Origin of the sequence: Pararhizobium sp. LjRoot235, from assembly GCF_964254145.1 — a bacterium.
GTDB lineage: Bacteria > Pseudomonadota > Alphaproteobacteria > Rhizobiales > Rhizobiaceae > Pararhizobium.
Map to the genome: position 1 here is coordinate 4,120,971 of NZ_CAXUSP020000001.1, position 55,261 is coordinate 4,176,231.

Sequence of the window (55,261 nt, forward strand, 5' to 3'; positions counted from 1 at the left end):
GAAGGTAGAGACCAATGCGGCGCCGGCGATATAGGCGTGCCTGGTGATCAACCGCACAAGCGGCAAGGCGGCGATCGGAGACGTGATCACCAGTTCCTGTCCACGCTCGAGCCGCAAGCCCACCTTGACGGCGACTTCGGCGAGCTTGTCGAGTTTGATGGGATCGACGGCTTGATGGGCGGGAGAATGGAAGGTCATCGCAAATCCTGCTGACTTGTTAGTCTGAACCACCTGTTTAATGCGCTTCGGACCAAAACAGAAGGCTTTTGCGATCGCCGCCGATCACATCATCAATCAGGCCGCCACCCGCTTGCCGGGCGCCAAAAGATAGGCGTCATGCCGGCGCAGGAATGCCAGCAGGCGTTCCTGATAATCCGCCGTGGCCGCCTCGATGACGCTTGGCCGGGCGGCAAGCGTCTGGCGCCAGGCGTTGACGCGCGGCAGCCCAGCGAAAATGCCGCTTTCGAAGAGGCTTTCGAACAGTTCGAAATAGCGCAACACCGGCGCGAAGACGGCGTCGACCACGCGGAAGTGCTCACCCGCGAAATAGGGTCCGTCACCCAATTCCTGTTCGAGTGTAGCGAATTTTGCCGCGAGCACCTGGCGCTTTACCTCGAACTGTTCGGCGTCCTTCGTCGTCTCATAAACCCAGAGATCCGCAAGGATGGATGAGCCGAATTCCATCCAACCGCGATGGCGCGCACGGGTCAGCGGATCGGCCGGATGCAGCGGCGCACCCGCTTGGGTTTCCTCCAGATATTCGCAGATCACGGTGCTTTCGAACAGGATCGCGTCATCCCGGCCGGCCTGCGGGACTGCCAGCAGCGGCACCTTGCCGAGCGGCGAGATGCGCAGGAACCAATCCGGCTTGGCTGCGAGATCGATATATCGCCGCTCGAAGGCCACGCCCTTTTCCGACAACACGATCGAGGCGCGCTGCACGTAGGGGCAGAGATAATGGCTGATGAGGGTGAGCTTCTCGGATTGCATGGCTTAACTCCGACTATTTAGATGCAATTGCATATATTATCATTTGCCAACGCCGTCAAGATAGATGTAGATGCATGTATGTCCGATAAAATACAAGCGCCCGCTCCCAGCACCAATGCCACGCAGGCCTGGATCAACCTGATGCGGGCGCAGCAAAGGGTGCTCGCCCTGATCGAGGGTGACTTCAAGGCCGCCGGCTTGCCGGGGCTTGGCTGGTACGATGTGCTCTGGGAGCTTTCCCGCGCCGACGCCGGACGGCTGCGGCCATTCGAGATCGAGGAGCGCACGCTTCTCGCGCAATACAATCTCTCGCGCCTGATCGACCGGCTGGAGCGGGAAGGCCTTGTCGAACGCCAGACCTTCGACGACGACGGCCGCGGCCGATGGGTACTGATCACCGAAAAAGGCCGTGCCTTGCGTTCGGCGATGTGGGACGTCTACGCCAAGGCGATCGCAAAGCATGTCGGCGCAAGGCTGCCGAACGCCGACGCCGGGCAACTCGCGGACTTGCTGTCGCGATTGCTCTAAAGCTTCAGGCAATCAGTGGCGCCGCGACCGCATTCAAGGCCTTGCGCGCATCCTCGGGGGCAAGCCGCACCTGCAGGCCGCGCTGGCCGCCGTTGATGTAGACGAGCGCCTCGCCGAACGCTTCTGCCTCGATCGCCGTCGGGACCTGCTTCTTCTGTCCGAACGGGCTGATGCCGCCGACATGATAGCCGGTCAGCCGCTCCGCCTCGGCCGGTTTCATCATGGTCGCCGACTTGCCACGAAAGGCGGCCGCCAGCTTCTTCATGCTGACTTCGCGATCGGACGGCACGACAACGCAGACCGGCTTGCCGTCCACCTCTGCCATCAGCGTCTTCAAGACACGGCGCGGTTCCTCGTTCAGCGCTTCTGCCGCCGCCATGCCGATCCGGTCGGCGGAAGGATCATAGTCATAGGTATGAACCGTAAAGCCGGTTCCGGCCTTTGTCAGCGCAAGCGTCGCACGGGTGCTTTTCGACATGGTTTCCGTCAATTTCACGAAAAGGATGTTGCGGTTCAGCCTTTATGGGCGCGATCGAGATGATCGAATACTCCGAGGCGGCGCCTCTCGCTCCCTCGATCCGGCCGAAAATGAGCTTCGGCATCGAACTCTGCAAGCGCCCTGGCGGAAAGCTCGTCGAAAAGCTTATTGAGGCTGACCCCGCGGGCCGAAGCAAGCGCCTTCAATCGCTCATGCTGATCGTCTGGAAGACGGATCGTCAGTGTGTTCATTTCAGTACCTCCTTTCCGCCATCAACCTCGTCCAGCAGAAAAGATACGCTCATAAACGTCCGGCTTGAAGCCGGCCGTGAACGTTCCATCATGATCCAGTAGCGCCGCTTGATCATCGAAGGCTGGGCGAGCATCAGGGCAATCGCCCTGTCTTCGTTCAATCCAGCCTTGTCGGCATCAGGCAGGGCGCGAAAGGTGGTGCCGGCGCGGTTGAGCACGGTTTCCCAGCCGAGCGCCGCGCACCAGCGCTGGAGCGCTTCACGCGAAATACCGGATGCCTTGTAGTCGTGGAAATCATGGGCGACGCCTTGGCCTTCCAGCCAGATGCGCGCTTTCTTCATCGTGTCGCAGTTCTTGATGCCGTACACCGTCACGCTCCTGCGTCATGCCATCCCTTTGCTTGCCGGCGAGCGGGATAGCATGACGCAGGATATCGGGAAAGTCGCGGTTGACGGCCTCAGTCCAGAAGCGGCCAGCGGTCGATAGGTTCGTATTCGCCCCTGCCGATAAAACTGCGGATGAGAACGAACTCGCGCGCAATCCAGCTGACCGGCGCGGCGAGCCTGTGCTCGGGAACAGACGCCGCATCGCAGAAAAGCGTCATGTGCGGCGTGAAGCGAGGATTGTAGGTGAAGGTCAATCCGACAGCCCACATCTCCTTGGCCAGTTGGACATGCAGATCCATGATCTCCTCACTGCGCACGGCATTGCCGAGCACGATCGCGTTGGCGCTGGCGACATGCCTGACCCGGTCGAACGTCACTTCGAATGGCGCGGCCTTGACCGTGGCCATTGCCGCCGACACGGCAACGACAAGATCCTCCGGGAAATCGGCGTATTTCCCAACTGCATTCAGTGAGACATGCATGAACTCGTGCGGATGCAGCTTCGGTGATCCCCCACAGCGCTGTGACACATCCCGGCCGATTTCGACGGCCTGCAACGCCACGTCGCGCTCGGGCACGATTGCCAGAAACAGATTGCACTTCCCGGCATCATCGATCTTTCGCGCTACGCCTCCATTTGCAAACGCAAACGACTTCTGATCACGACGCACGGCTTCATTCCCGGCTTTTCCAAGCATGGCAGTCCTCATCTCTTTTTGAATGACGCGATTATAGCCGAGTCCCGCGGGAGATCAAGAACAAAACAAGAACATTGTGAATCCGTTCTCATCGAGGCATAATCAAGGAATGTTCGCTTTTGGGAAAATCGCTGAGTTCTCCAGAGTAGCCAAGCGAGGCGCTTCCTGATCCGATCCCGCGTACATTGCGCAAGAAACGGGTGGCATCAAGGACGAGACTGGAAGAGGATCGGGCATGGTTTATATCTACAAAAAACCTCGCCTCGCCGCTGGTGCGCTGAAGCTGGTTGCGAAGAAGCAGGCGAGAGAGCGCCGCAGCGTGACACTCACGGGCCGCTCGCATACCGCTCGGCGGGAAGGACCTGAAAGGAGTTCGGCATGGCCCGGATAGCGCCCAAATATCACGTCTTCGACACCGCTGGCGGTTACTGCGGCATCGCCTGGAACAGCGTCGGCGTCGTGCGTTTTCAGTTGCCGACGCGCAGCGCCGAGGCAGCGCAGCGAAATCTCCTGCGCCGTATGCCTGACGCCGAGCGCGCCGCCCCGCTGGCGGCGGTAAGCGAAGCCATCACCGCGGCGAAACGCTATTTCAACGGCGAAAAGATCGATTTTTCAGATGTCCGGCTCGATCTTGACGGGCAGAACGAATTCTTCAAGCAGATCTATGCCGCGCTGCGCCGCGTCGGCTGGGGTCATACGACAACCTACGGCACCTTGGCGAAGGAACTGGGCGCCGGCCCTGAAGCCGCGCGCGATGTCGGGCAAGCCATGGCACAGAATCCAGTGCCGTTGATCATCCCGTGCCATCGGGTGCTCGCTGCAGGCGGCAAGGTGGGCGGTTTTTCGGCGCCCGGCGGCGCGACTGCCAAGGTCCAGATGTTGGAACTGGAAGGGGTCCATCTCAGGCCGCCGGAGTCGGCACAGCAATCGCTCGGGCTGTAGCCCTCGCGCTCTGACCATTCGCCGCCACCATCGCCGACGCACATAAAGTCGGTTTCGCGGTGGATCGGAGGGAACCCAGCAGTTTAAAATACGTTTACCTTATCCACCACTGTCACAAAGGAGAAAGGAAGGACAATGAGTGTACGTGATTTGATCCCCTGGAACCGTGGCACCCAGGCTCCGAGTGTCTTTCGCGGCAGCGACATGGATCCGTTTCTGTCGCTGCACCGCAACGTCAACCGTCTGATCGACGAGGTCTTTCGCGGCTTCGACACGCCCTCGGCATTCGGCCAGATGATGACGCGCAATGGCACATGGCCGACTGTTGAAGTCTCGGAGAACGACAAGGAAATGCGGGTCATCGCTGAAGTGCCCGGCCTCGAAGAGAAGGATATCGAGGTCACGTTGGACGACGGCGTCCTGGTAATTCGCGGCGAAAGGAAATCGGAAACCGAGGACAAGGATCGTCAGTTCAGCGAGCGCTACTACGGACGCTTTGAACGACGGCTCGCCCTCGGCCACGAGGTCGAAGAGGACAAGGTCGACGCAAAGTTCAACAACGGTGTTCTTTCGATAACGCTACCGAAGACCGCAAAGGCGCAGGCAAGTGCCAAGCGGATTGCGATCCACCATTAAACACCGATTGTGACGAGCCTACCGGGCGCGTGACGCGCCCGGTACTGAACCAGGATCACTCCGGTTCGCCGGCCTCGAAAATGACCTCAAATCATTCCCACTCGATCGTGCCGGGCGGCTTGCTCGTGACGTCGTAGACGACACGGTTGATGCCGCGGACTTCGTTGATAATGCGGGTAGCGGCGCGGCCGAGGAATTCCATGTCGTAGTGGTAGAAATCCGCGGTCATGCCGTCGACGGAGGTGACGGCGCGCAGGGCGCAGACGAATTCGTAGGTGCGGCCATCGCCCATGACACCGACGGTCTGGACGGGCAGGAGCACGGCAAACGCCTGCCAGATGGCGTCGTAGAGGCCGGCCTTGCGGATTTCATCGAGATAGATGGCATCGGCCTCGCGCAGGATTTCGAGTTTTTCGCGGGTGATACCGCCCGGGCAGCGGATCGCAAGACCCGGACCCGGGAACGGATGGCGGCCGATGAAGCTATCTGGCAGGCCGAGCTCCTTGCCGAGCACGCGGACTTCGTCCTTGAACAGTTCGCGCAGCGGCTCGACCAGTTGCATGTTCATGCGCGCCGGCAGGCCGCCGACATTGTGGTGCGACTTGATGGTGACCGAAGGACCGCCGGTGAAGGAGACGCTCTCGATGACATCCGGATAGAGCGTGCCCTGCGCGAGGAACTCGGCGCCGCCGAGCTTCTTGGCTTCCGCTTCGAAGACATCGATGAACAGCCGGCCGATGGTCTTGCGCTTGGTCTCCGGATCGCTCTCGCCTTCCAGCGCATTGATGAACAGGTCCGATGCGTCGACGTGAACCAGATGCAGGTTGTAGTGCTCCTTGAACATGGCGACGACGTCGGCCGCCTCGTTCTTGCGCATCAGGCCGTGGTCGACGAGAATGCAGGTCAGCTGGTCGCCGACCGCCTCGTGGATCAGGAGAGCCGCGACGGAGCTATCGACGCCGCCGGAAAGGCCGCAGATGACGCGCTTGTCGCCCACCTGCTTGCGGATTTCGGCAATGGCTTTGTCGCGATAGGCGGCCATCGACCAGTCGCCCTTCAGGTCGGCGATCTTGTGGACGAAATTGGCAAGCAGCTTGGCGCCATCCGGCGTATGCACGACTTCAGGATGAAACTGCACGGCGTAGAATTTTTTCGCCTCGTTGGCGATGAAGGCAAACGGCGCGTTCGGCGAGGTGGCGACGACTTCAAAGCCGGCCGGGATCGCCGTCACGCGGTCCCCGTGGCTCATCCAGACCTGGTGGCGGGAGCCTAAGGTCCAGATGCCGTCATAGAGCGCGCATTCCTTGTCGATCTCGATGAAGGCGCGGCCGAATTCGCGGTGATGGCCGGCCTCGACCTTGCCGCCGAGCTGCTCGCACATGGTCTGCTGGCCGTAGCAGATGCCGAGAACCGGCAGGCCACTGTCGAACACCACCTGCGGCGCGCGCGGCGAGCCGATATCGAGCGTCGAGGCCGGGCTGCCCGACAGGATGATCGCTTTCGGGTTCAGCCGCTTGAAGCCCTCGTCAGCGGACTGGAAGGGCACGATCTCGCAATAGACGCCGGTTTCGCGAACGCGCCGCGCGATCAGCTGCGTGACCTGGCTGCCGAAATCGATGATGAGAACGGTATCGGGATGGACTGTCGCTGTCATGACGCGCTTCCGCTGGCTTGGGATCATCTGATGGGGAACTATGGCGAGCCTTTAAATAAAGGCGGCGCCGAGCGCAACGATTACATTGCACCCCGACAATTTTGCGCCGTCAGACGGCGATTTCGCCCGTTTCGACGGCATTTTCCACCGCATCGACAACGGCGGCGAGCTTCTCGTCGATGACGTGCAGATATTCGGTCCAGTCGCCGACATGTTTCAGCTCGGCCTTGCCGTCGGAAATGCCGCGTAAGCCGATCAGGGGAACACCAAAGGATTGGCAGGCGCGCAGGATGGCGAAAGTCTCCATCTCGACCATGTCGGCCGCGATCGTCTCATAGGCCGCGCCGGAAACGATATCGGCGCCGGTCGAGAGGCTGGCCTGTTTCACACCGGGAATACGCAGCGGCAGATCGACGGTGACCGGAAGGTCGAGGAAAGGTGTGGCGCCCTTTTCAAAACCGAGCGGCGAGGCGTCCATGTCGCGATAGGCAACCGAAGTCGCTTGATAGACTTCGGCCTGCTCCAATCGCGCGGAACCGGCGGAGCCGAGCGAGATGACGAGAGCGGGAAGGCTGTTGCGGGCGCGCAACTCCGACAGCGTTCGGGTCAGCGTCACGGCAGCCTCGACGGGACCGACGCCGGTCATCAGCGGCGAAATGCGTTCGCGCAGGTGCATGCCATATTCCGCATCGACGGCCATGACGTAGAGCAGCATCTTGCCCGCCACATGCTTTAGTTCGAACGTCATCCCTCAATTCCCTCGCGACCGCGGATCACCATCATCGTGCCGGTCATGGAAGCAATCAGCTTGGCTGGTCCATCCGCGGAAAGCGCATAGCCGCGACCGTCGGAGACGATAATCGTCGTGCCCGGTTTCGTCACTTCGCCGCGAAACAGGAACCGCTCGCCGCGGCCGGGCGACATCAGGTTGACCTTGAATTCGATGGTGAGAATGGAAGCGTCGGGATCGATGACCGAATAGGCGGCGTAGGTGCCGGCGGCGTCGAGCGCCGCGGAAATGATGCCGGCGTGCAGGAAACCATGCTGCTGCGTCAGCTTCTCATCGAACGGAAGCTCGATCTCGACGGAGCCCTGCTCAACCCGCGTCAACTCGGCGCCGATCGTCGCCATGGCGGCCTGCCTGCCGAAACTGTTGCGGATGCGGTCGCGAAATTCCACCGTGTTCTCTCAATCGTCTGCGTTGATCATGGACCTTGCCGGCCCCGATATCCGGGCGGACGGACAGTTGCATGGCGGGAAAACAAGGACAAGCTCAATTGATGAGGAAAATCGACCTGTTGAGCAACGGGGCGAAGGCGATCCCGGCGAGAGGGGGCACGCCAAGAGCGCAAACCGGCGCAGGCATGACAATGCGCTCCGCAATCCCCATATCGATTGCATGGATGAACACAGGCCCTTCGAGATACGGCCGGGCACCGGCGATGACATCTTCGCGATCGCCGGGGTGCTCGTCGATACATGGCGCTCGACCTTTCGCGGCCTGCTGGCGGATGCCTTTCTCGACGGCATGTCGCGCGAGGATGAGGCCATTCGCCTCGCGCGGCGGATGGGCGTGCCGGGTATCTATTATCTCGTCGCGGTCGAGCCTGCCACGAGCAACATCATCGGCTTCGCCAATTTCGGCCCGTCGCGCGGCCGCGTTCCAGCGCATATTCATGAACTTTACGCGCTCTATATCCGCAGCGAGCATCAGAAGGCCGGCATCGGTGCTGCCTTGGTGCGGTCGGTGGCAGCGCAATGCGCCGGGCAAGGGGCCAAGTCCCTGTTTGCCTGGGTTCTCGCCGGCAATCCCAACCGGCGGTTTTATGAACGGCTTGGCGCGAAAGCGATCGGAACGAGTGGGGTCGGGGTCGGAGACCGGAGTTATGAACAGGTCGCCTATCTCTGGGAGGATATTGAAGCCTTGGTCCCACGAGCCAATGGCCAATCGTGAACACTTTCAGAGTTTCCCGACCTTGACGATGTGCTGGTCCCAGGCGACCTTGCTTTGCGCATCACCGAACTGGCCGCGGTAGGATGACGTAATGAAGCCATGCGCGGCGGCGGCGATGCCGGCTGCATCGGAGAGGCTGTCCTGCCTGACGACCACCCCGGTCTTCGCATCCACCGTGACTGCGGTGCCGCCCTTCGGCGAGGTCAACCCCACCAGTCCGTCGCGCCGGTTGACCGCAATGGCACCGACATAGTTGGCAAGCGCCACCGTCGTTTCCTTCGGCAGTTCCAGGAAGCGGATATCCTCACCGCGCGAGAAGGAGCCGGCAAGCGGCGGCAGGTCGTTGCGGGCGCCCTCGTACTGGCAGGCGAACCAGATTCGGCCGTCGGCATCGATATCGACATGCCGGGTCGACAGCTGACGCAGGTTATCCGGCATCGTGTGGCGCTCGATCAGCGCGCCCGTTTGCGTGTCGATCAGCGCCAAAGACGGCTCCATGTGATCGAGGTTGAGTTTGATGCGGCCGAAATCCGGATGTGTCTCGATGCCGCCATTGGCGACGACGAGCATCCGGCCATCTGCCGACAGCGTCATGTCGTGCGGGCCGATGCCATAGGACGGGAATTCGCCGATCCGGGCGAAATCTTTCGTACCGTCATAGACGCCGATCATGCCGCGATTGCCGGCGAAATCGTTCTCCGTCGCGTAAAGCACCCGCCCATCGGCCGAAAAGCAGCCATGGCCATAGAAATGCCGGCCCTCGACCGAGGTGACGACGATCGGCTCGATGCTATTATCCGGTGCAAGGATCAGCGCATAGGTGCCGGGCCGCCGGGCAAAGGCGACGGCACGGTTGGTGACCGGCGAATAGGTCATACCGTGGGCACGCGCGGGCAGAGGCACCCGCTCGAGGATTTCCCCCCTCTCGCTCAGCGTGGCGACGCCATAGGTGCCGTTAGGGGCCATGAAGCCGGAGGCATAGACGGCCTCGGTCCTTGAGAGCGCGAAGGCAACCTTCGGCGCAAGCGTCGCCGCCCAGGCTGCACCCGCCATCGTCAGGAAGGCGCGCCGGCCGATCATATCCCTGGATTTGCGTTGGATGAGGTTCATGAAAATACGCCGGTTGAAGCGGTGCCGCACGCGCGGCGCGACACACTTATCGCCTATCGGGTTGCCGTCTTAAAGCCAACCCCGCCGCTTGAAATAGAGGAAGGGCAGGAAGGCCGACAGTACCATCATCAACAGCGCCACCGGATAGCCGAACTCGAATTTCAACTCCGGCATGACATCGAAGTTCATGCCGTAGATCGAAGCCACCAAGGTCGGCGGCAGGAAGACGACGGCGGCGACGGAGAATATCTTGATGATCTGGTTCTGCTCGAGATTGATCAACCCAAGCGTCGCATCGAGCAGGAAGTTGATCTTGTTCGACAGAAACAGGGCGTGATCACCAAGCGAGGTCGCATCGCGCTGGATCAGCTTGACCCGCTGGCGGCTTTCCTTGATCGCCTTGCGGGTGCCGATCCCATCGAGCGCCGTGTGATAGGCAACGAGCCGGCCAACACTGACGAGGCTTTCGCGGATGACGCTCAGGAAATCTCCTTTCTGGCCAATCTGCTCGATCAGCGACTGCAGGTCGCGGGTCTTCTTCGTGACGCTGGAATTGTTCTTGCGGAACACCTCCCGCGAGATGCCGTCGACCTCGTTGCCAATGCGCTCCAGCGCATCGGCCGTACGGTCGATCATGGCTTCCAGAAGTCCCAGCATGGCCAATTCGCCGCTCTCGCAGGAGACGCCGTTGGGGCGCTGCATGCGCGTGGCATAAAGATGGAACGGCTTCGGATCGGCATGGCGAACCGTGACCAGCGTTGCCCCTTTCAGGATGAAGGTGACCGGTACCTTGACGGGGCTATCGCCATCGAGCTCGGTCGCCGCGGTCATGGTCATGAACTCGGCGCCATCTTCCTGATAAAGGCGGTCGGACAGTTCGATCTCCTGCATTTCGTCCCGCGTCGGGATTTCGATGCCGAGATGCTGTTCGACGATACGGGTCTCGTCCTGGGCGGGGTTGAACAAGTCGAACCAGACGACCGGTGTGGTTTCAGCCAGGTCCGCGGCGTCGAGCAGGGCGAAGTGATTGTCCTGGCTTTTGTAGATGCGCAGCATATCGGGTTCCATTCTGGCAAGTCTGTCGACCGCCAGCGGACCCCTCGTTACCAGGGCCTGACGGTCGGCAAAATCGAAGCGGTACTTCGACTGTCGGGGTTCATGATCCGTTGATCCTTATTTGGCCGTGTTCGCGGGTGGAACACAGGTGACGCTTTGCGCCTGTGTTCGGTTTTTGTCAACCGGTTTCAAGGGCTTGCAGGCCCGCGTCGGCCGCGGTGCGACGCTCAGTCGCCATCGGCGAAGGAGAAGCCGGCGCCCAGCCCGATGGCGCCGCCGAAATCGAGATTGAGGCGCTGCAGCACGTTATTGGTATTCTGCAGGATGCGGTTCAGCCTGCCGCGCTGCTCCTCGTCTTCGATCGCCTCTTCGATCGGCAGATCGATCTGGTCGGCATCGTCGACGATGGCTTGCAGGACATAGTTGATGGCGCGCACCATGGAGCGCCGGTCGTCGGGCAGCAGCGCCTGCATGTCGGCCGTGTTGAACAGCGTCTGCAGCGCCATGAAATTCGCCGAGAGCGCCGGCATGGTGTTGCCCGAGCGCCAATAGATCGCCAGCCTCGGATGTCCCTTGTCCGGCTCGCCCTTGATGATGCCCGCATAGAACGGCCGCAGGCGCTGATCGCGGATGCTTTCGACGCCGTGGACGAGGATGCCGAGCAGTTCGGTCGCGGCTTCCTTGCCGTCGCGATAAAGTGGATTGTCCGGACCGGGCGCCTTCCAGGCCGACTGGATGCCATCCGGTTTTTCCCATTCGGCATAAAGCTCGGCGGCAACGGACTTCAGATTGTCGGCGATCGCCGCACCATAGCGGCAGCGGAACCCGTTCTTTTCCGAGGTCAGAACCTCCGCGCCCGTGCCGTAGAGAACATATTCCAGTGCGCCGAGACCCTGCGCAGCAACGCTCTTGCCCTTGAGGGTCTCGGCCGAGGTCGCCGTTTCGTCACTTGTCGCCAGAATGCGCTGGACCTGCTTCAGGCCGGTGCTCTTGCGATCCGGAAAAAACAGGAACCGCTCGAACCGGTTGCCTTCGATGACCGGCCCGACACGGACGATCTCGATCGTCGACCATTGCTGGATCACCTCGTCGAAGGTCATCTGCACGTCACCGAGCGTCTCCTCGGATGGCTTGTCGCACAGCACATGGGCCGCTTCGGCAAGCGATTCTGTGCCCTCCATCAGGTCACGGTAGCCGGGCCGGATGAAATCGTCGACGGCCTTCTGCATGACACCCGGCACCGCCTCCAGCTTGAGTCCGGCGCGTGGCGGCGCCGCCTTATCCACATCCTCGGCCATGACGGGCAGCGACAGGACGGCAAGGCCGAGGCAGAGAAGCAGAGGAAGCCGGTGGCGCATCAAAGAGACTCCAGAAATGTCATCAGGGCTTGTCTATCGGCTTTTTCCAGTGCGGCAAACCGGTCGCGGGCCTTTGCCGCCTCGCCGGCGTGCCAGAGAATGGCTTCGGTCAGATTTCGGGCACGTCCGTCATGAAGGAAGAACGTGTGGCCGCTCACCGTCTTGGTCAATCCGATACCCCAGAGCGGCGGCGTGCGCCATTCGCTGCCCGAAGCCTCGCCCACTTGCTGGCCGTCGGCAAGGCCGTCGCCCATGTCATGCAGCAAGAAGTCGGAATAGGGCCAGATCAACTGGAAGGCATGCGCCTTGTTGGCGGCATCGCGACGGGTCACGAATTTCGGCACATGACAGGAAATGCAGCCGGTTTCATAGAAAACCTTCTTTCCCGCCAGCGTTTCTGCAAAACTTGCCTTGCGGCGCGCCGGGACAGCAAGATTCTCCGAGTAGAAGGTTAGGAGATCAAGGACCGGCCCTGGCGCTTCTGTATCGCCCAGCCTCGGCTGTACGCCGTCGGCCAGGGCGAGACAGGCGGTTTGTGCTGCCATGCAATCGCCATGGCTGCGCTTCGCATCCGGAGACGAGATACCGATGTCCCCCGCCAGCGCGCCGGCGCTCTGCTGGCGCACCGTGGCGCTCTGTGCTTTCCAGCCGAAGCGGCCGAGGGTGAGTTTGCCGGAGGCCGGATCACGCACCACGGCCGGCTTGCCACTGATGCCGTCGCCATTCTTGTCGTCCGGATCCGCATTCGTCAGCATATCGGCGGAGTGAATGGCTTCCACGAGCCCCAGCCCACCCATCGCCTGCGTCACGCGGGGCGACAGCGTGGTCGCTTCATCAAGGGCACCATAACCCGGCTTATCGATCGAATAATGCGGCTTGCGCAGGAAAACCGTTTCACCGCCCGCCAGCATCACCGGGGTCTCCGTATAGCTGATCTTCATATGGCCTTCAGCGGGAAGACCGGGCACGGCGCTGTCTTGCAACTGCGTGCCGTAAACGGGATCCGGAAAATTCAGCACCTCGTGGGCCGCGATCGCCGCCTGTTCCTCCGCGGTCTTCGGCGCTCGGGCAAGACGCAGGAACATCGAGGTCGCGTCGGCCGACCCTTCCGGCGGGTGCCCTCGCCCGTCCTTCAGATGGCAGGTCTGGCAAGCACGGGCATTATAGAGCGGCCCGAGACCATCCGAAGCCTGCGTCGATGAGGGTGAAGAGACCCAGAGCTTGCGGAACAGCGCATTGCCGAGCTTGAACGTCTCTTCCTCGGCAAAGGTGATATTGGCCGAGAACTGCGAGAAGCTGTCCTGATTGACCGAGGCGATGGACGTGCCCGCACCACCCGACATCGCTTCGAATTTTTCGGCTTTGGAAAAATCGGTGGCGGGGCGGATTACGTCCTCAACACGGATTTGGTCGGCCTCGGAAAGATCGTCGCGCGCTTGGCTGAAAAAAGCGCCAATCGGAGCGCTTTCGGTGGCCGGCGCATTGCCGGCTCGCTCCCTCTTCTCCCCGGCGGGGAAAAGGTGGCGCGATGCGCCGGATGAGGGGGCGGCTGGCACCCAAATCGCCGAGAAGCCCCCCTCATCGCCTCGCATACGCTCGGCGCTTCTCCCCGCTGGGGAGAAGAGGGAGCTTGTCGCAAGCGCCTTCGATCCATATGGGACGGCCCTGCCCCTTGAGGGGGCGATGTCACGCAGTGACAGAGGGGGGTATGCCGCCCTCGATGCCATCCCCTTCTCGTCAAAAATGGAAAAACCGCCCGCCGCTAGCAAAAGCGCAGCGGCAGGCGGCAAAATCACACGTCGGGCGAGCCAAACAGGCATTCAGAAAAAACCGGGCCGCACACCAGAAGCGGCGGCCCGCCTTTGCGTTTTCATTGGAAGACAGCGTTAGGATTATCCAGGCTGTCTGAACCTTCAAGCTCGATCGTGCCGAGATCCAGCGACGCAATGACGCGCTCTACCGTTTTTGCCTGTGCGACGAGGCCATCGATGGCGGCCTGGACGACGGCGTTGCCCTCGGTGTTGCCCTCGGCGATCATCTGGTCGTAGGCCTCGACGGTCTGCCCACGCTTGGCCATCGCTTCCATCGCAGTGATCGTTGATGCCAGCTTTTCCTTCATCTCCTTGTCGAGCGCCGGATCCTTGGCGGCGACGAGTTCGGAGAGCGAAGGGCCGGTCAACTTGGCGCCGTCAACCTTCGTATATTCGCCGGTGTAGGCGGCCTGGATGCCGATCGCATCGTGCAGATGCGAGTTGTAGGTGTTGTCGGAGAAGCAATCATGCTCTTCTTCCGGATCGTGCAGCAGGAGGCCAAGCTTCATGCGCTCACCGGCCAATTCGCCATAGGAGAGCGAGCCCATGCCGGTCAGGATCGCCGCAACGCCGGCCTTGGCGTCGCCTTCGACATTCTTCATGGCGGCACCATCCGGCGCCCAGTTGGCGACCATGTCCTTGAGGTCGGAAACAAGCAAGTCGCTGGCGGCCTTCAGATAGGCGGCGCGGCGATCGCAATTGCCGTTGGTGCAGGTCTTCGTGTCATAATCCGTGTAGGACCGGTTGCCGGCGCCCTTGCCGGTGCCGTTCAGGTCCTGGCCCCAGAGCAGAAATTCGATGGCGTGGTAGCCGGTGGCGACATTCGCCTCGATGCCGCCTGCTTCCTGCAGCGTGCTCGACAGGAATTCCGGCGTAATGCTGGTTGCGTCCACGTCCTTGCCGTCGATCTTGATCGTCTTGTTGGCGACAACGTTGGCGGTGAACAGCGCGTTCTCGTCGCTTTCGGCGCCGTAGCTCGGATCGACATAATCGATCAGGCCCTCGTCCAGCGGCCAGGCGTTGACCTTGCCTTCCCAGTCATCGACGATCGGGTTGCCGAACCGGTAGACTTCGGTTTCCTGATAGGGGTTGCGGGCCGCAAGCCAGGCCTCGCGAGCCGCCTTCAGCGTTGCTTCGCTCGGTGTCGCGATCAGCGCCTCAACGGCCTTGTCGAGCGCTTCTGCGGTCGTAAGAGCGTCGGAATATTTGGCGTATGCCACCTCGGCATAGTGCTTGACGACGGCGGCTGCGTCGATCGCAGCCTGGGCCGGCTGCAGCGCAAGCATCGACGTTGCGGTTGCAAACGCCAGCGCGGCGCTCCGAAGGAATGATGTGGTCATGACCTCTCCTGGTATTTTCCGAATGAATTCGGTGTTCCCCGCGCCCGGTGCCCGGTCGCACAGTCGCGCGGACCGAAATAGGACGTGGCTGTTCAGCCCGGTTTTCATGAACCAAAACAAAACTTGTGTCAAAGTGTATAGTTTAGAACGTTTTCAGTATGGGAGAGGACGAGGGCTCATCGCAGCGGGTGCGAGAAACCAATATCCACGTTCAGGCCTTACGGCCCATCAGGCAGAAGAAGAAGCCGTCTGTGCCGGTGGAGGCCGGGGTCAGCGTCACCGTCTTCATGTCGGCAGACCAGGGTTGCGGCTTGTCGGTACCGAACAGACCTGCCCAGGCATCGGCGCCGGACAGGATTTCGAATTCCGGATTGTGCTCGCAGAAATTGTAGACCTGAGCCTCGTTTTCTTCCGGCAGCACCGAGCAGGTGATGTAGATGAGGTGGCCGCCCGGGCGCACGAAGGAGGCAGCGCCCGCAAGCGCTTCCTGCTGCTGCGCCAGGCGCTCCTCGAGATTCCTCCGCGTCAGCCGCCATTTCGTGTCCGGCCGGCGGCGCCAGGTGCCGGTGCCGGTGCAGGGCGCATCGACGAGAACCCGGTCGCATTTGCCAATGAGCGGCGTCAGGCCTTCCAGACGGTCGTGGACCTGGACGTTGCGCGTGCCGGCTCGCTTCAACCGCTCGATGATCGGCGCCAACCGCTTGCGGTCGGTGTCGTAGGCGTGCACCTGGCCCTTGTTGTTCATGGCAGCCGCCATGGCCAGTGTCTTGCCACCACCTCCGGCGCAATAATCGAGAATTTGGTCGCCTTCTTTCGGCATCACCAGGTCGGCCACGATCTGCGAGCCTTCGTCCTGAACCTCGAACCAGCCCTTCTGGAAGGACAACTCCGCTGTGACGTTGGGCAGGCGCGACGGCCCCTCGCCCGCCTGCACGCGAATACCGTTGCGCGCAATCATCGTTGGCTCGACGCCGCTGCGCTCCAGCGCCTTCAAAACCTTCTCACGGGAAGCCTTCAGGGTATTGGCGCGCAGATCAAGAGCAGGACGCCCAGCCAGCGCCTTTGCCTCGGCGAGCCAGTCTTCGGCAAAATTCTCCTCGAAGGACGGCTGCACCCATTCCGGAATATCGCCCTGCACATGCAGGGGCGCGTCTTCCAGCTTGCGGCTGGCGAAAGCCGCTTTCATCTCTTGCGTGAGCGGTTCAGGCGCAAACTTGTCGCCCTCCAATTCTGCGGCAAGTTTCTCCGGCGACACGCCCCACTGGCGAAACATCACCGCGTGACCGAGCGCCGTGGCGCTGTCGCTGTCCATCAGCCAGGTGTGCGAAAGTTTCATGCGCAGGGCGTCGTAGACGATGTTACCGATCGCGGCACGGTCGCCCGACCCGGCAAAACGATGTGCCAGTCCCCAGTCCTTGAGGGCATCGGCAACGGGACGCTTGCGCGCCTCAATATCGGCAAGAACCTCAATGGCTCCGGCGAGCCTGCCACCCAGTCGCATCTTTCAAACTCCATTTTCCGCCGTGGTAGCGGTGATGGCCGCCAAGAGCAAGCCGGGAAGCGGCGGCGCGTGACGATTGCTGATTGGATGCGAGGTCGTGGCCGATACGGGAGCCAGAAGCGCCCTTTCCGAACATACCGGATCAAACCCGACCGGAAGAAAACCGGGCAGGCATGTTTTGGACGTCAGCTGACGACGCGGTAACAGATGCTGGCGGTTCCCGAACTGATCATGCCGATGTGGGAGGCGGCGGCCTTGGAAAGATCGATGACGCGGCCGCGAATGAAAGGACCACGATCGTTGATGCGGACGACAACCGTCTTGCCGTTGCGCTTGTTGGTGACGGCGACCTTGGTGCCGAACTTGAGGTTCCGATGAGCGGCCGTCAGATATTTGGCGTTCATCCGTTCGCCGGACGCGGTGCGCGAGGAAAGCGCGTACCAGGATGCGCCGCCGCAGCCAGATCCTGCAGCGTGGCTTGGTGTTACCGATGTGAGAGTTGCCCCCAAGGCAAAAGTTGCCGCCAATGCAGCAGACGCGAATTTGGTCTTGATCAAAGACGACCCCTCGTTTGAAATTTAGTTAAGTCTCACTAAAGATGCGCTTGTCGGGGGAAAAAATGGCGAAAAAGTGCCTCAACCTTTAACGTTGCATTAGGAAATATTGACGATCTACAAAAAATTAAAATTACGAAATTTTGAAATTCTGTCACACTCCCGCAGAAATGCTTTGAAATCAGGCGTTAATCTGAAAATGCCTTTGCGGCTACCTCCCAACCCTGGGCCGGATATAAAAAATGATTCAAATTTTTGAAAAGTGCCTTATTTGGCCTGTTTCAAAGCTAGAAAATCGCCATATCTCGCTAAGGTTGCATATCCCTGAAAGAGAAAACGCAAATTTTCTTGCCAATTTGGATAGATTAAAATCGCCGAGAAACGCGAATATTTCAGCATTGGTTTCTTAGATCTATCGGAAGAAACCCATAGTCTTTCGAAATCATCTATACTTGAAAGATCATCCGCGCCATTGTCCGCCACTCCATAATTCCGCTAGCGAAATCCGATAGTCGGGGAAGCGAAACACGAAGCCGAGATCGCGCAGGCGCGCATTCGAAACGCGTTTGTTCTCGCCATAGAACGACCGCGCCATGGGAGACAATTCGGCCTCCTCGAAGGGAATTTCAGGCGGCGGGCTGACGCCCATCAGCCGTGCAGCCTCGGCAACGACGTCCTGCGGCGGCGCAGGCTCATTGTCGGTGACGTTGAAGATGCCACCGATCGATTTCTCCGCCAGAAAGCGTGCCGCGCCCGCGATATCCTCGACCCGGATGCGGTTGAAAACCTGGTTGGGCTTGATGAGGCGGCGCGCCGTGCCGGCTTCGAGATTGCAGAACGCATTGCGACCGGGGCCGTAGATACCGGCAAGCCGCAGTACCGCGACCGGGATATTGTTGTCGCGGCCAAAGGCAAGCCAGGCCTTCTCCGCCGCCACACGCTCCACGGAGCGAGCGGAAACCGGCTCCAATGAAGTCTCCTCCGTGACCCAGGCGCCACCATGATCACCATAGACGCCGACCGTCGAAAGATAGCCTGCCCATTCAAGGTTCGGCATCAGTTCGCCAAGCGGTGGCGCTTCGGGGCGCATCATCGGATCGCCCTCACGGCCCGGCGCGATGGACTGGAGCAGGTGCGTCGTCCGCCTCATCACGGAGGCGAGCTCCGGCGAAATGTTAACGCCGTCATAAACAAGCGCATCGATGCCAAGCGCGCGAAGGCCGCCGAGCTTGTCTTCCGACCGCGTCGTTCCGGTGACCGACTGCGCCAAGGGCAGAAAGGCCTTGGCAATGGCCGAGCCGGAAAAACCGGCGCCCAGGATCAGAACATGCATCACACAACTCCTGCCAGTTTCCATTCGGCGAGAACCTCGGCGTCCGACTCGCTCTGCCGTCTTGCCGCAAAATTCGCAAAATCGCCAGCCGTCATCAATCGTGAAAGCGCCCAGACCGCCATGCCGCGCACCGTTGGCGACATATCCTTCGACAAGGCCGCGCAGACATCAATCAGCCCCGCATCGCCGGAATTGCCGGCGGCGATCAGACAGTTGCGCACGAAGCGGTCGCGGCCGATGCGCTTGACCGGCGAGCCGGAGAAAAATGCGCGGAATGAAGCATCATCGAGCGTCAGAAGGAAGGACAGAGACGGCGCTCTCAAATCCTCGCGTGCCTTCAGCTTCATTTCCGAGGCTGTCGTGGCGAACTTGTTCCACGGACAGACGGCAAGACAGTCATCGCAGCCATAGATGCGGTTGCCGATCAAAGACCGCAAGGCCGGATCGATCGGCCCCTTGTGCTCAATCGTCAGATAGGAAATGCAGCGACGCGCGTCGATTTTGTGAGGAGCCGGAAAGGCATTGGTCGGGCAGACATCAAGGCAGGCGCGGCACGAGCCGCAATGATCCCGTTCGGGTTCGTCGATCATAAGGTCGGCCGTGGTGAACAGGCTGCCGAGAAACAGCCAGGAGCCGAATTCGCGGCTGACGAGATTGGTGTGCTTGCCCTGCCAGCCGAGGCCCGCCTGCTCAGCCAGCGGCTTCTCCATCACCGGGGCGGTATCGACGAAGACTTTGACGTCCTCACCTGCCCTTGCCGCAAAACGCGTCGCCACTTCCTTGAGCTTGCCTTTGATGACGTCGTGATAGTCGCGGTTGCGCGCATAAACCGAAATGGTCCCACGATCGGGCCGTTCAAGAAGCGAGCGCGGGTCCTCCTCAGGCCCATAATTCATGCCGAAAAGCACGACGGAGCGCACATCGCTCCACAGCACCCGGGGATCGGCGCGGCGGTCGGCCGTCTCCGCCATCCAGTCCATCGTGCCGTGATATCCTTCGCCAAGAAAGTCGGCGAGACGATCCGGCGCCTGCGGAATGGAGTCTGGACGCGCTACGCGGCAGACGTCGAAACCTTTGTCGCGGGCTTCGTCCTTGAGGAAGCTGGTGAGCGTCCGGCGCCTCTTGTCGTGCTTCTCCTTATGGAGCGCATCGCCCGGCACGGGGTTCTCCTGTTGCTGGCACATGATATCGACCGAAAACTGATTCACAGTTCCCGGTATCATGCCCTAAAAATCGAGATCAGCGTAGTGCGATACTGGGGTCACGCCGCGCACGCGCTCCGCTAACAGCGGCCTGAAGGATGGCCGGGATTTCAGCCGCTGGTACCAATCCTTCACCGCCGGAACCTCCGCCCAATCGATCTCGCCGAGATAATCAAGCACGGAGATTGCAGCGGCGGCGGCAAGATCCGCATAGGACAGGCGATCGCCGGCGAGATAGGTGCGCGAGCCGGCAAGCCAGCCCAGATATTTCAGATGCTGGCGAATGTTGGACCGCGACGTGCGAAGAACCTTCGAATCGGGTGCGCCGCCGCCTTGGTCCGGCGTCATCTGCAGCTTGAAAATGCGTTCACGGACCAGCGGCCGCGTGACATCCGCCTCCATCTTCTGCAGGAACCATTCTGCCAGCCGGCGGATTTCTGCGCGCTGGAACGGGTCTTCCGCCAGAAGCCTCCGGTCGCGCTTCAGAACACCGTTTGTCTCATCGAGATATTCGGAAATCACAGTCGCGCCACAGAGCGCCCGCATGCTGTCGTCGACGTAGACCGGCAGAGTGCCCGCGGGATTGAGCGTCAGGAAGTCACGCCGCTTCCCCCAGGGCTGCTCCTCTGCCAGTTCCGTCTGATAGCCGTATTCCGAAAGGATCAGGCGGACGAACCGGGAAGAGGTGGACATGGGGTGGTGGTAGAGAGTTGGCATGAGATATCGGGTTTCGTCAGTTCGATTGGGGGGATGGTTTGTCGCGGCGGTTTGATCTGGCCACGGCACGTTTGAAAAAGCTATAGGAACTTGCTGGCGCAAACACAAGCGCGTCAGCCAATGCCCTTCGATGGGTCCCAGACCTTAACCCCCAATGCTTCAGGGATACTTAATTCATGGCCGATCAATCGATCATCAGCGCTCTGGTTCTTGGCTTCATCGAAGGCCTGACCGAATTCATTCCGGTGTCTTCGACCGCGCATGTGCTGCTTGCCGGGCATTTCCTCGGCTTCAAGTCGCCCGGTAACACCTTTGCCGTACTCATCCAGCTCGGTGCGATCCTTGCGATCCTGCTCGTTTATTTCCAGCGTCTCCTGTCGATCGCTGCCGACCTGCCCTCGAGCGCCAAGGCACGGCAATTCGTCCTGTCGATCCTTCTCGCCTTCCTGCCGGCTGCCGCGATCGGCGCCGTGACGCATAGTTTCATCAAGAGCGTGCTGTTCGAAACGCCGATACTGATCTGCATCGTGCTGATCTTCGGTGGTGTCGTCCTCTATGCGATCGACCGTTTGCCGCTGAAGCCGAGATATAACGACGTCATGGACTATCCGCCGTCGCTCGCTCTGAAGATCGGGCTCTGCCAATGCCTGGCGATGGTTCCCGGCACGTCCCGCTCGGGTGCGACCATCGCCGGCGCGTTGCTGATGGGGACCGACAAGCGTTCCGCCGCCGAGTTCTCTTTCTTCCTCGCGATGCCCACCATGCTCGGCGCCTTCACGCTCGATCTCTACAAGAACCGTAGCGCGCTGAACTTCGACGACGTTTCGCTGATCGTCGTCGGCTTCTTTGCCGCGTTCTTGGCGTCGCTGATCGTCGTGCGCTCGCTCTTGAAATTCGTCTCCAGTCGCGGCTTTGCGCCGTTCGCCCTCTGGCGCATCGTCATCGGCATGGCCGGTCTCATCGGTCTCTGGCTGGTCGGCTGAATGGCAATAAAAAACCGCATGCACTCTCTTGCGAGACTGCATGCGGCCCCTGGCCCCCGCCATGAAACTGCGCCGCCTCAAAATGAGGCGGAAATTCTTATTCGGCCAACTTGCCGATCGAGGCCGTCGTGCACGGATCGACGCCATAGGCCGGCGCGCAGCTGTGATTGCTGGCGACCGTCTTCGGCGCAGCAAAAGATCCAGCCAGAACGATAAGTGCCGCGCACGCAAAGAAAATTGCGATCGACTTGCCCATGAAAAATATGCCTTTCAAGATGATATGACGGCGCCGGTCTCTCCTGAAACGAAGGACGCGGCGCGGCTGTTGTCTATGCGCTGGACCAGCCGTTATCAATATCAACAGATGCTGAATCGACGGTAAAGACCAATCGCTTTCTCAAGTGCGGCAGAACTGCAACGCTTTGATTTGAGGCGGGCAAAAAGAAACCGCCGGGCGCGCCGACGGTTTTTATTCAACCCGATTTTGACAAGTCAGGGCGGTCAGGCGGCGCCGCCGGACCGCGTATACTGTCCCTGTGGACGGTAACGCACCATGTAGGATGGCAGGATCGCTTCGACCGAGGTCGGCTCGATGCCGAACGCCTGCAACGTGCGGCCTTCGGTCTGCGCACCATCGGAAACGACGTTGTCGCGCTTCAGCAGGATGACCTGGTCTGGCGTGATCGGCGGCGCCACGAACGGCACCAGCGAGGCAACGGACCCCATCAGCGAGGCAATGCCGAAGGGAACCGGCAGCAGCGTGCGCTTGCGTCCGATGGTCTTCAGCATGAGCTCGAGACAGTTCTTGAAAGTCAGGACTTCCGGGCCGCCGAGCTCATAGATCTTGCCCTTGGCAACCTTGCCCTCGACGGCCTTGGCAGCCGCTTCGGCGACATCTGCGACGTAGACCGGCTGAAATGCGGTGTTGCCGCCGCCGACCAGCGGCAGGACCGGCGAGAGACGCGCCATCTTGGCGAACTTGTTGAAGAAACTGTCTTCTGGACCGAAAATGATCGACGGCCGCAGGATGACCGCTTCGGGAACGGTCTCCAGGATCGCCTTTTCCGCCCGGCCTTTCGATTTCGCATAAAGGGATTCGCCATTGGCATCGGCGCCGATGGCGGAAATATGGGTCAATGTCGCACCAACGCCACGCGCGGCCTCGGCCACGGCACGGGCGCCAAAATCCTGGACCGCATCGAAGGTGTTGCGACCGCTTTCAAACAGGATGCCGACGCAGTTGACGACATGATCGGCACCATGCACCGCCGCATCGACAGAATTGCGGTAGCGCAGGTTTGCCTGAACCAGGGAAATCTGGCCGACATTGCCGAGCGGCTGCAGGAAGCCGGCGAGATCCGGACGGCGGACGGCAACGCGGATGCGGAAGCCGCGTTTCGCGAGCGCACGAACGACATGACGGCCGACAAACCCGGACCCGCCGAAAACGGTAACGAGCGGGGGGAGGTTGGACAAGGTCATGGCGTGGCACTCCTGATCTTCAGCATGGTATATGTGAGCTACATAGCCCAATCATCGGGCGACGGGAAGGCTCATCGCCAAGGCTTTTCTGCCGCTTTCCGCCGCAGCATGGGACGCCGCTCAGACGCCTTCGGCGACCACCATTTCAGCACTCGCGACCTCGTGGCGGATCGCAGCCGCGATCTGGTACTCGGGCGAATTGTAGCAATCGATCGCCGCCTGTAGCGACGGGAACTCGATCACCACGTTACGGGACCGGACATCCCCCTCCAGACGCTGGAAAGCACCGCCGCGGGCCAGAAATTTAGCGCCGTATTTTTCAAAAGCCGGTTTTGCGGCCGCGACATAATCCTTATAGCGCTCGGCATCGCGGACATCGACGCGTGCAATCCAGTAGCCTCTTGCCATGACCGCTCCCTATTTTTATCGCAACTCGTCACTATTGCTTCCGCTTCTTCCGTCAATTCACTTGACCGGTCAAGGCCGGTGCGCGATCGCTTCGAGGCGGCGCCGGCGGACGCGCTGCCAGCCCCGGAAACACTCCCCATTTTCCGACGGGCAGATACAAGCACAATCAGACTCGGATCTGCCGCGCGGAGACATCGCGCTCCCGCCATTATCATGACGCTGATACTGGATTGACTGGTTATGCAGCCGGCGCGCCACGCATTTCATCGAGAATGGCGAGCGCCGCAGCCCTTGGATCGGCGGCCTTGACGATGGGGCGGGCGACGACGAGGTGGCTTGATCCGGCGGCAAGCGCATCGGCAGGTGTCATCACCCGCTTCTGGTCGCCCTTGTCGCTGCCGGCGGGCCGGATACCGGGGGTGACGATTGCCATGTCGGGCCCGACGATCTTGCGGACCGCAGAGGCTTCCTCGGCCGAGCAGACGATGCCGCCCATTCCGGCCGCCCGTGCCTGTTCGGCGCGGCGAAGTACCAGGGCTTGCGGGTCAAATTGGTAGCCGGCGTCAATGACATCCTGCGCATCCATCGAGGTCAGCACGGTGACGCCAAGCAAGCAAAGGTCGGAGCCGCGCGCAGCTTCGACGGCCGCTTTCATCGCTTTCGGATAGGCGTGCAGCGTCAGCATCGACATGCCCATCTTGACGATGTTCTCGACACCCTTGGCAACCGTATTGTCGATATCAAGCAACTTCATGTCGAGGAAGACCTTCTTGCCGTGGCTGGCAAGATCGCGGGCAAATTCGAGCCCACCGGCGAAGGCCAATTGATAGCCGATCTTATAAAACAGCACGTCGTCGCCCAGCGTTTTGACGATCGTCTCGGCTTCGCCGATCGTGGGGACATCAAGGCCGACGATCAGCCGGTCGCGCGCGGTTGCAGTCATTCTTGCCATCCTTGCCAGAGCTCAAACGGCCTCCAATCGCATGCAACGGACCAGTCCGCAAGAGCAAACGCAAAGAGATTGCCGCTGCCGCCCGGCTAATCCTTGGTCCCGTCGCTCGAGAGGATGCGGCCGAGTTGTTTTGCCCATCCACACCGTGCGGCCGCCTCCGATCTTGCAGCTCCCAGCTCGGACAATCCCCAGGCACATCCGGTTCGATGCCAACCTGCGGATGCGCCACGCAGATGCCGAACATCAATCGGCCTCAATGCGTCTTGCGATAGACCCACAACTGCGCAGGCGGAATGTTGCGCACAACAAAATCATAGTGGGAGATCTGATAACGATCCGGCATGGCGACGACCGGCGACAGCGGACCGTAGGAAATCTGGACGACGGGCCGGCCGACAGGAATCCGCGATAGCAGATCCTCGATCAGCGACACCCTCATATGCATCGGAAAATTCAGAAGCGGCACGGCCGAAATGACGCTGTCGAACGTCTGGTCCTTATGCGCGCCCAAAGTCTTTTCGAGGTCGAAGGCATCGCCATTGATGAAATCCACGCCGGGATAGGCCTTGACCAGATGTTGAAAGAAATCGGTGGAGAATTCGACCGAGACCAAATTTTGAGGCTGCACGCCCTTCTGCAAGATCGCCTTGGTGATGACGCCGGTGCCGGGGCCAAGTTCGAGAACGGGGAGGCCCGAATGGGGATTGACGACGCTTGCCATTCGCCGGGCGGTTATTCCGGACGTCGGCACAATCGAGCCGACTGCCTTCATATTGCTGCGCCATCCCTTGAAGAAACGAATCTCCTCGTCGAATTTCTTGCCAAGACGCTCTTTCAGACGAAAATTCATGCGCATCTCCACCACTATATTGCCCGCACCCTGAACAGTACATCATGTTCGCAGCGCAGCGTCCTCCAAGTACGACATGATTATGTGTCGCTGACTGCGACAAAAACAAGTCGTTTCGCGTCATTAAATCGAGATGCCAACAGATCAGTTGCCGTCAGCGCCTGGTTACGGTCGCAGCGATCGGTGCCCAACCCAATACCTCCCGAGCCGCGACGACAACGGCCGGAGATCGTTCCGGCCGTCGCTTCAAACCTGAGATGACTCTTGCGGCCCTAGACGCGCATCGGCATCAGAACATAGAGCGCGTCGTCGCCTGCCATGTCGCGCACCAGCGTCGGCGAGCCGGGATCGGCGAGCATGAACACGGCGTCGGTGCCGGAGAGCTGCGCGGTGATATCGAGCAGATATTTGGCATTGAAGCCGATTTCCAGTGGATCGCTATCATAGCCGACCGCGAGTTCTTCCGTTGCACTTCCCGAATCCGGGTTGTTGACGGTCAGCGTCAATTGCCCGTCGGAAAGGGCGAGCTTGACAGCGCGGCCGCGCTCGGAGGAGATCGTGGACACACGGTCAACAGCCTGGGCGAAGGTTTGGCAATCGATCTTCAGCTCCTTGTCGTTGTTGGCCGGAATGACGCGCTGGTAGTCCGGGAAGGTGCCGTCGATCAGCTTTGAGGTCATGACGATCGAGCCGATGGTGAGCCGGATCTTGGCGTCCGAAACCTCAACGGTCACAATCACATCCGGATTGTCGACCAGCTTCTGCAGTTCGCTGACGGTTTTGCGCGGGATGATGATGCCTGGCATGCCTTCGGAACCGGATGGCGCTTCCAGATCGGCGCGGGCGAGACGGTGGCCGTCGGTGGCCACGGCCCGCAGCTTGAGCTGACCCTTGCTTTCGATCGTATGGATATAGATGCCGTTCAGATAGTAGCGGGTTTCTTCCGTCGAGATCGCAAACTGGGTGCGATCGATCAGCATCTTCAGGTCGGTGGCCTTGATGCGGAAGCTATGTGTAAACGTTCCGGCGGTAAGATCCGGGAAATCGGACTGCGGCAGGCACTGCAGCGAGAACCTCGACCGGCCTGAGGTGACCGTCATCGCCGTACCTTCGGCGTTGGTCGCAAGCAGGACCTCGGAACCATCCGGCAGCTTGCGCACGATGTCATAGAGCAGATGGGCCGGAACCGTCGTCGCGCCCGCCTGCTCGACCTGCGCCGGCGTCGCTTCGGTGATTTCCAAGTCGAGGTCGGTCGCCTTCATTTCGAGGCTTGCGCCATCGGAGCGCAACAGCACGTTCGAGAGGATCGGAATGGTGTTGCGCCGCTCGACCACGCGGTGAACGTGGTTCAGCGACTTCAGGAGATTGGACCGCTCGAGAGTAATGCGCATGGGATGCTACCGCTTTCAACCATCGCCGGACGGGCCGCGCCTCCCGGCTTGAACTTTTGAAATGCCCGCTTTCGGACGGGAAAGATGTGGACAGGCAAAATGGCAGAAAGAAGCCGTGAAAAGCAAGGGGTAACGGCGGGAGAGCCCCAGTAATGTTTGCTTCGGCGTGAATCCGCAGCTCTTGCCGAAGCGCGACCGCTGACCCATAAAGGTCAGACGCCAGCTTAACGGCGGATAGCAGTATTTAAGGTACGCAGTTTTGGAAAAGCAGGCATCGGGCGAAACACGGCCAAGTGAGAGGCACAAAAGCTACCGGCTGCACAATGTCACTGTGCCCGCCCGCCCCCTGGAACCGGCGCTCTATCTTGTTGCCACCCCGATCGGCAATCTTTCCGATATCACCCTTCGCGCGCTCGAAACGCTGGCCGGTGCCGACGTGCTTGCCTGCGAGGATACCCGCGTCACCCGGGTGCTGCTCGACCGCTATGGCATCGTCAACCGACCCTATGCCTATCACGAGCACAATGCCAACGAGGTCGGGCCGAAACTGCTCGCCGCGCTTGACGAGGGTAGATCCGTCGCTCTCGTCTCCGATGCCGGCACGCCGCTGGTCTCCGATCCCGGTTATCGGCTCGGCCAGATCGCCATTGCGGCCGGCCACCGCGTCGTTCCGATCCCGGGCGCCTCCGCCCCGCTTGCCGCATTGGTCGGCTCCGGCCTTCCCAACGACGCTTTTCTCTTCGCCGGTTTCCTGCCCTCCAAGGACAAGGCGCGCCGCGACCGGCTTGCGGAGCTTGCAACTGTTCCCGCCACGCTGATCTTCTTCGAATCCCCGCACCGGATCGCCGCCACGATCGCCGCCGCCCATGACGTTCTCGGGGCCGGGCGCCGGGCTTCCGTCTGCCGCGAACTGACCAAGACCTTCGAGGAGTTCCGCCGCGGCACGCTGGCCGAGCTCAGGGCTTTTTATGATGAAGGTGCTACCGTCAAGGGCGAGATCGTGCTCATCATCGGCCCGCCGGATGCGCCGGCGGCACCGGAGGCGGATGACGTCGATGCCATTCTCTTGAACCTGGTCAAGGATATGCCGACCGGCAAGGCGGCGACGGAGGCAGCCAGGCAGACCGGCCTCAACCGCAAGGACCTCTACGACAGGCTGCTGGAGCTCAAAGGCTGGAATGAAGCGTGAGCCACCCGACAGGAAGCGCCTGAAAGCGCTCCGGCGCGGCGCGCTCGCCGAGTACCGCGCTGCCCTGTCGCTCATCATGAAAGGCTACCGCATCGTCGCCTTCCGTTATCGCACCAAACTGGGCGAGATCGACATCATCGCACGCAAAGGCAATCTGATCGCCTGCGTCGAAGTCAAGGCCCGCCGGTCGCTCGACGATTCCGTTTTTGCGGTTTCCAATTTTGCACAACAGCGCATCCGTGCCGCAAGCGACCTATGGCTGGCAAAACAGCCTGATTTTGCGCATCTTTCAATCCGTTACGACATCATTTCCGTCATGCCCTGGCGTTGGCCGGTCCATCTTCCCGATGCCTTTTGAAGGACTGTGCATCGCGATGATCGAATCGAAACAAAAACGTTATCCGCGCGTCATGAAAGGCCGGTAGCCCGGTTCCTCACAAGTGGAAATGCTCACCCAATATGAGCATGGGAGAAAAATGTGGGACTAGGTGGCAAATAGCACCAATGGCAGTTTGCGACCCTTAGCTGCCATTCAGATGTTGCGGCAAGAACACTGGATTGCCTGGCTCTTAAGCCGTCCCGAGGGCAGTGAGGTCGCAGTTTTCAAGGAAGACCAAGTTCGCTTCGATTTTGTCCAAGGGCCAATCCCACCAAGCAATATCGAGAAGTTCGTTAATTATTTCGATGGGATAGCGCATCCGAATGACGGTGGCCGGGTTTCCTCCAACAACCGCGTAGGGTGGAACGTTGCGAGCAACGACCGACGCAGCAGCGATGATCGCGCCTGCACCGATTTGCACACCCGGCATGATCGCTGCGTCGTGGCCAATCCATACATCGTGACCGACAACTGTATCCTTCACTGGCAGGTCTTTGTAGCCGAAGGTCTCGGGTTTGAAGATGCGGAATGGATAGGTGCTGAAGCTTGTCATCGGATGATTGGCTGAACTTGTGATAAAGTAACTTCCCCGAGCGATCTGGACAAATTTACCGATTACCAGCCGCTCGCGAACGCTATGACCCAGATAGGGTGCGAGTATTTTGGCAGTGTCCTCCGGTTTCCCAGAGTGAGTGTAATAGCTGTATTCGCCGATCTCCATGCGCGGATGGTCAATAACATTCTTCAGATAGACCGTGTCGCTATAAAGCGTGCCGTCCGGCAGAGTGATTGGATGAGTTGCATTTGCATCGAGAAGAGGCATGAAGAACACTTTTCAGAAGAAGGCCAGCGCAATTACACGACCGAAGCTGGTCCGGAAGAGCGATGGAATCCATCGCGCTCCCCAAACGCTTTCATGAATAATTTGAATGGCAATACGCTCAGCGCGTTTCGGGTAGCATCTGCGATGACCGCTCATGGCGCAAAGCTGCCGCCTGTACCACCTCGAAACAGCTGACGGCATTTGCTCCAAAAATGCCTGAAAACTCATCCCCGTCCATCCCCGCCCTTTGCACCCGTGCCATACTCTTCCCGTCCCACCACGGATACACCGGTTTGCGTTGCCGGCGAGGTGGGGCTGGTGCCCGGATGGTTTGGCGGAACGCGCGCGAAATCCCCGGGGCTGCGTGAAAGGCGGTTCTCCTCCGGTTCGCAAATGAACCGGGCGTGCCGGGTGGCCACACCGTCTTTGACGGTCCAGGGCTGACCCCGCCTCATTGAAAAGCCTGGCGGATAAGCGGCCGGGCCGGGGCATTGGAGGTTTCTCCTCACAAGGGAGAAGCGCAGAAGACGGTAAAAGACACTGAAACGGGGCACATCGCGTGTCATTTATCTATTCTATCTGAGGCACCCGATGTGCCCCGGCCGATCCCGCCGACGTTTGTCGCCGGCGAACCTGCAGATGTTTCAAGCCACGGGCGAAAAAGCCGCCGCGTGAACGGGAAGGCATGCTCGATGGAAACGACGGTAGAAATCTGTCTGGCTTCCCGGATGCCATTTGATATAGACAGGTTCTCTCAACGACGCCCACGATCAACAGGAAATGACTCATGGCAAGAATCGTCAATGTCGCGATCCAGATGGATCACGTTTCGGGCATCAATATCGCTGGCGACAGCACCTTCGCCATCAGCCTCGAAGCGCAGGCGCGCGGCTACAGGCTGTTCCATTACACGCCGAACCAGTTGTCGCTGCGCGACGGCAAGGTCTTCGCCACCGTGCAGCCGATGATGCTGCGCGACGTCAAGGGCGATCACTACACGCTGGGCGAAGCCGAACGCATCGACCTGTCGACCATGGACGTGGTGCTTTTGCGCCAGGACCCGCCCTTCGACATGGCCTATATCACCTCGACGCATCTGCTCGAGCGCGTCCACCCGAGGACACTCGTCGTCAATGATCCGGCCTGGGTGCGCAACTCGCCGGAGAAGATCTTCGTCACCGAATTTCCCGACCTGATGCCGAAGACGCTGATCACCCGCGATCCGGCCGAGATCGCCAGCTTCCGCGCCGAGATGGGCGACATCATCCTGAAGCCACTCTATGGCAATGGCGGCGCCGGCGTGTTTCATTCGACCCGCGACGACCGCAACCTGTCATCCCTGTTGGAAATGTTCGGCCAGATGTTCCGCGAACCGTTCATCGCCCAGGAATACCTTCCGGCCGTGCGCAAGGGCGACAAGCGCATCATCCTCGTCGACGGCGAACCGGCCGGCGCGATCAACCGTGTTCCGGCCGAAAACGACGCGCGTTCCAACATGCATGCCGGCGGCAAGCCCGAGCCGAGCGAACTGACCAAGCGGGAAAAGGAAATCTGCGCCCGCATCGGGCCCGCGCTGCGCGAGCGTGGGTTCCTGCTCGTCGGCATAGATGTCATCGGCGACGTCATGACCGAGATCAACGTCACCTCGCCCACCGGCATCCGCGAAGTGAAGAAGTTCGGCGGCGCCGATATCGCCGCGCTTCTTTGGGACGCGATCGAACGCAAGCGCGCCTGAGAGAATAGAACCAACCGAGGCGTTCGCATGTCTCGGTTGCACGCCCGCCTCATCCCACGGATGTTCGCGGTTGTTCCGCTTCGTTCGCGAAATGCAACCTGCCTCAACCTGGCCGATTATCGCCATTGGACATGTTCGATAATTGTTCTTGTTTTATTCCGCTATTCGTGCAAGATTTCACGACACAACCGGTAGAGGTTGTGGTGGCAGGGGTTGAGCCTGCCTCGCGGTAAGAGGGGCAATCATGGTCGCGCGTGTCAGTACGGTTGCATTCCAGGGCATAGAAGGCCTGCCCGTCGACGTCCAGGTGATGGTGGCGCCAGGCAAGGTCGGTATGCAGATCGTCGGACTTCCCGACAAGGCAGTGGCCGAAAGCCGGGAGCGCGTCCAGGCGGCACTGCATGCCTCTGGACTGTCGCTGCCCGCCAAGAAAGTCACCATCAACCTCGCGCCGGCCGACCTGCCAAAGGAAGGCAGCCATTTCGATCTTCCCATCGCGCTTGGCCTGATGGCGGCGCTTGGCGCCATTCCCGCGGATGCGCTTGGCGGTTACGTCGTTATCGGTGAACTCAATCTCGACGGGACGATCGCTGCCGTCGCCGGCGCGCTGCCCGCCGCGATTGGCGCCAATGGCCTCGGCAAGGGGCTGATCTGCCCGTCCGACAGCGGCGCAGAGGCGGCCTGGGCGGGTGCCGAGATAGATATTCTCGCTCCGCGCAGCCTGATCGCGCTCGCCAACCATTTTCGTGGAACCCAGGTTCTCTCCCGCCCGGAGCCGGCGGTGCGCGCAAGTGCTGCCAATATGCCTGATCTCGCCGATATCAAGGGCCAGGAAAGCGCCAAGCGGGCGCTGGAGGTGGCAGCGGCAGGGAACCACAATCTCCTGATGGTCGGGCCGCCCGGTTCCGGCAAATCGATGCTTGCCGCTCGCCTTCCCTCCATCCTGCCGCCACTATCGCCCGCCGAACTGCTGGAAGTCTCTATGATCCATTCGATCGCCGGGCAACTGCCCGGCGGCAAGCTGTCGGACCGGCGACCCTTCCGGACGCCGCATCATTCGGCGACGATGGCCGCGATGATCGGCGGTGGCATGCGCGCCAAGCCGGGCGAGGCCTCGCTTGCCCATAACGGCGTGCTGTTCCTCGACGAGTTTCCTGAGTTTACCCCACAGGTTCTCGATGCGCTGCGCCAGCCACTCGAAACGGCCGAATGCATCATCGCCCGCGCCAATCACCGCGTCACCTATCCGGCCGCGATCCAGCTGGTCGCCGCGATGAATCCCTGCCGCTGCGGCATGGCGGGCGAACCGGGGCATAGCTGCGCCCGCGGTCCCCGTTGCGTCGCCGACTATCAGGGGCGCATTTCCGGCCCGCTGATGGACCGGATCGATATCCGCATCGATGTCCCCTCCGTCACCGCCGCCGACCTTATCCGCCCGGCACCGGCCGAGTCGAGTGCCGTCGTCGCAAGACGTGTAGCCCGTGCCCGCGAAATCCAGGCAGATCGCTTCATCGCCTTCGGCATGCCGGACATCCTCTCGAACGCGCGCTGCTCTACATCCATGATCGAGAAGATGGCTGAGCCGGATGCCGGCGGCCTGCAATTGCTGCGCGACGCCGCGGAAAAGATGAAATTTTCGGCGCGCGGCTACCACCGCGTCCTGAAAGTCGCCCGCACGCTTGCCGATCTCGACGCGAAGGCAACGGTCGGGCGCATCCACCTGGCCGAGGCGATCTCCTACCGCATTGCCGGGGAACGGTTGACGGCCGCGGCATGAGCAACGTCTGGAAAACCACCCTCAGGCGGGCATGAGGGTGGCTTGGCTTTCAACGCGGACGATTGTGGACGATCAGCCGACGAGGTGTTCGAACAGGACCGTCGACAGGTAGCGCTCGGCGAAGGACGGGATGATGACGACGATGTTCTTGCCTTCATTTTCCGGGCGCTGGCCGATCTTGATCGCAGCTGCCAGCGCAGCACCGGAGGAGATGCCGACCGGCACGCCTTCGAGCTTTGCGACCTGCCGTGCCGTTTCCACGGCCTGGGCGCTGTTGACGGTGACGACCTCGTCGTAGATTTTCGTATCGAGGATGGCAGGTGCGAAGCCTGCCCCGATGCCCTGGATCTTGTGCGGGCCGGGAGCGCCACCGGAAAGGACGGGCGATTCTTCCGGCTCGACGGCGATGACCTGGATCGACGGTTTGCGGGCCTTGAGCACTTGGCCAGCGCCGGTGATCGTACCGCCGGTGCCGATGCCGGAAACGAGGATGTCGACGCTGCCGTCGGTGTCGTTCCAGATTTCCTCGGCCGTCGTCTTGCGGTGGATTTCCGGATTGGCCGGGTTTTCGAACTGCTGCGGGATGATCGCATCCGGCAAGGTCGCTGCCAGTTCCTCCGCCTTGGCAATGGCGCCCTTCATGCCCTTCGGGCCTTCCGTCAGCACCAGTTCGGCACCGAGCAGGGCCAGCATCTTGCGGCGTTCGACCGACATGGTTTCCGGCATGGTGAGGATCAGCTTGTATCCCTTGGCCGCGGCGGCAAAGGCGAGCGCGATACCGGTATTGCCCGACGTCGGCTCGACCAGCGTTGTCTTGCCGGGCGTGATCTTGCCCTGTGCTTCCAGCGATTCGATCATCGCAACGCCGATGCGATCCTTGACCGAGGCGATCGGGTTGAAGAACTCCAGCTTCGCCAGAAGATTGGCCTTCACCCCGTTTTCCTTCGCCAGCTTGTCGAGGCGAACGATCGGTGTATCGCCGATGGTCTCGGTTATCGAGGAATAGATGCGGCCGCGGCCGGGCTTGCGCTGATCTGACATGATGTTCTCCCTTTTGCCAAGTTGGGAGGGACAATAGGATCAAACCAGCCCACTTGCCAGAGTACTATTGTCCAACCACTTGATCCTGATTGGAAAAATCTGTTGTGGAACTAACGGTTGCCGAATGATTATTTCAGGCAGCACGTGTGGCGATATAGGCGGCGGTGGTGCCGAGAATACCGGCGGCGATCCGGTTCAGCGACTTCAGCGCACGGGGTTGTTTTAGAAGCAGCCGGGCGCGAGAGGCGAGCAGGATATAGGGGATCAGAACCGCCATCAGGACGATGAAGGTCGAGCCGACGAGAATGGCATATTCATTGAGGCCGATCGCGCGCAAATCGATCAGCGTCGGCACCAGCGCAACGTAAAACAGCATGGTCTTCGGGTTGCCTAGCGTCACCAGCAATCCGGACAGGAAGGACAGGCCCATGTTGGCGCTTTTCTTCGCCTGGATCTCCTGCGGCAGCAGCCCGGCGGTCCAGAGCTTATAGGCAATATAGACAAGATAGAGCGCCCCGAGGATCTTGATGACCATGAAGGCAGTGGTGAAGGTTTGCGCGACAAAGGCGAGACCGAGAATGACTGCCGTCAGGTAGATCAGGTCGCCGAGAACAAGGCCGAGCCCCATGAAGAAGGTCTCGCGGAAACCGGAGCCGAGCGCGCGCGCGACGATCGCCGTCATGCCCGGACCAGGAATCGCCGCGGCAATAAAAAGCGCGCCGCAATAGGCGAGAAGGGTTGCAAGGCTCATCATCAACTCCGAAGATTTGCGAGCGCGCTGTTTAGCCGTTTTTCTTGAACCGGGCAATGTGGCTGCATTGATCGAAGCGGCTGTTCCGGCTAATGCATTGGTCCGGCACAAACCTTACACCGCCCGGAACTGGAGGCCGTTCATGCCTGGAACCGCAAGCTTGGCCGCGTTTGCCCTTGTCGCACTTGGTATGGTGCTGACGCCCGGTCCGAACATGATCTATCTGATCTCCCGCTCGCTCTGTCAGGGGCCGGTGGCGGGATTGGTCTCGCTCACCGGCGTCGGCCTCGGCTTCCTGGTCTATATGCTCTCAGCCGCCTTCGGCATCACCGCGCTGTTGCTGGCGGTACCCTATGCCTATGATGCGCTACGGTTTGCCGGCGCGCTCTATCTCTTCTATCTCGCCTGGCAGGCCCTGCGTCCCGGCGGGCGCTCGGCCTTCGAGGTGCGCGACCTGCCGGCCGACAGTCCGCGGCGTCTTTTCCTGATGGGCTTTGCGACCAGCCTCCTGAACCCGAAGATAGCCGTTCTCTACCTGTCTCTGTTGCCGCAGTTCATCGATCCCGCCCTGGGCGGGGTGTTTTCACAATCCGTCGTGCTTGGCACGATCCAGATCCTCACCAGCCTTTCCGTCAATGCACTGATCGTGTTGACGGCTGGCTCCATCGCCACGTTCTTCGCCGGCCGTCCGGCATGGCTTTCCCTGCAGCGCTGGCTGATGGGCGGCGTGCTCGGCGCGCTTGCTCTTCGCATGGCAATGGAAAGCCGCCGCTGAGACGGTTTTTCTTTCCTCCCAACCAAGACTTGAGCATGCCATGACAACAGCACTTCTTATCATCGACGTTCAGAACGCCATCCTCGAGGGCGAAGGCACACCAGAGCGCCAGCCTGTCATAGACGCGGCCCTCAACGAGACGGTCGGCCGGCTGCAGTCGATCCAGGCCCGCGCGCGTGCCGCCCATGTCCCGGTCATTCTCGTGCAGCACGACGGCGGCCCGGGAGACCCGCTCGCGCGCTCATCCAAGGGCTGGGGCCTGCGCCATGAAATTGCGCCGTTGCTCGGCGAGACCGTCGTTCACAAGACAAGCTGTGACAGCTTCTTCCAGACGGACCTGCAGGAACAGCTGGCAGAACGGTCCATTACCCATCTTGTCATCGGCGGCTGTCAGTCACAATTCTGCGTCGATACCACGGCGCGTCGTGCGGTCACGCTGGGCTATGACGTGACGCTGCTTTCCGACGGCCACTCCACCGGCGACATGGGCGAACTGACGTTTCCGCAGATCATCGCCCACCACAATGCCGTGCTCGGCGGTTTCAACGCCGGCGGACATGCCATCGAGCTACGCCGATCGGACGAAATCACTTTCTGACGATCGGCCTAAATTAGAAGCTATCTCGCTGTCGTCACTATCGCGGCTACAGTCCTTTGGATCAGCGAACTGTCCACACGACCTGGCCTCCGCTGTTCCAGAAACCTGGGGCGGTTGACGACCCCGATGTTTTTACGCTCGAACCTTTTATTGGCGGGTCAGATCCCAGCTGCTGCAGGCATCAGTTTGCCTCGTTCAAATTTTGCATTGACTGCATCAGGTATGCACGGCCACAGCAGCGTCGAGACGGTTGGCTAAAAAAAGCAGAGTGCAGGCGCTTGCGGCTAATAGAATCCCACATATGATAAAAATCAGAGATTGACTTATTCCTGTCGAAAGCGCGGTACCAGCAAGCGAAAGCGATATGATCGAAGCAATCCGACCCGCGCTTCTTCCGTTCGCGAGGTGTTCCCTGAGTTTTGGGCCGCGAAGCCGGTCTAGAAGAGTCTCGGAGAGAAAAGGAATAGAGACACCGTACGCAAGTCCGATGATGAACACGGTAACAAGAATGGCTATCATACCATGAAGGGTCGAGATTACTCCGAACAAAATTCCGTTGATTAGCAATAGATATGTAACGGACCCGGGATGATGGCCAAGCTTATCGAATTTCAACCAACCAAGTACGACGAAAATCTGTACCAAGAGAAATGCGAACGACAAGGTGCTGGCATAAAGCGGTCCACCGGAGTTTGGGTCTAGCGAGAGGAGAACAAACCCAATTGCTCCCTGAGACAAGTTCACCAGCACATTGAACCCAATATACCAGTATGCCCACTTATTGTGAGCGCCATCTTGCTTAATAGCAAAATCGTTTCCGGTGGATGGCGAATTTTGAGGCTCGGTTAGGCGTTCCAGCTTTGAGGATAGAAGCGGATAAATCAACCCGAGCAACGCGGATGCCACGATAGCAAAAATGAGCAGATGGCTGGTTTCGCTCGAAATCACTGCTGCGGCGACGAGAGGAGCAATACTCTGAAATCCTCTTCCGAGAATGTTCCCTAACGCATTCGAAGAACCATAGGGAGTTCCGTAGGTATCCTTCGCGGCTACCGGCGCATCGCTAGTCAACACCTGGTCAAGCGACAAGATAAACAACAGGCATATATACGGCACGAGTACGAGCCGGTTGTTTTCTGCACCAAGCAGCAATGTTACTAACACAGCGATAAGCAAACCTGATCTGGTTCCATACAAATACAACGTTATAGTTTCACGCCGCAATCTCGTGGCGATCCGTGAAAAAATTGGCGGAACTATTACAGAGAAGACAAACGAAAGGCCAAACACCAGGGAGGAAAGCATTGCATCGCCGTCCTTGAGGATTGAAAGACCGACAAGCGTTGTCGCTATCACGCCGAGCGAAGCAGGATAGAACGCACTGAATAGAAATATCACTGCCTTTGGAATCATAAAAACGGGCTCGGAATTTGGTTGTTCTGAAACGCGGGATCCAATGCGTTTGGTGAGTATGCGCGGGTTAGTTCAAGCCCGGCTCGGTCGTAGACCGTCGAATAATTGATATCCGGCATGTAGAAAGCCTCTTCTTTGTCTTCACGCTCCAAGATTTCTCTCACGATGCCGATAACAGCTATCGCGTACGGTTGCGTGCGCAGAATGTCATGTCGCTTTGACGGTTGCGTATTTTCTTGAAGGACGAAGCGAAGCATCGTGGCCTCCTCAATCGCATGGGTAACCGCATCTTCCTCTAATGACCTGTAGGCTGAACCGATCGATACGGACGGTACATCAATATCAATATCAATTTTCACAGCCAGGTATTCTTCAGCAATTTCGCGCACTAGCAAGGCCTGCAGGCGGCCGCCGTCGATCGTCAGCTCCTTGGTCTTGAGACACAAACTGCGCTGCTGCCACCAGCACGCCAAACAATGCCGCTCTATAACCTCGTGCACGGCATGTTGCACCGGGTCGTGACTTTGAGAGCCTAGAGCAAGGCCCGTCGCGTTTCTTGGATGCCCGTTATGATCCTTTGCACCGAGGAGGAGTTGACCCCGCTCGATAGTACCGATTTCACATTTATTAGAGAATGATCTGACGGCAAGCTCAGCCTTTAAGTCTCGCTGAGAATAGAAGTTCGGGTGGCTCCACAGATGTTCGATGCACTCATATTTTGCAATCATCTCCGCACGATCATGGCTCGACGCACATGAGAAGCCGAAAACAGGAATTGCCCCCGTTTCTGCACGAAGCATAAGTCCTGCCTTCCCATACCAGAGGGTGTTGTGGGAAGAGCAGGGTACGACCGATGTACGAAACGGCAAGTTTAGCATCGTGACACCGTTTGAGATTTCGACTTAATGTATTGGTACGACATTTGCCTGCCGGACCTTCCGAATCGGAAGCGCCAACGCGGGGTCTTCCATCAGCCGGCGCAACAGGTGCCGATCCGTATCGCCTTTCAGCGCGTCCCGGCCGTGAACCACGCGATGATTATTCACGATGAGAATGTCCCCTACCGAGAAATCTATCTCGGCGTGATCTGCTTGATTTAGACGTTCTTCAAAAGAACGAAGGGCATCTCGGTGTTCTCCTGTCAAATTCTTAGGAATGTTCCAAGGATTGAAGAACACGAGTGTATCGTCGGCCAACTCTGGGGAACTCAGAACCGGCATTGAGCATAGATGATTATGGACCCTGCAATTGAAGCCAAGGCGGGTGAGAGCCAAGCGCCTCACGGCCTCGTCGGGCAGAAGCTGTGCGACACCGTGTGCATCGACGAGTTTCAACGGAACCGGAGATTTTCCGCTGTTTAGACACAGCCAGGCAATGTATCGAGCCCTGGGGCTGTCACAATGATATGGAATGGCTTCCGGCTTAGTTACTCGATGTGTGAATCTGGGATCCAGCTTGACGTCGCTATCATAGAGCTTGTGCGCGAGGTTTGAGGTCAGATTCTCAAATACTTCGCCACCTGCCTCTTTCAGGTGAACCCAGCCTTTCGATTTCAATTGAGTAAAAGCAAAGTTTTGTCTGCTTTGTGCGTTCATGTAGCCCTCTTTTCTCACAACGTGCTCGGAGCAGAAAGCCTGTCACGCGCCCGCTTGAAGCAGGCCCCGCCTCCAAAGCGGTGCTCATAGCTTCCGGTTTCGTCAAAGCTGCTCCAAAGCGATAGCTCTTCTGCGTTTTTCGCGATCTCGCGAAATTCTGCCAAAAGCGTCATTCCCACAGGCGTGAGTTTCGCGCCACGAGCGATCTCCTCGATGCCCGCTTGCAGTTCATCGAGCTGTTGATACAAGTAGACGCCTGTCTCATCATCTCCAGAGGAGTTCGCCAGCGCTGAGAACAGTTGCACGATCCTCGCTGTCACAAACGTAGCATGGAAAACTCCGAGCATTGGTCGTGGATCAGGCCGGATAGGCGAGGTGAACAACTCTGACCTATCATTGAGAATCACAGGGTCGAGCGACATCGCTGCGTTGAGATACATATGCGAAATTTCGTGGGTCAAATGCTCCGCATAATAAAGCTGGGCATTCACCTCTTTTCGTGGTGTGCGAATGAGCATGCATCCAAACATCCGGACATCAGTGATGCCCATAGTCACCGTACCTTCGAAGATACGAATCTTATTTAAGAAGGCCTTCAGCTCATCATGCATGCCCGGAAAATTGTCCGCGATGACTTTGATGGCCCCTGTAATAACCTGCTTTTGCTGGCGAACTGTCTCCTCTGAGACAGGATCAATGATCGGCCTTTCCTTGAAATATTCCTCGCCAAGAATTTTCGAGTTGTTGACGATGAATTGTTCCCAATCGGTCTCGTCGATAGTTAAAATCTCCGGACCCGGATTGGCGCTTTTCTCGATCCCCTGCGTAGCAACCTCATTGATCGTCCTCAGCACTTTGCGGGCCGTCTCAACATCTTGTGCTCTCATCGCTGAAAGAAGGGTGTCGTGCAGATAAAATATACGTGGGTTTAGAGTCGTCGCACTTACCGGGTTACGTACTAGCGACAGAATGTTGGTATTTTGATCGTCCCGCGAGGCAATCGACACGAGATATGCCAAGCTGGAGATCATCTTGAAATAAAAGCTCCGCCGCGCGAGCTCGGCACGCTCTTTTGATGGGTACGCAGAAACCAGTGATGGCAGTTGCATGCCAACCTCCATTAATAGCTTTATCGCTTGTGGGGAAAATGGAAGGGGGGAAGGCCCCTTCCATCTAAAGTTAGCCTGTAGTCGCGCTGACACTGACCTGCATCGTAGCAAGAGCTGAATCGAAGATCAGCTCGTCGTCCATTTCAAAAATGGGCTCGGCAGATGCATTGGCCATGACATACTCAGTGTGAAGCACTTCACTGTTGACGTCGAAAGTTGTCTGGGGGTTTTGCTGAGTCATAATCTACTCCTTGAAGGTTTTCTGGATGCCTCCGGAAAACCTTAGTGGGATTGTGATTTGTGGCCACGTCTTATGGTTGAGTTTTTTTGCGGCAGGAATGTGTCATAAAGCGAGAATACAATTCGGAATTTACAGCTTAATGTGGTGCTAGTTTGTATCGATTCAGGCCGCTAGTTGAATTATTAGCGTAAGCGCTGTCGCAAAACTCGGTCGCGAACTCCGACTTTTTCGATAGAAATTCTCCTGATTTTTCAGTGGGCGTTCCGGATTTGCGATAAGGTACGTAATCTGCCTCGCCGTGCGCCGGGTGGTCAGCAGGGCAAACCGCTCCGCTGACCAAAAACCTGTTCATCAGAATAGGTTGCGGCCGTCGCTCCTCGGACTGCTAATAGGCAGCCGCTATTCGAAGACCGGCCGCATGAAGCTGCGTTCGTAACTCAGGATGCAGCGGCTTTTCTCGGCAAGCGCAAAGGCCGCCTGGCATTCGGCGTCCTTTGCCATGCGTTCGCGATAATCCTCGTAGGCTGCAAGGCTCGGAAAGCTGAAGAGGGCGAGCGCGATATTGTTCGCCCCTTCATGCGGCATGAAATAGCCGTGATGCGTGCCGCCCAGCCGGTTGACCAGCGGAATCCAGAGTTTTGCGTATTCCTCGAACTCGGCGAGCTTGTACGGGTCGATCGTGTAACGCAGGGTGCAGGTGATCACGCATTTCTCCTTTGAGCGGCTTCGCCGGCTTGATGCCTCGCAAGCCGGGGTAATGTCCAGCCGAATGTCATGCCGGCAGCCGCAGCAAGGATTGCCGCGGACCCTAGGAGCTGCGCCAGCTGCAGCTGATGGCCGAAGGCGATGCGGTCAACGCCGAGAGCTGCGACCGGATAGATGAAGGATAGCGCACCGGTGAGATGCGTCGGCAGCTTCTGGATGGCGCCGTAGAGCAACACATACATCAGCCCGGTGTGAATGGCGCCCATGGCGACCAGCAACGCCCACTGATAGGCCTCTGTGGGCAAGCCGGAGGCGCCGGCGAAAGGCGCGAGCATCAAGAGGCCGGTGATAACCTGGATCAGCGCGATCAGATGCGGCGGCGTTCCCTTCAGCCGCTTGGCGACGAGCGCCGCCAGCGCGTAGAAGAACGCAGCGCCCAGAGCCATTGCGATCCCCATCAGATAATCACCGCCGGTGACGTCGCCTGTGGGCTTGGCCTTGGCGATCGCGATCATGCCGGCAAAGGCGATGCCGAGCCAGAAGAGCTTCGTCATCGTGATCTTTTCCTTGAAAAACAAACCGCCGATGGCCAGCAGCATGAAGGGCTGGGTATTGTAGACCATCGTCGCAATTGAGATCGAGGCGCGGGAATAGGCGGCGAACAGAAGAAGCCAGTTGACGACGATCGCGACTCCACCGAGGACAGCGAGCGCAAACAGCCGCCAGGTCAGGATGCCGGTGCGGAAATGGCCGAGGGAGGCGCAGATGGCGATGAGCGTCAGCGCCCCGAACAGGCAGCGCCACAGCACGACATCGATCACCGGTTGACCGGACGCCAGGACGAACCATCCGATCGTGCCCGAGATCAGCATGGCAGCGGTCATTTCGATACTGCCGGTCTTGATATCCTTTTCCATCACAACGCTCCTTTGAACATGCCGCAAGCATAATCAGAGGAAAGGCGTCGATATATGGATTATGGAAGGAATATGTGCGACAATACCTAATCATGAAAGGCAACGATCGAATTTCGCCTACGGAGCACTCCATGCTTGATGACCTCGACCGCCGCCTTCTCGACATTCTGTCGGCCAATGGGCGCATCTCTTTAAAGGAGCTGGCGCAAGAAGCAGGCCTCTCCTCGCCCAGCACGGCGGACCGGCTGCGACGGCTGGAGGACCGCGGTGTGATCACGGGCTTCACCGTCGGCATCAATCCGGCGGCACTCGGTTACGCCCTGCAGGCTGTCGTGCGCGTGCGACCGATGCCGGGCATGCTTCATATCGTCGAGAAGCTGATCCAGGAAACGCCGGAATTCGTCGAATGCGACAAGGTGACGGGCGACGACTGCTTTATCGCCAAGCTGCTGGTGCGGGACATGGAACAACTCGACACGATCCTTGATAAGGTCGCCGAACGCGCCCAGACCAATACGTCGATCGTCAAGTCGACGCCAGTGAAACGCCGGCTGCCGCCGCTCCATAGCGAGAAATGAGCGTCAGAATTCGGCCATCGGCGAAAGCATGACGGGCTGCCGCAGACGATCCGCAGCATCGCCTCTGACCAATCAGGCTGGTAGAGGAAGGAAATGGTTCCGGCGTCCCTTGCCAATCGAGGCGATCGGGCGGCAGACAGACCTCGACCCCGCTCGGGCGCTGGTCGAGGGCGGCAAGAATGACGGAGAGCGGCGGGATCGTCTTGCCGGCAACGTCGAGAAGCCGAAAGAAATCCGCTTCGCCGGATTTCCACGCAACGACAACCTCGGGCTGATCCAGATAGCTAAGCCGGATGCCGGTATCAAAGCAGCTGTTGAGCAGAAACATTTCCGCTTGTGCCGCCACGGCAAAAATCGAAGAAACCGGCGTCCTTTCGCACAACCGGCGCTTTACCAGAGCCAGGTCGGCGGGATCGTCAAGCGAGAGCCTGCGCGACGAGCCCGTGGACTGCGCAGCAGCCGGCGGCAACCCCGAAAACTGGCGCTGCGGCAAGATCTGGAATCCATAGGGCTCATACAGAGCCGGCTTGTCGGTCAGGAGAAGACCGAGTTCGAAACCCTGAGCGTCGCACCAGTTGAACGTCCGTCTCATCAGATCGCTGTAGAGTCGCCGGCCCCGCCGCTGGGGCCGCACCGCGCCGGACTGGAAACCAGCCGCCTTAACAAGCCGGCCATCAATCATCATCGGCATGGAAAAAGCGCTGAAATTGGCGACGCAGGTTCCGTTCTCGTCAAAATAGGCGAACGGCATGCTGGTCGGATCGGGTCCGCCAAAACGATCCTGAATGCTGACATCGATACCGAACGTATCGTGCAGCAGCGCCACCAGCGCCGCCCAGGCGACGGAATCTTTGAAATAGTCCTGCCGGAACGTCAGCCCATGGACAGCGGAGACGACAGGCACCTAGACGCCCGTCGAGCCGAAGCCGCCGGACCCCCGCGTGGTTTCGCCGGCATCAGACGCCTCGCGGACGGAAACCTGCGTCACCGGGGCAATCACCATCTGGGCGATGCGCATGCCGCGTTCGATGGGGAAATCCTCGTCGCCGAGATTGACCAGAAGCACCTTCACCTCGCCGCGATAATCGCTGTCGATCGTGCCGGGGGTATTGAGGCAGGTGATGCCGTGCTTGAAGGCAAGACCGGAGCGCGGGCGGATTTGCGCCTCGTAGCCGGCCGGGACTTCGAAGATGAAGCCCGTCGGCACCAGCGCCCGCTTGCCCGGCGATAACACCAGCGGCTGATCAGCGGCGACAGCGGCACGCAGGTCCATGCCGGCGGCACCTGATGTCTCATAGGCGGGCAGATCGAGGCCTGCCGCATGCGGCAGACGAACAAGGTTCAAGATCGGACGGGTGTGCGCGTGTAAGGTCATGGCAGCATTAGTTTGCCGCCAGCGGCGGCGGGTCAATTGCAAAGTCGGGCTGAAATCGGTAGATAGCTCGCAACTCACAGGAATCTAGACATATGGCCGAAAGTCTCGCCGAGGCGGTTTCTCGCCGCCGCACCTTTGCTATTATCGCGCACCCGGATGCGGGCAAGACCACGCTCACCGAAAAGCTGCTGCTGTTCGGCGGCGCAATCCAGCTTGCCGGCGAGGTCAAGGCGAAGAAGGACCGCATCCAGACGCGGTCCGACTGGATGAAGATCGAACGCGAGCGCGGCATTTCGGTGGTCACCTCGGTGATGACCTTCGAATATCACGGCAATGTCTTCAACATCCTCGATACGCCCGGCCACGAAGACTTCGCCGATGACACCTATCGCACGCTGACGGCCGTGGACGCCGCCGTGATGGTCATCGATGCCGCAAAGGGTATCGAGCCGCGGACACTGAAACTTTTCGAAGTCTGCCGCATGCGCGACATCCCGATCATCACCTTCATCAACAAGATGGACCGCGAAAGCCGCGACCCATTCGAGATTCTGGACGAGGTCGAGGAAAAGCTGGCGCTCGATTGCGCCCCGGTGACATGGCCGATCGGCCGCTCGAAGACCTTCTGCGGCTCCTATCATCTCGCCGACAACACCGTGCGCGGCTCGGACACGCAGGAAATCCTCACCAAGATCAACGGGCCTGAAATGGCCGCCCACCGGCTGCCGGAAAACGAGCGCGATGCCTTCATCGACGAAACGTCGCTCGCGATCGAGGCCTGCAAACCGTTCAACAAGAAAGCTTTCCTTGAAGGCCATCTGACGCCGGTCTTCTTCGGCTCGGCGCTCAGGAACTTTGGCGTGCGCGACCTCATCAATGCGCTCGGCGACTTCGCCCCACCGCCACGCGATCAGGTGGCCGACATCCGGACGGTCCAGGCAACCGATGACAAGATGACCGCCTTCGTCTTCAAGATCCAGGCGAACATGGACCCGAACCACCGCGACCGCATCGCCTTTGCCCGCATCTGCTCCGGCAAGCTGGAGCGCGGCATGAAGGCGCGGCTGTCGCGCACCGGCAAGCAACTCGGCCTGACGGCGCCGCAGTTCTTCTTCGCTTCGCAACGTCAGCTGGCGGATACTGCCTATGCGGGGGACGTGGTCGGCATTCCCAACCACGGCACCCTGCGCATCGGCGACTCGCTGACAGAAGGCGAGCAGCTTGTGTTCCAGGGCGTGCCGAACTTCTCGCCGGAAATCCTGCGCCGCGTGCGCCTGGAAGATGCGATGAAGGCCAAGAAGCTGAAGGAAGCCCTGCAGCAGATGGCCGAGGAGGGCGTCGTGCAGCTGTTTTCGCCGGAGGATGGTTCTCCAGCGATCGTCGGCGTCGTCGGCGCGCTGCAGCTCGACGTCCTGAAGGAGCGCCTGCAGTCGGAATACGGCCTGCCGGTCTCCTTCGACGTGGCCCGCTTCTCTGTCTGCCGCTGGATTTCGGCCGATCAGCCAGCGGACCTCGAAAAGTTCGTAACGGCTCGGCGCGGCGATATTGCCCGCGATCTCGACGGGGACCCGGTCTTCCTGGCGCAGGATTCCTTCTCGCTGCGTTATGAGGCGGAACGCTATCCGGCGATCAAGATGGTCGCCATCAAGGAATATCACGTCGCCAAGGCGGCGTGATCACCGGATCCGCACGCCGCCATCCTCAGAAGAGGCCGCGGCCAATGACCCATAGACCCGCTGCAACGAAGATGGCGCCGGCGGCTTGGCCGAGCCGTTGCCCGCCGGGCATGACCTTTTCGGCCAGCACGAGGATCGCGAGCCCTGCGATCCAAAGGATGTTCATCACCCCGCCGACGAACAGAAGCGCCATCAGCGGCCAGCAGCAGCCAACGCAATAAAGCCCGTGGCGCAGCCCCATGTTGAAGGCACCCCAAGGCTCGCGGCGAAAACCGCCCTCGCTCTGGATGAAAGCGAGCGGCGCGCGGCATTTGCTGAGGCAGGCATGCTTCAGCGGAGTCCACTGATAGACGCCCGCGAAAAGCAGCAGCACGCCGCTGAACAGGCCGCTCGCGCTTTCCATCATCGGCGTCAGCAACAGGGCGCGTTCGAGCAGCCACTGCCCCAGGGTTACCGCGAGCGAAAACAGGAACCAGGCTGCGACATAGCCGCTGCCGAAGACACCGGTGGCCGCGAAGGGCGCGCCCTGGTCTGCGGCATGCCGACCGACACGCGCGTAGAGCAGGATCATCGGCGCGGCCGACGGAAGCATCATGCCGACCATCATCACGGACCACATGGTAAAAACGAGGAACACCTCGCCCAGACGCCACGCGCGCGGCGTGAGCATTGCCTCGGCCATGCCGGGCATATCCGCCATGCCGTCCATGGATTCCATCGGCGTTTCGCTGGTCGCCATCATGTCGGTGAGCGAAAGCAGATAGAACCAGGCAAGCAGGGTGATAGCTGCGAGGCTGGCGGTTATGATGATCCGATCCCGCCTGAGCACGGCGTCGAGCGTGATGCCGGGCATGGCCCCGCTCCTAATGGACGACACCGCTCTCGGTCATGTGCAGGCGGGCAAAATGCGCGTGCGAATCCTTGGTGGAGAGCGCAATCGGTCCTTTCGTTTCCGCCCAGCCGCGTCCAGCCTCGCATGTGTCGTATTCGAAGCCGCCTGGCAGATTGATGCGGGCCCGGTGTTCCTCGCCGGTTACCGGGTTGCGGATCGGCTCGCCGCGCGCTTCGATCCAGCCCGGAATATCGATTCTGGCGATGCGCCCGTCGATGTCCATTTCGAAATCGATCCGCGTGAAAACCGGGTCATGCACCGTGTCGAACGTGGTGGCGAACACTGCGAAAAACGTCGCGCCAGGCTCTGTATCGAGCCCGCTCATGATCCGCAGCAAGGCATCGCGCTGCGCCGGTGACGCGCGCTCGTCGACGATTGGGACGCATTGGCCGTGGCCTTCATGAATGGCCCCCGGCCATGACACGATCATGCCGATACGCAACCCGTCGAGCCGGGTTTCGCCGTGAAAACCGTCCTCGATGTCGATGACGCCGATCGCGTGACATTTGCCTTGGGTGGGGAGTGCGTTGAATTGGCAGGGGCAACCATAGGCGCAGTTGCAATGTAAGAATTCACGTCCCTGAAGCTTCCATTTGACGCTGGTCATTTCATCCTCCATTGGGCGGGGAATGCGTCTGTTATGGGAATTTCGTAGATCGCTAATTAAATACCTGCGTCTCCGGGTTGTCCAGTGAGCCTGGAGTCTTCCCCAGGGCACTGCGAGCCGTACGGTTATTGCGGCTGAGAGGGCGGAGCATCCGCCTCCGCGCCCGGAAAAATCTGGTACTACGCCCGCCTTACCGGTGGTCCGTCAGCATGAGATCGCCGCTTTCATCGACCGAAACCTCGATGCCGATGTAGCCGGGGATTTTCGGATGCGAGGTCTCGAACGGATGCGTATGCGTGGCGGTGATGACCATCACATCTGCCCCGGCCGATTCGCCCGCAATGACGCCGGCCGCCACATCCTCGAAGACCAGGCAATCCCTGGCGTCGAAGCCGAGGCGTTTTGCACCGAGCAGGTAGCATTCCGGGCTCGGCTTGCCGCGCGAGACGTCCTCGGCGATGACGATGAAGCGCGGTTCCGGCAGGCCGGCGGCGGCGATGCGCACCTTGGCAAGTTCGCGCGGCGAGGAGGTGACGATCGCCCAGCGCTCTGGCGGCAAGCTCTTCAGGAATTCGATCGCGCCGGGAAGCGGCTTGACGCCCTCGACATCCTCGATCTCACCCTGGCAGATGATGGCTGCTTCCGCCTCAGGATCGACACCGGGCAACCCAAGCTGCCGGATCGTGTCGACGCCGCGCTTGCCATGCATGGTCGGCAGGAACGTCGCGACATCAAGTCCATGGCTTTCCGCCCATTTGCCCCACACGCGCTCCGCAGCCTCGATGGAGCTCAAAAGCGTTCCGTCCATGTCGAACAGGAAGGCGGAATATTTCTTGCCGAACACCGGCAATGACGCGGAAGACAACGGGCGGACTCCTTTTTTGATCTGACGACCCGCCTCCATGCGAGCGATGACGTACCCGTTCGATACGAGGATTCCCGCCACAGATCAAACCGATATCGCCGTCGCAACGCGACCCTTGCGACTTTTCTAACGCCTTCATTGCGCCGAGAACGCGAGCCGCAAACCCACAATGCCAAAGGCGCCGGCAAAACCGCGCCGAAGCCACGTTGTCACGCCCGCGTAGCGATCACATGCTTTGCGCAGCCGAACTGGCTGGTCTTCATCGACTGACACGCCTCAATCCCGCTCGCGGCCTGGCAAGGCATCATGCTCGCCGAACCAGTTTGCCGCCGAGGAACACCAGATCTGGTGCCTGGGTGCAAGTTCGCGCCGCTGGCGGATGTTGCCCCAGCGGATGCCGATCTCCTCGGCATCCTCGTCCGTGCCCGTCGTATAGACCGGCGAACCGCAACTGCCGCAGAACATCTGAAAGCGCGTCCGGCCGTTTTCGGCAATTTTGACGTAGGTCTTCGGCTCGCCGGCCGTGATCCGAAAATTCTCTTTCGGCACGGAGACCGTGACGCGATAAACCGAGCCCGTCAGGTGCTGGCAATCCGTGCAATGGCAGATGCTGACCTCGTTGGGGTCGATCTCGGCCTCAAAGCTGACCGCACCGCAATGGCAATTCCCGTCGATATGCATGTCCGTTCCTCCCGGTTGGGGAGGAACCTAGAGCTTTGCCGCTTCCTCTTCGAGTGACGGAAATGCTCTTTCTCCTTGTTTCATCGCAAATCCGGACGGGGCGCATCAGACGCCGGTGAACAGCCACGCATGCTCCTTGGCGTTGTTGAATTTCCACACGCGCGACGGACCGGCCATCACGTTGAGATAATAGAGGTCGTAGCCGTGGATGGCGGCGACCGGATGGTAGCCCTTCGGCACCAGCGTTACGTCGCCATCCTCGACGGCCATCGTTTCATCCAGCGAGCGATCGTCGGTATAGACGCGCTGCATGGCAAAGCCTTGGCTCGGGTTCAGGCGATGATAGTAGGTCTCCTCCAGCAAACTTTCGGACGGCAGATTGTCCTCGTCATGCTTGTGCGGCGGATAGGACGAGGTGTGACCGCCGGGCGTGATGACCTCGACAACCAGCAGCGAATGGGCTGCATTGTCGTCTTCCGGCATGATGTTGGTGACATAGCGCGTGTTGGTCGCCTTGCCGCGCGTCATCTGAGGGTGTGTGCCTGGACGGATCACTTGCGTCTTATAGCCTTCGCCGCCAGGCGCCGAGCAGACAGCGAGGTCGAGCGCTGTCGTCGCCATCGCCTCCCAGCGGCTGCCCTTCGGGACATAGACCGCATAAGGCTGTCCTTCGAACGGCGTCATCCGCTCGCCAAGTTCGCCGAAATCCTCGCCGTCGACGGAGATTTTCGCCTTGCCGGCGACGAGCACGAGGCAGGTTTCCCGGTCGGCACTTTCGCCAGCCGTCTTTTCGCCCGCCTTCAGCCGGTTCAGCCTGAAACCGACATAGGTCCAGCCGGCAGATTCGGGCGTGATGTCGTGAACGAGGCCGGAGGTGCCTTTTGGTTTGACGAGAAGGTTTGGCATGGTGTGGCTCCTGTTGATTTCCACCCTCCCCTTGAGGGGGAGGGTCGGACCGCAGGTCCGGGGTGGGGTGATCTACTGAGACACCCAAAGGATCACCCCACCCGCAGCTTCGCTGCGACCTCCCCCTCAAGGGGAGGTAAAGTGCATCAGCCCCGATCCAGTCCCGCTTCCTTGGCATAGGCCTTCAGCGACTTCAGACCCAGCGACTGATATTCCAGCGGGTTGCGCACGGCGGAATCCTGCTCCGCCTCAATCACCAGCCAGCCATCATAGCCATGTTCCGCGGCAACTTTCAGCACCGGTACGAAATCGACGCCGCCCTCGCTGTCGCCGGGAACGGTGAAGACGCCGCGGCGCACACCTTCGAGGAAGGACAGGCTTTCACGCTCCACTTGCTTGCGGATTTCGGTCCGCACGTTCTTGGCATGGATATGGCGGACGCGGTGCATGTACTTCTTCGCCACCTCAACGGGATCGGAACCGCCGAACCAGGCGTGGCCGGTGTCGAGCAGGAGCTTGGTCGCCGGGCCGGTGTTCTGCATCAGAAGATCGATTTCTTCGCCGGTCTGGACGATCGTGCCCATATGGTGGTGGTAGACGAGATCGACGCCCTGATCGGCGCAATACTTAGCGATTGCCTCGATGTCGGCGCCGAACTTCTTCCACCGGTCAGCCGGCAGAACCGGCTTGTCCTTGACGACCGATTTCGTGTCGTCCCCATGGATGGCATTGGAGGTTTCGCAGACGATGCAGACTTTACAGCCATTGTATTTCAGGAGATCGAGGTGCGGCTGGATTGCCTTCTTCTCGGCCTCGACATCATGCGTCAAGAGGTTGGTCGAATGCCAGCCGGAGACGAAAACGAGATCGTAGGAAGCGAGTTTCGCCTTCAACTCAGCGGGATCGGTCGGCATCTTGTGGCCCTTCTCGATGCCGTCAAAGCCGATTTTCTGGCAATCGGAGAGGCAGTCTTCGAGGCTCAGGTGGGCGCCGAGCGTCTGGTCGTCGTCATTGCTCCAGGCGATGGGGTTTGTTCCGTAGCGGATCATGATGTTCTTCTCTGATCAAGTGTTTTTAAGTCGTGCGAAAGCCCGCGACAATTGCGCGGGCTCCATGTCGTTGATTTAACCGATGCGCTGTGCGGCAAGTGCCTTTTCATAGCCCTTGCGGGCCTCGTTGACCTTGGAGCGTTCGGAGACTTCCGGCACCGCCACATCCCACCAATGGCCGCCCTCGTCCGTGGTGATCAGCGGATCTGTATCGATGACGATGACCGTGGTGCGGTCTTCACCCGCGGTTTCCTTCAGCGCGATTTCCAGCTCGGCGATCGAGGCAACCTTGCGCGTCACAGCGCCCATGGCGGCGGCGTGGGCTGCGAAATCGATGGCTGGGAGCGTGACGTGATGCGTGTCTCGAAGCAGGTTGTTGAAGTTGGCACCGCCGGTTGCCATCTGCAGCCGGTTGATGCAGCCATAGCCGGCATTGTCGAGCAGGACGACGGTGATCTTGGCGCCGAGCATGATCGAGGAGGCGATTTCCGAATTCAGCATCATGTAGCTGCCGTCGCCGACCATGACGATCACGTCGCTGCCGGGCTTGGCGAGCTTGACGCCAAGACCGCCGGCCACTTCATAGCCCATGGTCGAGAAGCCATATTCCATATGATAGCTGCCCGGCTGATCCGCCTGCCAGAGCTTGTGCAGCTCGCCCGGAAGACCGCCGGCGGCGCAAACGAGCGTTGTATTCTCCGTGCGAGCGCGCTGGACGGCACCGATGACTTGCGCATCGGAGGGCAGCGCAGCATTGGTGGTCGCCATTGCCTTCTCGGCCGCCTTCAGCCACTCGGCCTTGCCGTCGGTCGCCTTCTTCGTCCAGGCGTCATCGGCCTTGTGCGAGCCAAGCCCGGCGCTCAACGCCTCCAGCCCGACGCGGGCGTCGGATACGAGTGGCAGGCCCTCGTGCTTGGCGGCGTCGAATGCCTGCACGTTCAGGCCGATGATCTTCAGATCGTCGTTTTTGAACAGCGCCCAGGACCCGGTGGTGAAATCCTGGAGGCGCGAACCGACGGCGAGAACAACATCGGCCGCTTCGGCAAGCTGATTGGAGGCTGACGTGCCGGTGACGCCAACCGAACCCATGTTGAGCGGATGGCGGTGCGGCAGCGAGGACTTGCCCGCTTGGGTCTCGACAACCGGGATTCCGTGCCGTTCAGCAAAGGCCGCAAGCGTCTGGCTGGCCTCGGAGTAGAGCACACCACCGCCGGCGATGATCATCGGCTTTTGGGCAGCTTTCAGCGCCGTGATCGCATGGGCAAGTTCATCGGCATCTGGATGGAGGCGCCGGCTCGTCCAGACTTTCTCGTCGAAGAAATTCTCCGGATAATCATAGGCTTCCGCCTGGACATCCTGGCAAAGCGCCAGCGTCACCGGTCCGCAATCGGCGGGATCGGTCAGCACCTGCATGGCGCGGCGCAGCGCCGGGATGATCTGTTCCGGACGGGTGATGCGATCAAAATAGCGCGAAACCGGACGGAAGCAGTCGTTCACCGTCATGGTGCCGTCGCCGAAATCCTCGATCTGCTGCAGCACCGGATCCGGGCGGCGATTGGCAAAGACATCGCCGGGCAGGAAGAGAACCGGCAGGCGGTTGACGTGAGCAAGAGCAGCCGACGTCACCATGTTGAGCGCGCCGGGGCCGATCGACGTCGTGCAGGCCATGAAACGGCGCCGGAAACTTGCCTTGGCAAAGGCGATTGCGGCATTTGCCATGCCTTGCTCGTTCTGGGCGCGATAGGTCGGCAGCGTGTCCTTGATGCCGTACAATGCCTCGCCGACGCCGGCGACGTTGCCGTGACCGAAAATGGCAAAGACACCGCCGAAGATCGGCAGTTTCTCGCCATCGATCACAGTCATCTGCCGCGTCAGGAACCGCGCCACGGCTTGCGCCATGGTCAGACGGACGGTCTTCTGGCTCATCGTTTCCTCCTCGAACGAGGACATTGCCTCGTTTTAACTTCATCCATGAGGAGGTTTACCCCCTCTGTCCCTTCGGGACATCTCCCCCTCAAGGGGGAGATCATTCGTTTCCTTTTTGGGCTCGGTAGTTGCCGTTGATCTCCCCCTTGAGGGGGAGATGTCGGCATCGCCGACAGAGGGGGGTGCAGCCACATTTGCCGCACCACCCAGTTCAAGCCGCCTTCGTTTCCGCAAGACCGAGCCACAGATTTACCAGCGCCTCGAACTTGCCCGCCATGTCGGCGATCGCCTGCTCGTCACTGATCTCGCCTGCGAGCCAGGCCTTGCTGGCATCGGCGAAGATGGTGCGACCGACGGCGAAGCCCTTGACGGTCTTGGAGGTGCGTGCGGCAGCAAAACCTTCCTTGAGCACATCATACGGCGCCTCCAGTCCGAGCAGGACGACGCCGCGGCAAAGCGGATCGCGCTGTTCAATGACGGCATCAATGGCCGCCCAGGCCGTGCGGCTTGCCTGCGGCTCCAGCTTCCACCAGTCGGGCTTCAGGCCAGCATCGTAAAACTCATTGAGGGCGCGGGGAATGGTCTGATCGTCAAGCTTGCCGTGTTTGCCGGCGATGATCTCGATGAGGATTTCGCGACCGACCTTCCGCGCCGCCTCGAAGGCGGAGCGCAGCTTGGCAATCTGGGCGGCCTTCATCTCGTCCGGATCGTCCGGATGGTAGAAGCTTAAGACCTTGATACAGTGATCGACCGGCCAATCGATCAGCCGGCTACCGAGATCCTGGCTGAATTCGAACTGCAGCGGCCGCGAACCCGGAAGCTCAATCGGCTTGCCGATCCAGAAATCCTTGTTCTTGGCGGCAGCGAACAGGGCTTCGCGGCCGTATTTGTCGTCGATCAGCATGCCGAAGCCAGGGCGGCCATTGGCGATGCGTTCGGCAGCCTTGACGGCCAGCACTTTGAAGGCCGGGATGCGGGCCAAGAGTTCCGGGTCGCCACCGGCCAGATCTTCCAGCTGACTGCGATGATCGATGGCGAGCGCCATCAGTTGCGGGATGTCGCGACGGCGCGTCGTTGCCCAATGGACGTGGTTGATCGCCTCGTCCTTGCGGAGTGCCTTTTCCTTGCTGCCGTTTTGCAGGAAAAACTGCAGTTCGATCCAGGTCGGGATTTCCGGGGCGCAAAGCAGACGCGAGACGGCAAAGGCGCCGCAGGCATTGGCCCAGGTGGCCGATGTGGCATGCGGCTCGCCGGTCAGCCAGCCGCGCAGAAAGCCGGACATGAAGGCGTCGCCGGCCCCGAGGACATTGTAGACCTCGATCGGGAAGCCCTTGCCGACGATGCCGTCTTCGAGATTGTCGGAAATCGGACCGTCATAGACGATACAACCCATCGGCCCGCGCTTGAGCACGATCGTCGCCTTGGAATTGGCGCGGATGGTCTTCAGAGCAGCAAGCAGGTCGCTGTCACCCGATGCGATCAGCACCTCCTCCTCGGTCCCGACGATCAAATCGCAATCGGCCAGGACCGTCTTCAGGTGCGTCGATACTTTTTCCGAGGCGATATAGCGGTTGTCGCCAGCATCATGGCCGGCAAGGCCCCAGAGGTTCGGCCGGTAGTCGATATCGAAGACGACCTTGGCACCGCTCTCCTTGGCAATGCGGATCGCCTTGCGCTGCGCGGCATCAGTGTGCGGCTTGGAGAAATGCGTGCCGGTGACGAGGATGGCACGGGCGGAGCGGATGAAGTCTTCGGCGACGTCGTCTTCGCACAGCGCGCTGTCGGCGCAGTTATCGCGATAGAACAACAGCGGGAAGGAATGATCGCTTTCGACCGAGAGAATGGCGAGCGCGGTCAGCCGCTCGGGATCGGTCACAATGCCCTTCGTTTCGACGCCCTCGCGTTGCAACTGCTCGCGAATGAAGCGGCCCATCTGTTCCTTGCCGACGCGCGTCAGCAGCGCCGATTTGAGGCCGAGACGCGCCGTTCCGACGGAGATGTTGGTGGGGCAGCCGCCGACGGACTTGGCGAAACTGGCGACATCCTCGAGCCGCGTTCCGATCTGCTGGCCATAAAGATCGACCGAGGCCCGGCCGATGGTGATGAGGTCAAGTGGCTTGTCTGCCTGCATCCTGTTGGTCTGGCTCACTGCTTCCTCCCGGCGGGCGCTTGCGTCGCGCCGATATTTTCATCGCTATTGGGTGATCGTTTCATGAAACATAAATTCTGCTCGTTAGTCAACATAGAATTTTCATTCCATTAATGTACCGCAGCATTCCGTCTCCGCTTTTCGGCGACAGCGACGGTCAGCGCCATGGCAAATGCCATGCTGGCGGAAAGGGAGCGGAATCCGGCATGGTCGGCCTCGACCAGCTCGAACCAGACCTTGGACGATTCCGCCAGCGGCGAGAAGGCAGAGTCCGTCAGCGACACGACCGGCACCTTGCGGCTGGCGAGGAATTTTGCCTGATTGACGCTCTCGGACGCATAGGGGGAGAAACTGACGGCAAAGCCGGCGTCTTTCGGACCGGCCATCGCCAGAATATCATCATCGATGCCGGCCGCCGTGCCAACCATCTGGTATTTTACCTTCAACTTGCCGAAAGCATAAGCCATGTAGCCGGAGATAGGATAGGAGCGGCGCTTGGCGACCAGATAGATCGTCTCGGCACCGGCAAGGATGTTGACGGCGCGTTCGAAAGCCTCGGGCTCGACGGAGGTGGCGATATTGTCGAGCGAGCGATGCGCGGCGGCGACGAAGCCGTTGAAGATCGAGCCGCTTTCAAGCTTGCTGTGGTCGTTGGCGCTCAGGGCCTTGAGACGCTCGTCGTAACCCGGCGTGCGTTCGCGCAGGCGAGCCCGGAAAATCTGTTGCAGACTGGAGAAGCCCTCAAAACCGAAATGCTGAGCGAAGCGGACCAGCGTCGAGGGTTGAACATCGGCCGACGTGGCGATACTCGCCGCCGTGCCGAAGGCGATCTCGTCAGGATGGTCCAGCGCATAAACCGCGACCTGACGGAGGCGCTTCGGCAGTTGCGCCTTCCGCTCCAGGATCGTCGCCTTCAGGCCGTCGAAATCCTGCGGAATATCGAT

58 protein-coding genes and 1 pseudogene (2 of these 59 only partly in view) are annotated in these 55,261 nt (G+C 60.2%); 14 read left to right on the forward strand and 45 right to left on the reverse strand.

Features of this window, described 5'->3' with window-relative positions; all coding sequences use genetic code 11:
* Nucleotides 1-198, reverse strand: partial view of an aminopeptidase gene (locus ACSQ2Z_RS20245; RefSeq protein WP_436082856.1) — the 5' end (the start) only. 1,056 nt of this gene lie to the left of the window's left edge; only the first 198 of its 1,254 coding nucleotides appear in the window; the start codon lies at nt 196-198; its stop codon lies off the left edge, out of view.
* 96 nt (nt 199-294) lie between these two features.
* A complete protein-coding gene (locus ACSQ2Z_RS20250; RefSeq protein WP_436082857.1) occupies nt 295-990 on the reverse strand; it encodes a glutathione S-transferase family protein in 696 nt (231 codons plus the stop codon).
* A gap of 78 nt (nt 991-1,068) precedes the next feature.
* Between ACSQ2Z_RS20250 and ACSQ2Z_RS20255 the strand changes: the two genes are divergently transcribed.
* Nucleotides 1,069-1,518, forward strand: coding sequence for a MarR family winged helix-turn-helix transcriptional regulator (locus ACSQ2Z_RS20255; protein WP_436082858.1), 450 nt, complete (start codon nt 1,069-1,071; stop codon nt 1,516-1,518).
* Nucleotides 1,519-1,522: 4 nt separating this feature from the next.
* Here the strand turns inward: ACSQ2Z_RS20255 and ybaK are convergent, their stop codons facing one another.
* The 4 genes and pseudogenes from ybaK to ACSQ2Z_RS20275 form a co-directional block, all read right to left on the reverse strand.
* Complete coding sequence (gene ybaK, locus ACSQ2Z_RS20260) at nt 1,523-1,996, reverse strand: Cys-tRNA(Pro) deacylase (protein ID WP_436082859.1); 474 nt, start codon at nt 1,994-1,996, stop codon at nt 1,523-1,525.
* A 35-nt stretch (nt 1,997-2,031) separates the two neighbouring features.
* The gene (locus ACSQ2Z_RS20265) at nt 2,032-2,247 is read right to left on the reverse strand and encodes a toxin-antitoxin system HicB family antitoxin (RefSeq protein ID WP_436082860.1); all 216 of its coding nucleotides are present in this window, start codon (nt 2,245-2,247) and stop codon (nt 2,032-2,034) included.
* Between the two features lie 21 nt (nt 2,248-2,268).
* Nucleotides 2,269-2,588, reverse strand: a pseudogene (locus ACSQ2Z_RS20270) (arsenate reductase).
* A 116-nt stretch (nt 2,589-2,704) separates the two neighbouring features.
* Complete coding sequence (locus ACSQ2Z_RS20275; RefSeq protein ID WP_436082861.1) at nt 2,705-3,331, reverse strand: 2'-5' RNA ligase family protein; 627 nt, start codon at nt 3,329-3,331, stop codon at nt 2,705-2,707.
* Nucleotides 3,332-3,709: 378 nt separating this feature from the next.
* Between ACSQ2Z_RS20275 and ACSQ2Z_RS20280 the strand changes: the two genes are divergently transcribed.
* Nucleotides 3,710-4,273, forward strand: coding sequence for a methylated-DNA--[protein]-cysteine S-methyltransferase (locus ACSQ2Z_RS20280; RefSeq protein ID WP_436082862.1), 564 nt, complete (start codon nt 3,710-3,712; stop codon nt 4,271-4,273).
* A 135-nt stretch (nt 4,274-4,408) separates the two neighbouring features.
* Entirely contained in the window at nt 4,409-4,909 is a 501-nt protein-coding gene (locus ACSQ2Z_RS20285) for an Hsp20/alpha crystallin family protein (protein ID WP_436082863.1), read from the forward strand.
* Between the two features lie 91 nt (nt 4,910-5,000).
* Here the strand turns inward: ACSQ2Z_RS20285 and guaA are convergent, their stop codons facing one another.
* The 3 genes from guaA to ACSQ2Z_RS20300 form a co-directional block, all read right to left on the reverse strand.
* Nucleotides 5,001-6,563, reverse strand: coding sequence for a glutamine-hydrolyzing GMP synthase (guaA, locus tag ACSQ2Z_RS20290; protein ID WP_436082864.1), 1,563 nt, complete (start codon nt 6,561-6,563; stop codon nt 5,001-5,003).
* A 109-nt stretch (nt 6,564-6,672) separates the two neighbouring features.
* The gene (locus ACSQ2Z_RS20295; protein ID WP_436082865.1) at nt 6,673-7,311 is read right to left on the reverse strand and encodes a 5'-methylthioadenosine/S-adenosylhomocysteine nucleosidase; all 639 of its coding nucleotides are present in this window, start codon (nt 7,309-7,311) and stop codon (nt 6,673-6,675) included.
* The gene (locus tag ACSQ2Z_RS20300) at nt 7,308-7,694 is read right to left on the reverse strand and encodes a PaaI family thioesterase (protein ID WP_436083140.1); all 387 of its coding nucleotides are present in this window, start codon (nt 7,692-7,694) and stop codon (nt 7,308-7,310) included. Before ACSQ2Z_RS20300 ends, ACSQ2Z_RS20295 begins: the two co-directional genes overlap by 4 nt.
* A gap of 49 nt (nt 7,695-7,743) precedes the next feature.
* Here ACSQ2Z_RS20300 and ACSQ2Z_RS20305 point away from each other — a divergent pair, with 49 nt between their 5' ends.
* Nucleotides 7,744-8,517, forward strand: coding sequence for an N-acetyltransferase family protein (locus ACSQ2Z_RS20305; protein WP_436082866.1), 774 nt, complete (start codon nt 7,744-7,746; stop codon nt 8,515-8,517).
* Between the two features lie 6 nt (nt 8,518-8,523).
* Here ACSQ2Z_RS20305 and ACSQ2Z_RS20310 read toward each other — a convergent pair whose 3' ends face one another.
* From ACSQ2Z_RS20310 to ACSQ2Z_RS20355, 10 genes are all read right to left on the reverse strand, one after another.
* The gene (locus tag ACSQ2Z_RS20310) at nt 8,524-9,627 is read right to left on the reverse strand and encodes a DUF1513 domain-containing protein (protein ID WP_436082867.1); all 1,104 of its coding nucleotides are present in this window, start codon (nt 9,625-9,627) and stop codon (nt 8,524-8,526) included.
* A 69-nt stretch (nt 9,628-9,696) separates the two neighbouring features.
* Nucleotides 9,697-10,683, reverse strand: coding sequence for a magnesium transporter CorA family protein (locus ACSQ2Z_RS20315; protein WP_436082868.1), 987 nt, complete (start codon nt 10,681-10,683; stop codon nt 9,697-9,699).
* A gap of 227 nt (nt 10,684-10,910) precedes the next feature.
* Entirely contained in the window at nt 10,911-12,041 is a 1,131-nt protein-coding gene (locus tag ACSQ2Z_RS20320; RefSeq protein WP_436082869.1) for an imelysin family protein, read from the reverse strand.
* A complete protein-coding gene (locus ACSQ2Z_RS20325; protein ID WP_436082870.1) occupies nt 12,041-13,861 on the reverse strand; it encodes a di-heme oxidoredictase family protein in 1,821 nt (606 codons plus the stop codon). The genes ACSQ2Z_RS20320 and ACSQ2Z_RS20325 overlap by 1 nt, the downstream gene beginning before the upstream one ends.
* Nucleotides 13,862-13,911: 50 nt before the next feature.
* Nucleotides 13,912-15,192, reverse strand: a complete 1,281-nt coding sequence (locus ACSQ2Z_RS20330) for an imelysin family protein (protein ID WP_436082871.1) — start codon at nt 15,190-15,192, stop codon at nt 13,912-13,914.
* 211 nt (nt 15,193-15,403) lie between these two features.
* Nucleotides 15,404-16,693 (reverse strand): RsmB/NOP family class I SAM-dependent RNA methyltransferase, encoded by a 1,290-nt coding sequence (locus tag ACSQ2Z_RS20335; protein ID WP_436082872.1) that lies wholly within the window; start codon nt 16,691-16,693, stop codon nt 15,404-15,406.
* Between the two features lie 185 nt (nt 16,694-16,878).
* Nucleotides 16,879-17,202, reverse strand: a complete 324-nt coding sequence (locus tag ACSQ2Z_RS20340) for a septal ring lytic transglycosylase RlpA family protein (RefSeq protein WP_436083141.1) — start codon at nt 17,200-17,202, stop codon at nt 16,879-16,881.
* A 505-nt stretch (nt 17,203-17,707) separates the two neighbouring features.
* Nucleotides 17,708-18,580: an SDR family oxidoreductase gene (locus ACSQ2Z_RS20345; RefSeq protein WP_436082873.1), complete on the reverse strand. Its 873-nt coding sequence runs from the start codon at nt 18,578-18,580 to the stop codon at nt 17,708-17,710.
* A complete protein-coding gene (queG, locus tag ACSQ2Z_RS20350; RefSeq protein ID WP_436083142.1) occupies nt 18,580-19,740 on the reverse strand; it encodes a tRNA epoxyqueuosine(34) reductase QueG in 1,161 nt (386 codons plus the stop codon). The genes ACSQ2Z_RS20345 and queG overlap by 1 nt, the downstream gene beginning before the upstream one ends.
* A 66-nt stretch (nt 19,741-19,806) precedes the next feature.
* Entirely contained in the window at nt 19,807-20,499 is a 693-nt protein-coding gene (locus tag ACSQ2Z_RS20355) for a glutathione S-transferase family protein (RefSeq protein WP_436082874.1), read from the reverse strand.
* Nucleotides 20,500-20,675: 176 nt separating this feature from the next.
* On the opposite strand from ACSQ2Z_RS20355, the gene ACSQ2Z_RS20360 reads away from it, so the two are divergent.
* Complete coding sequence (locus tag ACSQ2Z_RS20360; protein WP_436082875.1) at nt 20,676-21,482, forward strand: undecaprenyl-diphosphate phosphatase; 807 nt, start codon at nt 20,676-20,678, stop codon at nt 21,480-21,482.
* Between the two features lie 61 nt (nt 21,483-21,543).
* A complete protein-coding gene (locus tag ACSQ2Z_RS20365) occupies nt 21,544-21,864 on the forward strand; it encodes a hypothetical protein (RefSeq protein WP_436083148.1) in 321 nt (106 codons plus the stop codon).
* A 119-nt stretch (nt 21,865-21,983) separates the two neighbouring features.
* Here the strand turns inward: ACSQ2Z_RS20365 and ACSQ2Z_RS20370 are convergent, their stop codons facing one another.
* The 5 genes from ACSQ2Z_RS20370 to dnaN all read right to left on the reverse strand — a co-directional run bounded on the left by ACSQ2Z_RS20370 (nt 21,984) and on the right by dnaN (nt 26,565).
* Entirely contained in the window at nt 21,984-22,964 is a 981-nt protein-coding gene (locus ACSQ2Z_RS20370; protein ID WP_436082876.1) for a complex I NDUFA9 subunit family protein, read from the reverse strand.
* Nucleotides 22,965-23,084: 120 nt separating this feature from the next.
* On the reverse strand, nt 23,085-23,372 hold the full coding sequence (locus ACSQ2Z_RS20375) for a DUF1330 domain-containing protein (protein ID WP_436082877.1): 288 nt from the start codon (nt 23,370-23,372) through the stop codon (nt 23,085-23,087).
* 238 nt (nt 23,373-23,610) lie between these two features.
* Nucleotides 23,611-24,315 (reverse strand): orotidine-5'-phosphate decarboxylase, encoded by a 705-nt coding sequence (gene pyrF / locus ACSQ2Z_RS20380; protein ID WP_436082878.1) that lies wholly within the window; start codon nt 24,313-24,315, stop codon nt 23,611-23,613.
* Between the two features lie 262 nt (nt 24,316-24,577).
* Nucleotides 24,578-25,174: a phospholipid N-methyltransferase PmtA gene (pmtA, locus tag ACSQ2Z_RS20385; RefSeq protein ID WP_436082879.1), complete on the reverse strand. Its 597-nt coding sequence runs from the start codon at nt 25,172-25,174 to the stop codon at nt 24,578-24,580.
* A 272-nt stretch (nt 25,175-25,446) separates the two neighbouring features.
* Nucleotides 25,447-26,565, reverse strand: a complete 1,119-nt coding sequence (gene dnaN / locus ACSQ2Z_RS20390; RefSeq protein ID WP_436082880.1) for a DNA polymerase III subunit beta — start codon at nt 26,563-26,565, stop codon at nt 25,447-25,449.
* A 259-nt stretch (nt 26,566-26,824) separates the two neighbouring features.
* Here dnaN and rsmI point away from each other — a divergent pair, with 259 nt between their 5' ends.
* Entirely contained in the window at nt 26,825-27,754 is a 930-nt protein-coding gene (gene rsmI, locus ACSQ2Z_RS20395; RefSeq protein WP_436082881.1) for a 16S rRNA (cytidine(1402)-2'-O)-methyltransferase, read from the forward strand.
* On the forward strand, nt 27,744-28,112 hold the full coding sequence (locus tag ACSQ2Z_RS20400; protein ID WP_436082882.1) for a YraN family protein: 369 nt from the start codon (nt 27,744-27,746) through the stop codon (nt 28,110-28,112). Before rsmI ends, ACSQ2Z_RS20400 begins: the two co-directional genes overlap by 11 nt.
* Before the next feature lie 211 nt (nt 28,113-28,323).
* Here the strand turns inward: ACSQ2Z_RS20400 and ACSQ2Z_RS20405 are convergent, their stop codons facing one another.
* Nucleotides 28,324-28,956, reverse strand: a complete 633-nt coding sequence (locus tag ACSQ2Z_RS20405; RefSeq protein WP_436082883.1) for a CatB-related O-acetyltransferase — start codon at nt 28,954-28,956, stop codon at nt 28,324-28,326.
* Nucleotides 28,957-29,743: 787 nt separating this feature from the next.
* On the opposite strand from ACSQ2Z_RS20405, the gene gshB reads away from it, so the two are divergent.
* Nucleotides 29,744-30,691 carry a glutathione synthase gene (gene gshB, locus ACSQ2Z_RS20410; RefSeq protein WP_436082884.1) on the forward strand — a complete coding sequence of 316 codons (948 nt, stop codon included), beginning with the start codon at nt 29,744-29,746 and terminating at the stop codon, nt 30,689-30,691.
* Between the two features lie 244 nt (nt 30,692-30,935).
* Entirely contained in the window at nt 30,936-32,468 is a 1,533-nt protein-coding gene (locus tag ACSQ2Z_RS20415; protein ID WP_436082885.1) for a YifB family Mg chelatase-like AAA ATPase, read from the forward strand.
* Between the two features lie 72 nt (nt 32,469-32,540).
* Here ACSQ2Z_RS20415 and cysK read toward each other — a convergent pair whose 3' ends face one another.
* Both cysK and ACSQ2Z_RS20425 read right to left on the reverse strand, forming a co-directional pair.
* Entirely contained in the window at nt 32,541-33,509 is a 969-nt protein-coding gene (cysK, locus tag ACSQ2Z_RS20420) for a cysteine synthase A (RefSeq protein ID WP_436082886.1), read from the reverse strand.
* Between the two features lie 133 nt (nt 33,510-33,642).
* The gene (locus ACSQ2Z_RS20425; protein WP_436082887.1) at nt 33,643-34,260 is read right to left on the reverse strand and encodes a LysE family translocator; all 618 of its coding nucleotides are present in this window, start codon (nt 34,258-34,260) and stop codon (nt 33,643-33,645) included.
* Between the two features lie 142 nt (nt 34,261-34,402).
* Here ACSQ2Z_RS20425 and ACSQ2Z_RS20430 point away from each other — a divergent pair, with 142 nt between their 5' ends.
* On the forward strand, nt 34,403-35,035 hold the full coding sequence (locus tag ACSQ2Z_RS20430) for a LysE family translocator (RefSeq protein WP_436082888.1): 633 nt from the start codon (nt 34,403-34,405) through the stop codon (nt 35,033-35,035).
* A gap of 40 nt (nt 35,036-35,075) precedes the next feature.
* The gene (locus ACSQ2Z_RS20435; protein WP_436082889.1) at nt 35,076-35,633 is read left to right on the forward strand and encodes a cysteine hydrolase family protein; all 558 of its coding nucleotides are present in this window, start codon (nt 35,076-35,078) and stop codon (nt 35,631-35,633) included.
* Nucleotides 35,634-35,849: 216 nt separating this feature from the next.
* Here ACSQ2Z_RS20435 and ACSQ2Z_RS20440 read toward each other — a convergent pair whose 3' ends face one another.
* The 7 genes from ACSQ2Z_RS20440 to ACSQ2Z_RS20470 all read right to left on the reverse strand — a co-directional run bounded on the left by ACSQ2Z_RS20440 (nt 35,850) and on the right by ACSQ2Z_RS20470 (nt 41,613).
* Nucleotides 35,850-37,046, reverse strand: coding sequence for a hypothetical protein (locus ACSQ2Z_RS20440; RefSeq protein ID WP_436082890.1), 1,197 nt, complete (start codon nt 37,044-37,046; stop codon nt 35,850-35,852).
* Nucleotides 37,043-37,846, reverse strand: coding sequence for a YcaO-like family protein (locus ACSQ2Z_RS20445; RefSeq protein WP_436082891.1), 804 nt, complete (start codon nt 37,844-37,846; stop codon nt 37,043-37,045). The genes ACSQ2Z_RS20440 and ACSQ2Z_RS20445 overlap by 4 nt, the downstream gene beginning before the upstream one ends.
* Nucleotides 37,847-37,948: 102 nt before the next feature.
* Nucleotides 37,949-38,641: a TauD/TfdA family dioxygenase gene (locus tag ACSQ2Z_RS20450; protein WP_436082892.1), complete on the reverse strand. Its 693-nt coding sequence runs from the start codon at nt 38,639-38,641 to the stop codon at nt 37,949-37,951.
* Nucleotides 38,642-38,655: 14 nt separating this feature from the next.
* Nucleotides 38,656-39,750, reverse strand: coding sequence for an aKG-HExxH-type peptide beta-hydroxylase (locus ACSQ2Z_RS20455; protein WP_436082893.1), 1,095 nt, complete (start codon nt 39,748-39,750; stop codon nt 38,656-38,658).
* Nucleotides 39,751-39,820: 70 nt separating this feature from the next.
* Entirely contained in the window at nt 39,821-39,991 is a 171-nt protein-coding gene (locus tag ACSQ2Z_RS20460; protein ID WP_436082894.1) for a hypothetical protein, read from the reverse strand.
* Between the two features lie 399 nt (nt 39,992-40,390).
* Nucleotides 40,391-40,696 (reverse strand): NIPSNAP family protein, encoded by a 306-nt coding sequence (locus ACSQ2Z_RS20465; protein ID WP_436082895.1) that lies wholly within the window; start codon nt 40,694-40,696, stop codon nt 40,391-40,393.
* The gene (locus tag ACSQ2Z_RS20470) at nt 40,693-41,613 is read right to left on the reverse strand and encodes a DMT family transporter (RefSeq protein ID WP_436082896.1); all 921 of its coding nucleotides are present in this window, start codon (nt 41,611-41,613) and stop codon (nt 40,693-40,695) included. The genes ACSQ2Z_RS20465 and ACSQ2Z_RS20470 overlap by 4 nt, the downstream gene beginning before the upstream one ends.
* A 131-nt stretch (nt 41,614-41,744) precedes the next feature.
* On the opposite strand from ACSQ2Z_RS20470, the gene ACSQ2Z_RS20475 reads away from it, so the two are divergent.
* On the forward strand, nt 41,745-42,191 hold the full coding sequence (locus ACSQ2Z_RS20475) for an Lrp/AsnC family transcriptional regulator (RefSeq protein ID WP_436082897.1): 447 nt from the start codon (nt 41,745-41,747) through the stop codon (nt 42,189-42,191).
* Here the strand turns inward: ACSQ2Z_RS20475 and ACSQ2Z_RS20480 are convergent.
* On the reverse strand, nt 42,139-43,095 hold the full coding sequence (locus tag ACSQ2Z_RS20480; protein WP_436082898.1) for a GNAT family N-acetyltransferase: 957 nt from the start codon (nt 43,093-43,095) through the stop codon (nt 42,139-42,141). The genes ACSQ2Z_RS20475 and ACSQ2Z_RS20480 overlap by 53 nt on opposite strands.
* Complete coding sequence (gene dut / locus ACSQ2Z_RS20485) at nt 43,096-43,566, reverse strand: dUTP diphosphatase (RefSeq protein ID WP_436082899.1); 471 nt, start codon at nt 43,564-43,566, stop codon at nt 43,096-43,098.
* Nucleotides 43,567-43,658: 92 nt separating this feature from the next.
* On the opposite strand from dut, the gene ACSQ2Z_RS20490 reads away from it, so the two are divergent.
* Nucleotides 43,659-45,242: a peptide chain release factor 3 gene (locus tag ACSQ2Z_RS20490; protein ID WP_436082900.1), complete on the forward strand. Its 1,584-nt coding sequence runs from the start codon at nt 43,659-43,661 to the stop codon at nt 45,240-45,242.
* Between the two features lie 25 nt (nt 45,243-45,267).
* Here ACSQ2Z_RS20490 and ACSQ2Z_RS20495 read toward each other — a convergent pair whose 3' ends face one another.
* The 9 genes from ACSQ2Z_RS20495 to ACSQ2Z_RS20535 form a co-directional block, all read right to left on the reverse strand.
* On the reverse strand, nt 45,268-46,095 hold the full coding sequence (locus ACSQ2Z_RS20495) for a DUF2182 domain-containing protein (RefSeq protein WP_436082901.1): 828 nt from the start codon (nt 46,093-46,095) through the stop codon (nt 45,268-45,270).
* A 10-nt stretch (nt 46,096-46,105) separates the two neighbouring features.
* A complete protein-coding gene (locus tag ACSQ2Z_RS20500) occupies nt 46,106-46,741 on the reverse strand; it encodes a DUF1326 domain-containing protein (protein ID WP_436082902.1) in 636 nt (211 codons plus the stop codon).
* Nucleotides 46,742-46,931: 190 nt separating this feature from the next.
* Nucleotides 46,932-47,606 (reverse strand): HAD family hydrolase, encoded by a 675-nt coding sequence (locus tag ACSQ2Z_RS20505; protein ID WP_436082903.1) that lies wholly within the window; start codon nt 47,604-47,606, stop codon nt 46,932-46,934.
* Nucleotides 47,607-47,882: 276 nt separating this feature from the next.
* Nucleotides 47,883-48,287 (reverse strand): GFA family protein, encoded by a 405-nt coding sequence (locus ACSQ2Z_RS20510; protein ID WP_436082904.1) that lies wholly within the window; start codon nt 48,285-48,287, stop codon nt 47,883-47,885.
* 105 nt (nt 48,288-48,392) lie between these two features.
* The gene (iolB, locus tag ACSQ2Z_RS20515) at nt 48,393-49,193 is read right to left on the reverse strand and encodes a 5-deoxy-glucuronate isomerase (protein WP_436082905.1); all 801 of its coding nucleotides are present in this window, start codon (nt 49,191-49,193) and stop codon (nt 48,393-48,395) included.
* Between the two features lie 146 nt (nt 49,194-49,339).
* Complete coding sequence (gene iolE, locus ACSQ2Z_RS20520; RefSeq protein WP_436082906.1) at nt 49,340-50,242, reverse strand: myo-inosose-2 dehydratase; 903 nt, start codon at nt 50,240-50,242, stop codon at nt 49,340-49,342.
* Between the two features lie 75 nt (nt 50,243-50,317).
* Nucleotides 50,318-52,168: a 3D-(3,5/4)-trihydroxycyclohexane-1,2-dione acylhydrolase (decyclizing) gene (gene iolD / locus ACSQ2Z_RS20525; protein WP_436082907.1), complete on the reverse strand. Its 1,851-nt coding sequence runs from the start codon at nt 52,166-52,168 to the stop codon at nt 50,318-50,320.
* Between the two features lie 211 nt (nt 52,169-52,379).
* Nucleotides 52,380-54,299, reverse strand: a complete 1,920-nt coding sequence (locus ACSQ2Z_RS20530) for a bifunctional 5-dehydro-2-deoxygluconokinase/5-dehydro-2-deoxyphosphogluconate aldolase (protein WP_436083143.1) — start codon at nt 54,297-54,299, stop codon at nt 52,380-52,382.
* Between the two features lie 128 nt (nt 54,300-54,427).
* Nucleotides 54,428-55,261, reverse strand: partial view of a MurR/RpiR family transcriptional regulator gene (locus ACSQ2Z_RS20535; RefSeq protein ID WP_436082908.1) — the 3' portion only. 21 nt of this gene lie beyond the right edge of the window; the window shows 834 of its 855 coding nt (coding positions 22-855); the start codon falls outside the window, past its right edge; it ends in the stop codon at nt 54,428-54,430.

Excerpts from the sequence above, each read along its gene's own strand:
- ACSQ2Z_RS20250 (WP_436082857.1), bottom strand. The coding sequence starts at position 990 with ATGCAATCCGAGAAGCTCACCCTCATCAGCCATTATCTCTGCCCCTAC.
- ACSQ2Z_RS20255 (WP_436082858.1), top strand. The coding sequence starts at position 1,069 with ATGTCCGATAAAATACAAGCGCCCGCTCCCAGCACCAATGCCACGCAG.
- ybaK (WP_436082859.1), bottom strand. The coding sequence starts at position 1,996 with ATGTCGAAAAGCACCCGTGCGACGCTTGCGCTGACAAAGGCCGGAACC.
- ACSQ2Z_RS20265 (WP_436082860.1), bottom strand. The coding sequence starts at position 2,247 with ATGAACACACTGACGATCCGTCTTCCAGACGATCAGCATGAGCGATTG.
- ACSQ2Z_RS20275 (WP_436082861.1), bottom strand. The coding sequence starts at position 3,331 with ATGCTTGGAAAAGCCGGGAATGAAGCCGTGCGTCGTGATCAGAAGTCG.
- ACSQ2Z_RS20280 (WP_436082862.1), top strand. The coding sequence starts at position 3,710 with ATGGCCCGGATAGCGCCCAAATATCACGTCTTCGACACCGCTGGCGGT.
- ACSQ2Z_RS20285 (WP_436082863.1), top strand. The coding sequence starts at position 4,409 with ATGAGTGTACGTGATTTGATCCCCTGGAACCGTGGCACCCAGGCTCCG.
- guaA (WP_436082864.1), bottom strand. The coding sequence starts at position 6,563 with ATGACAGCGACAGTCCATCCCGATACCGTTCTCATCATCGATTTCGGC.
- ACSQ2Z_RS20295 (WP_436082865.1), bottom strand. The coding sequence starts at position 7,311 with ATGACGTTCGAACTAAAGCATGTGGCGGGCAAGATGCTGCTCTACGTC.
- ACSQ2Z_RS20300 (WP_436083140.1), bottom strand. The coding sequence starts at position 7,694 with ATGGCGACGATCGGCGCCGAGTTGACGCGGGTTGAGCAGGGCTCCGTC.
- ACSQ2Z_RS20310 (WP_436082867.1), bottom strand. The coding sequence starts at position 9,627 with ATGAACCTCATCCAACGCAAATCCAGGGATATGATCGGCCGGCGCGCC.
- ACSQ2Z_RS20315 (WP_436082868.1), bottom strand. The coding sequence starts at position 10,683 with ATGCTGCGCATCTACAAAAGCCAGGACAATCACTTCGCCCTGCTCGAC.
- ACSQ2Z_RS20320 (WP_436082869.1), bottom strand. The coding sequence starts at position 12,041 with ATGCGCCACCGGCTTCCTCTGCTTCTCTGCCTCGGCCTTGCCGTCCTG.
- ACSQ2Z_RS20325 (WP_436082870.1), bottom strand. The coding sequence starts at position 13,861 with ATGCCTGTTTGGCTCGCCCGACGTGTGATTTTGCCGCCTGCCGCTGCG.
- ACSQ2Z_RS20330 (WP_436082871.1), bottom strand. The coding sequence starts at position 15,192 with ATGACCACATCATTCCTTCGGAGCGCCGCGCTGGCGTTTGCAACCGCA.
- ACSQ2Z_RS20335 (WP_436082872.1), bottom strand. The coding sequence starts at position 16,693 with ATGCGACTGGGTGGCAGGCTCGCCGGAGCCATTGAGGTTCTTGCCGAT.
- ACSQ2Z_RS20345 (WP_436082873.1), bottom strand. The coding sequence starts at position 18,580 with ATGCATGTTCTGATCCTGGGCGCCGGTTTTTCCGGCTCGGCCATTGCC.
- ACSQ2Z_RS20355 (WP_436082874.1), bottom strand. The coding sequence starts at position 20,499 with ATGCCAACTCTCTACCACCACCCCATGTCCACCTCTTCCCGGTTCGTC.
- ACSQ2Z_RS20360 (WP_436082875.1), top strand. The coding sequence starts at position 20,676 with ATGGCCGATCAATCGATCATCAGCGCTCTGGTTCTTGGCTTCATCGAA.
- ACSQ2Z_RS20365 (WP_436083148.1), top strand. The coding sequence starts at position 21,544 with ATGAAACTGCGCCGCCTCAAAATGAGGCGGAAATTCTTATTCGGCCAA.
- ACSQ2Z_RS20370 (WP_436082876.1), bottom strand. The coding sequence starts at position 22,964 with ATGACCTTGTCCAACCTCCCCCCGCTCGTTACCGTTTTCGGCGGGTCC.
- ACSQ2Z_RS20375 (WP_436082877.1), bottom strand. The coding sequence starts at position 23,372 with ATGGCAAGAGGCTACTGGATTGCACGCGTCGATGTCCGCGATGCCGAG.
- pyrF (WP_436082878.1), bottom strand. The coding sequence starts at position 24,315 with ATGACTGCAACCGCGCGCGACCGGCTGATCGTCGGCCTTGATGTCCCC.
- pmtA (WP_436082879.1), bottom strand. The coding sequence starts at position 25,174 with ATGAATTTTCGTCTGAAAGAGCGTCTTGGCAAGAAATTCGACGAGGAG.
- dnaN (WP_436082880.1), bottom strand. The coding sequence starts at position 26,565 with ATGCGCATTACTCTCGAGCGGTCCAATCTCCTGAAGTCGCTGAACCAC.
- ACSQ2Z_RS20400 (WP_436082882.1), top strand. The coding sequence starts at position 27,744 with ATGAAGCGTGAGCCACCCGACAGGAAGCGCCTGAAAGCGCTCCGGCGC.
- ACSQ2Z_RS20405 (WP_436082883.1), bottom strand. The coding sequence starts at position 28,956 with ATGCCTCTTCTCGATGCAAATGCAACTCATCCAATCACTCTGCCGGAC.
- gshB (WP_436082884.1), top strand. The coding sequence starts at position 29,744 with ATGGCAAGAATCGTCAATGTCGCGATCCAGATGGATCACGTTTCGGGC.
- ACSQ2Z_RS20415 (WP_436082885.1), top strand. The coding sequence starts at position 30,936 with ATGGTCGCGCGTGTCAGTACGGTTGCATTCCAGGGCATAGAAGGCCTG.
- cysK (WP_436082886.1), bottom strand. The coding sequence starts at position 33,509 with ATGTCAGATCAGCGCAAGCCCGGCCGCGGCCGCATCTATTCCTCGATA.
- ACSQ2Z_RS20425 (WP_436082887.1), bottom strand. The coding sequence starts at position 34,260 with ATGAGCCTTGCAACCCTTCTCGCCTATTGCGGCGCGCTTTTTATTGCC.
- ACSQ2Z_RS20430 (WP_436082888.1), top strand. The coding sequence starts at position 34,403 with ATGCCTGGAACCGCAAGCTTGGCCGCGTTTGCCCTTGTCGCACTTGGT.
- ACSQ2Z_RS20435 (WP_436082889.1), top strand. The coding sequence starts at position 35,076 with ATGACAACAGCACTTCTTATCATCGACGTTCAGAACGCCATCCTCGAG.
- ACSQ2Z_RS20440 (WP_436082890.1), bottom strand. The coding sequence starts at position 37,046 with ATGATTCCAAAGGCAGTGATATTTCTATTCAGTGCGTTCTATCCTGCT.
- ACSQ2Z_RS20445 (WP_436082891.1), bottom strand. The coding sequence starts at position 37,846 with ATGCTTCGTGCAGAAACGGGGGCAATTCCTGTTTTCGGCTTCTCATGT.
- ACSQ2Z_RS20450 (WP_436082892.1), bottom strand. The coding sequence starts at position 38,641 with ATGAACGCACAAAGCAGACAAAACTTTGCTTTTACTCAATTGAAATCG.
- ACSQ2Z_RS20455 (WP_436082893.1), bottom strand. The coding sequence starts at position 39,750 with ATGCAACTGCCATCACTGGTTTCTGCGTACCCATCAAAAGAGCGTGCC.
- ACSQ2Z_RS20460 (WP_436082894.1), bottom strand. The coding sequence starts at position 39,991 with ATGACTCAGCAAAACCCCCAGACAACTTTCGACGTCAACAGTGAAGTG.
- ACSQ2Z_RS20470 (WP_436082896.1), bottom strand. The coding sequence starts at position 41,613 with ATGGAAAAGGATATCAAGACCGGCAGTATCGAAATGACCGCTGCCATG.
- ACSQ2Z_RS20475 (WP_436082897.1), top strand. The coding sequence starts at position 41,745 with ATGCTTGATGACCTCGACCGCCGCCTTCTCGACATTCTGTCGGCCAAT.
- dut (WP_436082899.1), bottom strand. The coding sequence starts at position 43,566 with ATGACCTTACACGCGCACACCCGTCCGATCTTGAACCTTGTTCGTCTG.
- ACSQ2Z_RS20490 (WP_436082900.1), top strand. The coding sequence starts at position 43,659 with ATGGCCGAAAGTCTCGCCGAGGCGGTTTCTCGCCGCCGCACCTTTGCT.
- ACSQ2Z_RS20495 (WP_436082901.1), bottom strand. The coding sequence starts at position 46,095 with ATGCCCGGCATCACGCTCGACGCCGTGCTCAGGCGGGATCGGATCATC.
- ACSQ2Z_RS20500 (WP_436082902.1), bottom strand. The coding sequence starts at position 46,741 with ATGACCAGCGTCAAATGGAAGCTTCAGGGACGTGAATTCTTACATTGC.
- ACSQ2Z_RS20510 (WP_436082904.1), bottom strand. The coding sequence starts at position 48,287 with ATGCATATCGACGGGAATTGCCATTGCGGTGCGGTCAGCTTTGAGGCC.
- iolB (WP_436082905.1), bottom strand. The coding sequence starts at position 49,193 with ATGCCAAACCTTCTCGTCAAACCAAAAGGCACCTCCGGCCTCGTTCAC.
- iolE (WP_436082906.1), bottom strand. The coding sequence starts at position 50,242 with ATGATCCGCTACGGAACAAACCCCATCGCCTGGAGCAATGACGACGAC.
- iolD (WP_436082907.1), bottom strand. The coding sequence starts at position 52,168 with ATGAGCCAGAAGACCGTCCGTCTGACCATGGCGCAAGCCGTGGCGCGG.
- ACSQ2Z_RS20530 (WP_436083143.1), bottom strand. The coding sequence starts at position 54,299 with ATGCAGGCAGACAAGCCACTTGACCTCATCACCATCGGCCGGGCCTCG.